Origin of the sequence: Pedobacter cryoconitis, from assembly GCF_003259615.1 — a bacterium.
Taxonomy (GTDB): Bacteria; Bacteroidota; Bacteroidia; order Sphingobacteriales; family Sphingobacteriaceae; genus Pedobacter; species Pedobacter cryoconitis.
The window spans coordinates 1-54,823 of the sequence record NZ_QLLR01000036.1; the positions used below are offsets into that span (position 1 = coordinate 1).

At 39.7% G+C, this 54,823-nt stretch carries 44 protein-coding genes; 24 read left to right on the forward strand and 20 right to left on the reverse strand.

Annotation, left to right across the window (positions count from 1 at the left end):
* Positions 1-646: 646 nt before the first annotated feature.
* Positions 647-1,165, reverse strand: a complete 519-nt coding sequence (locus tag LY11_RS23185; RefSeq protein WP_111636001.1) for a DUF4337 domain-containing protein — start codon at positions 1,163-1,165, stop codon at positions 647-649.
* Positions 1,166-1,477: 312 nt separating this feature from the next.
* Between LY11_RS23185 and LY11_RS23190 the strand changes: the two genes are divergently transcribed.
* The 10 genes from LY11_RS23190 (at position 1,478) to LY11_RS23235 (ending at position 12,349) form a co-directional block, all read left to right on the forward strand.
* Positions 1,478-2,401 carry an outer membrane protein assembly factor BamD gene (locus tag LY11_RS23190; protein ID WP_111636002.1) on the forward strand — a complete coding sequence of 308 codons (924 nt, stop codon included), beginning with the start codon at positions 1,478-1,480 and terminating at the stop codon, positions 2,399-2,401.
* Positions 2,401-2,727 carry a DNA-directed RNA polymerase subunit omega gene (locus LY11_RS23195; protein ID WP_068402985.1) on the forward strand — a complete coding sequence of 109 codons (327 nt, stop codon included), beginning with the start codon at positions 2,401-2,403 and terminating at the stop codon, positions 2,725-2,727. Before LY11_RS23190 ends, LY11_RS23195 begins: the two co-directional genes overlap by 1 nt.
* Positions 2,728-2,773: 46 nt before the next feature.
* Positions 2,774-3,973, forward strand: a complete 1,200-nt coding sequence (gene coaBC / locus LY11_RS23200; protein ID WP_111636003.1) for a bifunctional phosphopantothenoylcysteine decarboxylase/phosphopantothenate--cysteine ligase CoaBC — start codon at positions 2,774-2,776, stop codon at positions 3,971-3,973.
* A complete protein-coding gene (gene porD / locus LY11_RS23205; RefSeq protein ID WP_111636004.1) occupies positions 3,970-4,872 on the forward strand; it encodes a type IX secretion system protein PorD in 903 nt (300 codons plus the stop codon). Before coaBC ends, porD begins: the two co-directional genes overlap by 4 nt.
* Before the next feature lie 98 nt (positions 4,873-4,970).
* Positions 4,971-5,354: a BlaI/MecI/CopY family transcriptional regulator gene (locus LY11_RS23210; protein WP_111636005.1), complete on the forward strand. Its 384-nt coding sequence runs from the start codon at positions 4,971-4,973 to the stop codon at positions 5,352-5,354.
* A 4-nt stretch (positions 5,355-5,358) separates the two neighbouring features.
* Positions 5,359-7,170: a M56 family metallopeptidase gene (locus tag LY11_RS23215; RefSeq protein ID WP_111636006.1), complete on the forward strand. Its 1,812-nt coding sequence runs from the start codon at positions 5,359-5,361 to the stop codon at positions 7,168-7,170.
* A gap of 148 nt (positions 7,171-7,318) precedes the next feature.
* Positions 7,319-8,980, forward strand: coding sequence for a DNA repair protein RecN (gene recN / locus LY11_RS23220; RefSeq protein ID WP_111636007.1), 1,662 nt, complete (start codon positions 7,319-7,321; stop codon positions 8,978-8,980).
* A 72-nt stretch (positions 8,981-9,052) separates the two neighbouring features.
* A complete protein-coding gene (locus LY11_RS23225) occupies positions 9,053-9,874 on the forward strand; it encodes an enoyl-ACP reductase FabI (RefSeq protein WP_111636008.1) in 822 nt (273 codons plus the stop codon).
* 130 nt (positions 9,875-10,004) lie between these two features.
* Complete coding sequence (locus LY11_RS23230) at positions 10,005-11,234, forward strand: carboxypeptidase-like regulatory domain-containing protein (RefSeq protein ID WP_111636009.1); 1,230 nt, start codon at positions 10,005-10,007, stop codon at positions 11,232-11,234.
* 41 nt (positions 11,235-11,275) lie between these two features.
* Entirely contained in the window at positions 11,276-12,349 is a 1,074-nt protein-coding gene (locus LY11_RS23235; protein ID WP_111636010.1) for a PA0069 family radical SAM protein, read from the forward strand.
* A 508-nt stretch (positions 12,350-12,857) separates the two neighbouring features.
* Here the strand turns inward: LY11_RS23235 and LY11_RS23240 are convergent.
* Complete coding sequence (locus LY11_RS23240) at positions 12,858-15,398, reverse strand: ATP-dependent Clp protease ATP-binding subunit (protein WP_111636011.1); 2,541 nt, start codon at positions 15,396-15,398, stop codon at positions 12,858-12,860.
* Between the two features lie 340 nt (positions 15,399-15,738).
* Positions 15,739-15,960: a hypothetical protein gene (locus tag LY11_RS23245; RefSeq protein ID WP_111636012.1), complete on the reverse strand. Its 222-nt coding sequence runs from the start codon at positions 15,958-15,960 to the stop codon at positions 15,739-15,741.
* Between the two features lie 109 nt (positions 15,961-16,069).
* Here LY11_RS23245 and LY11_RS23250 point away from each other — a divergent pair, with 109 nt between their 5' ends.
* The 5 genes from LY11_RS23250 (at position 16,070) to ettA (ending at position 21,146) form a co-directional block, all read left to right on the forward strand.
* Positions 16,070-16,651 (forward strand): Crp/Fnr family transcriptional regulator, encoded by a 582-nt coding sequence (locus LY11_RS23250; RefSeq protein WP_111636013.1) that lies wholly within the window; start codon positions 16,070-16,072, stop codon positions 16,649-16,651.
* A gap of 82 nt (positions 16,652-16,733) precedes the next feature.
* Entirely contained in the window at positions 16,734-17,093 is a 360-nt protein-coding gene (locus LY11_RS23255) for a DUF4406 domain-containing protein (protein ID WP_111636014.1), read from the forward strand.
* A 684-nt stretch (positions 17,094-17,777) separates the two neighbouring features.
* On the forward strand, positions 17,778-18,386 hold the full coding sequence (locus LY11_RS23265; protein ID WP_111636016.1) for an SMI1/KNR4 family protein: 609 nt from the start codon (positions 17,778-17,780) through the stop codon (positions 18,384-18,386).
* Between the two features lie 117 nt (positions 18,387-18,503).
* Positions 18,504-19,127, forward strand: coding sequence for an SMI1/KNR4 family protein (locus LY11_RS23270; RefSeq protein ID WP_111636017.1), 624 nt, complete (start codon positions 18,504-18,506; stop codon positions 19,125-19,127).
* Positions 19,128-19,466: 339 nt separating this feature from the next.
* A complete protein-coding gene (gene ettA, locus LY11_RS23275; protein WP_111636018.1) occupies positions 19,467-21,146 on the forward strand; it encodes an energy-dependent translational throttle protein EttA in 1,680 nt (559 codons plus the stop codon).
* 4 nt (positions 21,147-21,150) lie between these two features.
* Here the strand turns inward: ettA and LY11_RS23280 are convergent, their stop codons facing one another.
* From LY11_RS23280 to LY11_RS23295, 4 genes are all read right to left on the reverse strand, one after another.
* Entirely contained in the window at positions 21,151-23,808 is a 2,658-nt protein-coding gene (locus LY11_RS23280) for an outer membrane beta-barrel protein (protein ID WP_170132760.1), read from the reverse strand.
* Between the two features lie 125 nt (positions 23,809-23,933).
* Positions 23,934-24,182 (reverse strand): DUF1456 family protein, encoded by a 249-nt coding sequence (locus LY11_RS23285; protein WP_068403022.1) that lies wholly within the window; start codon positions 24,180-24,182, stop codon positions 23,934-23,936.
* Between the two features lie 2 nt (positions 24,183-24,184).
* Positions 24,185-25,492: a DEAD/DEAH box helicase gene (locus LY11_RS23290; protein ID WP_111636020.1), complete on the reverse strand. Its 1,308-nt coding sequence runs from the start codon at positions 25,490-25,492 to the stop codon at positions 24,185-24,187.
* 71 nt (positions 25,493-25,563) lie between these two features.
* Positions 25,564-25,782 (reverse strand): hypothetical protein, encoded by a 219-nt coding sequence (locus LY11_RS23295; protein ID WP_111636021.1) that lies wholly within the window; start codon positions 25,780-25,782, stop codon positions 25,564-25,566.
* Between the two features lie 233 nt (positions 25,783-26,015).
* Here LY11_RS23295 and LY11_RS23300 point away from each other — a divergent pair, with 233 nt between their 5' ends.
* Positions 26,016-27,797, forward strand: a complete 1,782-nt coding sequence (locus LY11_RS23300; RefSeq protein WP_111636022.1) for a glycoside hydrolase family 15 protein — start codon at positions 26,016-26,018, stop codon at positions 27,795-27,797.
* A gap of 37 nt (positions 27,798-27,834) precedes the next feature.
* Here the strand turns inward: LY11_RS23300 and LY11_RS23305 are convergent, their stop codons facing one another.
* Positions 27,835-30,012 (reverse strand): bifunctional alpha,alpha-trehalose-phosphate synthase (UDP-forming)/trehalose-phosphatase, encoded by a 2,178-nt coding sequence (locus tag LY11_RS23305; RefSeq protein WP_111636023.1) that lies wholly within the window; start codon positions 30,010-30,012, stop codon positions 27,835-27,837.
* Positions 30,013-30,218: 206 nt separating this feature from the next.
* Here LY11_RS23305 and LY11_RS23310 point away from each other — a divergent pair, with 206 nt between their 5' ends.
* Positions 30,219-30,692: a ribonuclease H-like YkuK family protein gene (locus LY11_RS23310; RefSeq protein ID WP_068403032.1), complete on the forward strand. Its 474-nt coding sequence runs from the start codon at positions 30,219-30,221 to the stop codon at positions 30,690-30,692.
* Between the two features lie 10 nt (positions 30,693-30,702).
* Here the strand turns inward: LY11_RS23310 and LY11_RS23315 are convergent, their stop codons facing one another.
* Genes LY11_RS23315 through LY11_RS23325 form a run of 3 tightly spaced genes read right to left on the reverse strand, consistent with a single transcriptional unit; the run spans position 30,703 to position 33,791 of the window.
* Positions 30,703-31,335 (reverse strand): hypothetical protein, encoded by a 633-nt coding sequence (locus tag LY11_RS23315; protein ID WP_111636024.1) that lies wholly within the window; start codon positions 31,333-31,335, stop codon positions 30,703-30,705.
* On the reverse strand, positions 31,325-32,365 hold the full coding sequence (locus LY11_RS23320) for a porin (protein WP_111636025.1): 1,041 nt from the start codon (positions 32,363-32,365) through the stop codon (positions 31,325-31,327). Before LY11_RS23320 ends, LY11_RS23315 begins: the two co-directional genes overlap by 11 nt.
* 43 nt (positions 32,366-32,408) lie before the next feature.
* Positions 32,409-33,791 (reverse strand): ammonium transporter, encoded by a 1,383-nt coding sequence (locus LY11_RS23325; RefSeq protein WP_111636026.1) that lies wholly within the window; start codon positions 33,789-33,791, stop codon positions 32,409-32,411.
* A gap of 332 nt (positions 33,792-34,123) precedes the next feature.
* Here LY11_RS23325 and LY11_RS23330 point away from each other — a divergent pair, with 332 nt between their 5' ends.
* Complete coding sequence (locus tag LY11_RS23330; protein WP_170132761.1) at positions 34,124-34,618, forward strand: SRPBCC family protein; 495 nt, start codon at positions 34,124-34,126, stop codon at positions 34,616-34,618.
* Here LY11_RS23330 and LY11_RS23335 read toward each other — a convergent pair.
* From LY11_RS23335 to LY11_RS23350, 3 genes are all read right to left on the reverse strand, one after another.
* A complete protein-coding gene (locus LY11_RS23335) occupies positions 34,585-35,553 on the reverse strand; it encodes a TIGR01212 family radical SAM protein (RefSeq protein WP_111636028.1) in 969 nt (322 codons plus the stop codon). The genes LY11_RS23330 and LY11_RS23335 overlap by 34 nt on opposite strands.
* A gap of 111 nt (positions 35,554-35,664) precedes the next feature.
* Entirely contained in the window at positions 35,665-36,453 is a 789-nt protein-coding gene (locus LY11_RS23340; RefSeq protein ID WP_111636029.1) for a peptidase associated/transthyretin-like domain-containing protein, read from the reverse strand.
* A gap of 900 nt (positions 36,454-37,353) precedes the next feature.
* Complete coding sequence (locus LY11_RS23350) at positions 37,354-38,766, reverse strand: APC family permease (RefSeq protein WP_111636031.1); 1,413 nt, start codon at positions 38,764-38,766, stop codon at positions 37,354-37,356.
* Positions 38,767-38,967: 201 nt separating this feature from the next.
* Here LY11_RS23350 and LY11_RS23355 point away from each other — a divergent pair, with 201 nt between their 5' ends.
* From LY11_RS23355 to LY11_RS23370, 4 genes are all read left to right on the forward strand, one after another.
* Entirely contained in the window at positions 38,968-41,220 is a 2,253-nt protein-coding gene (locus tag LY11_RS23355) for a sodium-translocating pyrophosphatase (protein WP_111636032.1), read from the forward strand.
* Positions 41,221-41,342: 122 nt separating this feature from the next.
* The gene (locus tag LY11_RS23360; RefSeq protein WP_111636033.1) at positions 41,343-42,815 is read left to right on the forward strand and encodes an amino acid permease; all 1,473 of its coding nucleotides are present in this window, start codon (positions 41,343-41,345) and stop codon (positions 42,813-42,815) included.
* A gap of 174 nt (positions 42,816-42,989) precedes the next feature.
* On the forward strand, positions 42,990-44,474 hold the full coding sequence (locus tag LY11_RS23365; protein ID WP_111636034.1) for an amino acid permease: 1,485 nt from the start codon (positions 42,990-42,992) through the stop codon (positions 44,472-44,474).
* A gap of 84 nt (positions 44,475-44,558) precedes the next feature.
* Entirely contained in the window at positions 44,559-45,125 is a 567-nt protein-coding gene (locus tag LY11_RS23370) for a MarC family protein (RefSeq protein WP_111636035.1), read from the forward strand.
* A 73-nt stretch (positions 45,126-45,198) separates the two neighbouring features.
* Here LY11_RS23370 and LY11_RS23375 read toward each other — a convergent pair whose 3' ends face one another.
* The 5 genes from LY11_RS23375 to LY11_RS23395 are packed head-to-tail and all read right to left on the reverse strand — an operon-like array spanning position 45,199 to position 51,194.
* Positions 45,199-46,365 (reverse strand): RsmB/NOP family class I SAM-dependent RNA methyltransferase, encoded by a 1,167-nt coding sequence (locus LY11_RS23375; RefSeq protein ID WP_111636036.1) that lies wholly within the window; start codon positions 46,363-46,365, stop codon positions 45,199-45,201.
* A 34-nt stretch (positions 46,366-46,399) separates the two neighbouring features.
* Positions 46,400-47,635 (reverse strand): type 1 periplasmic-binding domain-containing protein, encoded by a 1,236-nt coding sequence (locus LY11_RS23380; RefSeq protein WP_111636037.1) that lies wholly within the window; start codon positions 47,633-47,635, stop codon positions 46,400-46,402.
* Positions 47,592-49,121: a glutamine-hydrolyzing GMP synthase gene (gene guaA / locus LY11_RS23385; protein ID WP_111636038.1), complete on the reverse strand. Its 1,530-nt coding sequence runs from the start codon at positions 49,119-49,121 to the stop codon at positions 47,592-47,594. The genes LY11_RS23380 and guaA overlap by 44 nt, the downstream gene beginning before the upstream one ends.
* An 8-nt stretch (positions 49,122-49,129) precedes the next feature.
* Positions 49,130-49,582 carry a deoxycytidylate deaminase gene (locus LY11_RS23390; RefSeq protein WP_170132762.1) on the reverse strand — a complete coding sequence of 151 codons (453 nt, stop codon included), beginning with the start codon at positions 49,580-49,582 and terminating at the stop codon, positions 49,130-49,132.
* Positions 49,583-49,586: 4 nt separating this feature from the next.
* On the reverse strand, positions 49,587-51,194 hold the full coding sequence (locus LY11_RS23395; protein ID WP_111636039.1) for an MFS transporter: 1,608 nt from the start codon (positions 51,192-51,194) through the stop codon (positions 49,587-49,589).
* Positions 51,195-51,410: 216 nt separating this feature from the next.
* On the opposite strand from LY11_RS23395, the gene LY11_RS23400 reads away from it, so the two are divergent.
* Complete coding sequence (locus tag LY11_RS23400; protein ID WP_111636040.1) at positions 51,411-52,037, forward strand: LysE family translocator; 627 nt, start codon at positions 51,411-51,413, stop codon at positions 52,035-52,037.
* Positions 52,038-52,115: 78 nt separating this feature from the next.
* Here LY11_RS23400 and LY11_RS23405 read toward each other — a convergent pair whose 3' ends face one another.
* Positions 52,116-54,017, reverse strand: a complete 1,902-nt coding sequence (locus LY11_RS23405) for a class II glutamine amidotransferase (RefSeq protein WP_111636041.1) — start codon at positions 54,015-54,017, stop codon at positions 52,116-52,118.
* A 566-nt stretch (positions 54,018-54,583) separates the two neighbouring features.
* Between LY11_RS23405 and LY11_RS23410 the strand changes: the two genes are divergently transcribed.
* Positions 54,584-54,823: transposase (locus LY11_RS23410; protein ID WP_146610871.1), on the forward strand; the 240-nt coding region annotated here is incomplete at its 3' end.

Below are 54,823 nucleotides of genomic sequence, written 5' to 3' on the forward strand. Positions count from 1 at the left end.
CCGCAGCACCAACCAACCAGGATTGCAGTTTCAAATCCCTTAAAAACCTTTACAGGTCATAGCTATGGCCACTTTAAACGGTTAAAAAAACATTACAGGCCCTACCAAGCCTGGCTTTAAAACACCACTATTATACTATATAACATCAGTAAAAACCCAAAACATGGCCTCGCCCTCAAGAACAGGTGTTGAGAAGGGGTCAAATAGTGCCTTGGAATGACCTTGGAATGAGGTTGGAATGACCTTGCAATGACCACAGTCATTCCAACCTCATCCCAACCTCATCCCAAGGTCATTCCAAGGCACTACAGTGGCACTTCTCTTCTATAACTGTACTGGATTCGCTTGAACTGAACTGTTATTTCACTGCTAATATTTGAATCCAGCTCAAAAGCAGTCTGATTCCGAAGAATTTAGGCAAGAACAAATATAAAAATGGCTAATTTGTGTCGTGAAGACGATAGATCCGGGGGTACTTTTCCTTCTCCCTTATATTATATACATCTGGCCTATCAGAAAAACTTCACATCAAAAGTATCAAGTCTATATATTTAAACTAAAAAAGGCAGAGAAATCTCCACCTTTGGTCATATTATACGTGTATTATAAGTCACGTATAAATTAAATAAAAAATACGCCAGCCTGATTACATCATACCGTATAAGAATGATAAAATACCTGCCAATGAAAAAAGAAGTCCTAAATACCACAAACTCCTCTTTTTGGTTAGAATTGAAATCGCGGAGACAGCAATAGCTATTTGAAATAAAGTAACTGCTTTAGCTAATGACACGTGTTTATCCAAATGAGCCTCAGATAATTTTTCATGTGCTACAGCGCCCCTCTTTATCTCCTGCTGTTCTTTTTTATATTGCTCTATTTTGGCAGCATCGCCCGATCCATTGACCTGTAGAGATCTGATTTCTGCTTTAATCCCCTTTGCCTGGTAATAAGCCCATTGATCAGAAGCCTTTATTTGTTCAATTAATGCTTCATTCGAATGATGTCCAGCCATTAATCCTGCGATAGCAGCAAAAACAGCAACCAAAGCAGTAGATATAGCTAAATACATTATCCACTTATTTTCAGCCCCCTTTAACGCCTCCTCTGATTTCTCCTGGATAGTTTCATGAAGGTGTTCTGTAGGTATTTCAATTTCTTCCATAATTTGCCTTTAAATACGTTGACCAATAGATGATCCCGAACTTATATTCCCTAACAAATATCTGTTGTTTCAACAAATTTAAATACCTGCATTTAAAGTACAGCATACATACGAGGGAATAATCAAAATTATTTAACCCAATAGAAGCCGCCTTTCCATCCCCTTTTTAGCCATTAATTAATCAGATAACCGCTTCCAGAGAATTTATTTGTTAAAATATGTTAACAGCTTGACTTATAAAAAGGCTTTATATAGCTTAGCGGTCGATTATTTTTAATTGACGTTATCGTATTATTAACTTATCTTTGCACAATGTTTAAAATTAAACACGTTTTTATACTAAGTTTTACTGTTATTGCCCTGAGTATTGCAGGTTGCAAAAGCCGTTTTGAAAAAATCAGGCTCAGCAATGATGTAGCCAAAAAATATCAGGAGGCAATAAAACTATATAACAAGAAGGATTATTCAAAAGCCCTTATCTTATTTGAAGATCTTTCTCAGAAATATAGAGGAAGAACTGAAGCTGAAGACCTGAATTACTACTACGCTTATACCTTATACAGACTAAAAGATTATACGACTGCCCGTTATCAGTTCAAATACTTTGCAGATACCTATCCAACAAGTAAAAATGCTGAAGAATGCCGGTACATGGGTGCTTATTGCTACTACCTGGATTCTCCTGAATATACATTAGAGCAGGAAAATACTTATAAAGCAATTGACGCATTACAGTTATTTATCAACTTATATCCTAAAAGTGAGCGTGTTGCGCAGGCAAGTCAGTATATTACAGACCTTCGTGCTAAACTTGAATTAAAAGCTTATACCAATGCAAGACTATACTATGATTTGGGTGGATATGATCTATCTTACTACAAGTCATCTGTAATTGCTTTGAAAAATGCAGAAACCGATTTCCCGGATATTAAGTATATAGAAGATATGGACCTGCTGATCGTTAAATCACAATACTCGTATGCTAGAAATAGTTACGCATTCCGTCAGGAAGACAGATATAACGAAGCAATTGGTTATGCAAATGAATTTATTGAAGCCCATCCTGAAAGTAAGTACCTTGCTGAAGTGAAAACGCTGAAAACAAATAGTGAAGATGGAATAGCCAATGCGAAGCAATTAATGGCGCAGGATGCTAAACTAACCGCGAAATATAAGGCATTAATGGAAAAAGATGCAAAAAAAGATACTACTACGATTAAAACCCCCAACCCATAATGAATACGAATAAACCCGCAATACCAAACACTACGGTAACAAGAAATGTAAATGATTTAGATCAAAAGACCCACAACATTTATGAGTCTTTAGTGATTATTTCTAAAAGGGCTAATCAGATTTCAAATAACATGAAAGAGGAGTTACATGGCAAGTTAGCTGAGTTTGCTTCTTCTAATGATAACCTGGAAGAGATCTTCGAAAACAGAGAACAAATTGAAATCAGCAAGCACTACGAACGCATGCCGAAGCCAAGCCTTATTGCGATTGATGAGTTTCTGAATGATAAAATTTACCACAGAAATCCAGCTAAAGATTCACAATAAAATCTGCATAGGTATTATATAGCATAACCATTTGCATTAATAAACCATGCTCAAAAATAAAAACATTATCCTTGGCGTTTGCGGCAGTATTGCAGCATATAAGTCCGCAGTATTAGTCAGGCTCCTGATTAAGGCTGGTGCAAACGTCAAGGTAATTCTTACAGCCGATGCGACAAACTTCATCACGCCGCTCACGCTTGCCACCCTATCCAAAAACCCTGTTTACACCAGATATTTCGAAGAAGAAACCGGAGTATGGAGTAATCATGTCGAATTAGGCCTCTGGGCAGATTATATGATCATCGCGCCTGCCAGTGCAAATACGCTTGGCAAAATGGCCAATGGACTTTGTGATAACCTGCTGAGCGCCGTCTATCTCTCCGCTAAATGTCCTGTCTTCTATGCTCCTGCAATGGATCTTGACATGTGGAAACATGAAAGCACCAAGGCCAATATTCAGAAACTGCAAAGTTTTGGCAATACCATGATCTCGCCAACAAGCGGAGAACTTGCCAGTGGTTTATACGGAGAAGGAAGAATGGCTGAGCCGGAAGAAATTGTAGCTTATCTTTCAGCGACAATCAAAAAAAGCCTTCCCCTGGTTGGTATTAAAGTGATGGTGACTGCTGGTCCTACCTACGAACCTATAGATCCAGTACGCTTTATAGGCAACCATTCTTCAGGAAAGATGGGTTTCGCCCTTGCAGATGAAATGGCGCGTTTAGGAGCAGATGTGACTTTAATCAGCGGGCCTACTGCAGAGAAGAGCACGCAACAGGTAAACAGAATAGATGTAACTACGGCCAGCGAAATGCTGGAAGCTTGTCAAAGCAATTTTCCGGGGAGTGCCATTACGATTATGAGTGCTGCAGTTGCAGATTATACTCCTGTTCATGTGGCTGCACAGAAAATCAAAAAGGCAACAGAGGAGTTTAGTATCGAGCTGAAAAAGACGATTGATATTCTTTTCACATTAGGCCAGACCAAAACCAAAGCACAAATACTGGTTGGTTTTGCACTGGAGACTAACAATGAGGAAGAACATGCAAAAGCTAAACTGGTCAAAAAGAATCTCGACCTGATTATCCTGAATTCTTTAAATGATGCCGGGGCAGGCTTTCAAAAAGATACAAACAAAATTACTATCTTTAATCAGTACTTAGACAAAACGGTATACGATGTAAAATCAAAAACTGAAGTTGCCAAAGATATATGTACTGAAATATTAAAGCTGCGCCCTGCATGAAAAAATTCACTACGCTCGTTTTTGCATCACTCTTTATTGGCTTAACTGGTTTCACTCAGGAACTGAATACCAGGGTAACTGTAACTGCGCCAACAGTGCAAAACATGGATAAGAAGAATATTGAGCTGATCCAGAATACGATACGTGAATATCTGAACAATAATAAATGGACGAATGAAACTTATCAGCCACAGGAAAGGATTGAAAGTAATCTGGTGATTACAATCAGTTCGTGGGATGGGGCTTCAGGTTATAAAGCTGATGCCCAGATACAGACCAGCCGGCCTGTATTTGGTACTTCATACAACAGCACACTGCTCAATCTGAGCGACAAGGATTTTGACTTCAACTATAATGAAGGAGAACCGGTTAACTTCTCTGATCAGAATTTTCTGAGTAACCTGGGCTCATTGCTATCTTATTATGCCTATACTATTATCGGATTAGATAAAGACAGCTTCAGTAAATTGGGCGGAACACCCTATTATCTAAAGGCCCAGAATATTCTTAATGTAGCACAGGTATCAGGCAATACCGGCTGGAAAGCTTATGATGGTTTGCGCAACCGGTACTGGTTAAACCAGAATCTACTGGATAAGAGTTTTGAAGATCTCCGTATTTTCATCTATAACTATCACGCCAATACGCTTGATCGCATACAGGAAAATCCGACTAAAGGATGTGAAATGTTGCTGGGTTTCTTAACGGACTTAAAACAGATGGACAAGCAGAAACTAGGCTCAATTTTCCCTAATGTTTACCTGTCTACCAAAGCTGAAGAAATGGTAAATATCCTGGTTACAGGAAATACGCAGGATAAAATTCAGGCTTATAATCTCCTGAGCGAGATAGATCCTGCTAATATCAGTAAATACGAAATTCTAAAAAAAGGCCTTTAATCGTCTTCCTTACCCCCTTCTCTTATTTTTATAAAATATATTTTTGATATACGAATATATTCGTACATTAGTACTACGAAACAATTCGTAAATGTAATATGTCCTCACAAAATACTATAAAACCAACTGAAAGCGAACTGGAGATTCTTCAAATTTTATGGGAGAAGGGAGATTGTACCGTGAGAGAAGTACACGAGATCCTGACTCAGCATAAAGAGGCCGGTTATACTACGACACTTAAAATTATGCAGCTGATGCAGGAGAAAGGTTTGGTCAGAAGAGATACCAGTTCAAAGACACATATCTATAGTGCGCTGGCCAGTCAGCAGAAAACACAGGAACACTTGCTTTCCAAATTAATTGACAATGCGTTTAGCGGTTCTGCTGCAAGACTGGTGATGCAGGCCCTGGGAAATCATAGTGCAAGCAAGGACGAGATAGAAGCGATAAAGAAATATTTAAATGACTTAGATTATAAATAATACTATGGAAGCTTTAGTAAACAATCTTATACAGGCAACGGGATGGAGTATCCTGCATTCCTTATGGCAGGCTGCACTCGTATATGCACTGCTCTTACCAACCCAGATGCGTATATTCCGGTTAAAAGCCAGGCTGAAGTATAATTTAGCCTTTGCTGCGAATGCGTTCATATTTATTTGCTTCCTGATTACTTTCTTTTCGATATTTAAATGGCCTGCAGATCAGCAGCAAGCGATGACTGCTCAGGTCATGGTTAATAATCCATTATCTTATTCCTTTTTATCGGCAACTCTGATACCCTATGCGGAGAAGTTGTTTCCTTTCCTGGTCTTGCTTTATAGCATTGGATTAGTGATCCAGTCTGTTATCGTCTTCAAAGGATACCATAAAATACAAAGTCTCAAAAGAGCAGACAGGATCAGTATTCCTGCAGAATGGACTGTTCTTTTTGAAGCGCTGACTAAAAAACTGAATATCTCTAAACATGTTTCCTTTCACTTGTCTGAGCATGTCAATGTTCCGCTTGTTATTGGTTTCTTTAAACCTGTTGTACTTTTTCCGGTAGCCTTAATGGCGCAAATGGAAATGAAACATATAGAGGCTATATTGATTCATGAACTCTCTCATATCAGAAGGAATGATTACCTGTTTAACCTGATCAGAACTTTGATTGAAACTATTTTATTCTTCAATCCTTTTGTGTGGCTGACAGGCAAGTTTATAGACATCGAAAGAGAGCATGCTTGTGATGATCTGGTAGTCGGGCTGACTAACACCCCACTGACTTATGCCCACGCCCTGCTGCAACTGGAATTATTGGCAGATAAAAGCTCGCCTGTATTTGCTTTGGCAGCAACAGGAAAAAATCAACACCTCTATCAGCGGATTAAAAGAATTACTGCGATGAAAACTAACTACATGAATTCAAAACAAAAGCTTTTTGCAGTTGCATTGACACTGACCACTATCATTTCACTGGCCTGGATAAATCCTGCAAAGCGTGATCAACAGTTGAAGCAATCAAAAGTATCAAAAGATAATGCGACGTTATTATCCCCTTCAGTTCAGCTTCCTATTGATACCGGGAAAAAGAAAACCAAAAGGGTATACGTCTTTAAAAGTAATGACACACCTGATTCCATGGTTATCCAGGGCCCGGATAGTTTACCGTTGCGTCATGTTTATATCAATCACAATAGGCCTGAGCCTCCCGCAGTTATTATGCCCCCTGCCCCACCTGCCCCTCCTGTTCCATTAAATATTGAAACAGATTCTTTATTAGGACCTGATTTCCCTGTGACGATGATCAATTTTTCTTCGGATGTTAAAGATATGGTTGCAGCCAGTTTTTCGGGTAATGAACGCAAAATAGAAAGCCTGGCAGCCCGTATAGAGGAAAAAGGCAAAGCATTAGAGCGGCAGTTTAATTCTCCTGCAGAAAAGGCTAAGTGGGCAAAGTTTGATGCGGAGATCAAAGCGAAATACGATAATCCTGCTGCACGTGCTAAATGGGAGAAAATGGCCAGAGAAATGCAGGCTAAGTACAATTCACCGGAACAAAAAGCAGCAATGAAAAAACTTCAGCAACAGGCACGCCTGCAAGCATTGAGCGCACAGCAAATGATCAATTCTCCAGAGTTTAAAGCGAGGATTAAGCTAATGTCAGCTGATAATTCAACAAGAATGGTCATTTTGAATGAATCTGAAGAGCAGCAAAAACTTAAAAAAACAGCAGAATACCAGGAACTGAAAAAGAAATTTGATAAGGATGTAGAAAAGCTGAAAGCTAAAGACCAGAAAAAAGATACTAATTAAAGGCGTTTTAAATCTACTATACAATTATAAAACATTTAAAACTTCAATACACAAATGACCACAGCGGCCGAAGAAACATCTTCGGCCGTTTTTTGTTAAAAAAGAATAAACATCAAATGACTTAGTTTTCATAATTTAGCAATCAAATATGCTACAGAAACTTTCTATACGTAACTACGCACTGATCGACAGTGTCGATTTGGAACTTGATAAAGGTTTAAATATCATTACAGGGGAAACTGGTGCTGGAAAATCTATTATGCTGGGTGCACTGTCTTTGATTTTAGGGCAGCGTGCAGAAACCAAGTATTTTTTCAACCAGGCGAAAAAATGTGTCATAGAGGGGCAGTTCAAACTTTCGGGTTCTGGACTACAGCCTTATTTTGAGGAATTCGATCTGGATTATCAAGAGGAAAGTATTCTGAGAAGGGAAATTTCTATTGATGGTAAGTCCAGGGCTTTTATCAATGATACGCCTGTAACGCTGTCCGTGATGAAGCAGATCGGAGAAAAACTGATTGATATTCATTCTCAGCATGCGACATCGGAGGTTAATGATCCGGGCTTTCAATTAGCTGTGGTTGATACTTTATCTGATCATTTACCCCTGCTTACTGAGTACCGGTTAAAATTCAGGGCCTATAAAAAGAACCTTCAGCTACTGATTAATATGCAAACTTCGGCCGATGAGGCCAGAAGCAAACAAGATTACGAGCAATTTCTGTTCAATGAGCTGGACACTGCAAATTTACAGGCAGGTGAACAAGGAGCACTGGAAATTGAAATGGAAGCTTTAAATCATGCAGAAAGTATCAAAAGAGGTTTATTAAATGGTCATGTTTTACTTGATGGAGAGGAAACAGCAGTACTTCCTATCTTAAAAGAAGTGATCAACCAGATCCAGGCCATAGAGAAATTCAATCCTGCTTATACGGCAATGAATGAGCGTTTGCGTTCAGCGATGATAGAAATTAAAGATATTGCAGAAGAAACTATAGTATTGGAAGAAAACATCGTTTACAGCCCTGCAAGAATTGATGAAATCAATGTCAGGCTGGATACGATTTATACCTTGCAGCAAAAACACCGGGTTACTTCGGTTGAGGAATTACTGGCGATACAGAACGAACTTTCAGACAATTTAAATACACTTTTAAACAGTGATGAAGAGATAGAGCGCTTAATCATTGCGATCAATAAGCTGAAGGTTGAGCTGGAAAAGATAGCAGATACTTTATCAAAAAACCGCAGCAAAGCTATTAATGTCGCTCAAAAACAAGTTGGCGAAATATTAGTCCGCGTAGGTATGCCTAATGCGAAGATTAAAATTGAGCAGACTGTAGTGGAAAATTTAAATAAGGATGGAAAAGATATGATTTCCTTATTATTTTCTGCTAACGCAGGACAAGCACCTGCCCCGGTAGGCAAAGTGGCTTCCGGGGGTGAGCTTTCCCGTTTAATGCTTGCTATTAAATCAATAATATCAAAACATACTTCACTTCCGACTTTGATCTTTGATGAGATCGACACAGGTATTTCGGGAGAAACAGCTCTTCGGGTAGGTGATGTAATCGGCGAACTGGAGCAGAATATGCAGGTCATCTGTATTACCCACCTTCCGCAGATTGCTGCTAAAGGCGAAGCACATTATTTCGTTTACAAGAAGGAAGAGTCAGAAAGGACGACCACTGGAATCCGCAGATTAAGCCCTGAAGAACGCATTTTTGCGATTGCTGAAATGCTGAGCGGTAAAAATCCGGGCGAGTCTGCTTTAAAAAATGCACAAGATTTGTTAAGCTTCAAAAACTAAGGGGTAATATTATTTCTTTCGAAGCGTTATTCACACAAATCGTGCTGATCATTAAACAATAAAAACAAAAAAATGTACAATTTATTAAAAGGTAAAAGAGGTATCATTTCAGGTGCCTTAGATGAGAATTCTATTGCTTGGAAAGTTGCAGAGAAAGCACATGAAGAAGGGGCAACATTCGTTTTAACGAATGCGCCGATCGCCATGCGTATGGGTGAGATTAACAAACTTGCAGAAAAAACAGGTTCACAAATTATCCCTGCAGACGCAACAAGTATAGATGACCTGACTAATTTATATATACAATCTCAGGAAATTCTGGGTGGGAAAATAGACTTTGTACTGCATTCTATTGGAATGAGTGTCAATATCCGTAAAAAGATCCCTTACACTGAATTGAACTATGATTATTTCCAAAAAGGGATTGATGTATCAGCTTTATCATTTCATAAGATGCTTGCTGTAGCGAAAAAGCTGGATGCCATCAGTGATGGTGGTAGCGTAGTTGCACTGACTTATATGGCTGCACAGAGAACTTATCCTTTTTATACTGATATGGCAGATATTAAAGCGATGCTGGAATCTATCGCCAGAAGTTTCGGTTATCATTACGGCCTGGAAAAGAAAGTCCGTATTAACACGGTATCTCAGTCTCCAACAAAAACAACTGCGGGTACAGGGGTAAAAGGTTTTGGCGATTTCTTTGATTACGCTGACAAAATTGCACCTCTTGGAAATGCAGATGCCGAGTCTTGCGCTGATTACTGTATTACTTTATTCTCAGATCTGACACGCATGGTCACTATGCAGAATCTTTTTCATGATGGCGGTTATTCTTCTACTGGTGTGAGCGATGAAGTGATGCACAGGTTAGGTGTTGATACAGAGGCTTAAAGCCCTATCGGCAGCTAGAAATACAACGTTCTGGGAGCTATTCCATTAATTAACGTTTTTTAACAAAATCAAAGCCCTTAAAGGGCTTTTTTTATTACCAAATAACCAGCAGATCAGTTAAATTAGCTCCATGATTAAATATCTCTTTGGGACAGTCTTGCTTTTATTATTCTGCCTGAACACGCATGCACAAAAGTTGTATACAATTAGTGGACAAGTAAAGGATAAAAAGGGAGAAACATTACCCGGAGCTGGTATTTATCTGAGTGGATATACCACTGCCACCGTCACCAATAATGATGGACAATTTACACTTTCCAAGATCAAACCAGGGGCTTACGAGGTAGTCGTACAAATGATGGGCTACCTGCCTTACAGCAAGAGTGTTATCATTTCAGATCAGCCAGTTAACATCACAATTACGCTGGCAGAGAACACTGTACAATTAAATGAGGTAGTCATCAGGGCAGATCCTGACAGGGAAAAGAACCTTAAAATATTTGAAGATTTCTTCATTGGCCGTACCCCTAATTCTGCCAAATGCAAGATCCTGAATCCGCAGGTATTGTATATCAAATACGATGGTGATGCAAGGGTACTCAGCGTAACTACAAACGAATTTCTGGTCGTTGAGAATAAAGCATTAGGTTACCGGCTGAAATATATGCTGAACCTTTTTGAATATAACTACAATACGCGGATTGTTTACTTTTCGGGACTTCCCGTATTTGAAGATCTGAAAGGTTCGGGTAGAAAGAGAAGAACCTGGCTGAATAACAGGGAGATTGCTTATGCAGGTTCCCCGCAGCACTTTTTTCAGTCCCTTTACCAGAATAAAGTAGAAGAAAACGGCTTTATCATCTATAAAAGAATTAAAACCAAGAATCCCAACCGGCCATCAGATGCTTATATTACTACAACAAAAGCACGGCTGCAGAAAAGAATGCACGGGGCAAGTACTATAGGCTCAGTATTTAGCGATTCACTGCTGATGATGCAGCGCTTATATGATCTCCCTAAAGAGTTTGCTACGCTTGATATGTCGGGTGTATCAACTGATACTTTGGTCAAAAGCATTTATCCAAACATGAAAACTATCAATTATAAGGATGAGCTTTATGTCATGTATACCAAAGAAGAAGAAAGTAATGCCTATTCTAACACCGGTCATTATATAATGCGGCCTTTAACTATTCCTAATTACCAAATTTCGGTAGTGAGCATGCTACATGGCCCGGTTAGTTTCTATCCAAACGGTGGAATACATGATTCAAAAGCTATACTCTTCGAAGGATTCTGGGCATACGAAAAAATCGGTGACATGGTTCCGATGGATTATATCCCGTTAAATAAAAGATAATTACCTACACAAAATTACTAATATTTTTAGTAATTTTAGGGATGATTTCAGCGGAAAAGCCAGAAGAGCAATATTTGAAAGGGAGAGGCGCGCAATTTAACCCTCATAATCATTTCCTAGCCCATTCGTATGTCAAAGAACATAGCGAAGGAATAGACGATTGGGAAAATGAAAACCATAAAACCAGCTTCATCATAGGGAAGTCGAAGACTATCGTCAATAAAGTGACCAGCCCTGACGTGGGTATGGCCTGGTCGCTTAATCCCTACCAGGGCTGCGAACACGGCTGCACGTACTGCTATGCAAGGAACGCACACGAATACTGGGGCTTCAGTGCTGGTCTGGACTTCGAAAGAAAGATTATTGTCAAAAAAGACGCACCACAACTTTTCAGGAAATTCCTGGAACGCAAAGGCTGGAATGCAGAAACGATCTCCCTATCCGGAAATACCGACTGCTATCAACCTGCAGAACGTGAATATAAACTAACCCGTCAGCTCCTGGAAATTGCCCTTGCCTACAAACAACCTATTGGGATGATCACCAAAAACGCCTTGATTTTGCGTGACCTTGACATCCTTCAGGAAATGGCCAAACTCAATCTCTGCCTGGTTTACCTCTCTATCAATAGCCTTGACGAAAAACTAAGACTCAAAATGGAGCCCAGAACTACAACCGTCAGACAAAGGCTAAAAGTAGTAGAAGAGCTCAGTAAAGCCGGAATCCCGACCGGAGTGATGGTTGCCCCACTCGTACCCGGTCTGAGTGATCATGAAATTCCCAGTATTCTGAAAACCATTTCATCCTGCGGCGCAGAAAGTGCCGGTTATACCATTGTGAGGCTAAACGGCGCAGTAGGCCCAATATTCGAAGACTGGTTACGCCAAAACTTTCCTGATCGTTTTGACAAAGTATGGCATATGATCCAATCCTGCCACGGCGGAACAGTTAATGACAGCCGGTTCGGAGATAGGATGAGAGGTGAAGGAAATATAGCGAAAATGATTCATGACACCTTCAAACTGCACTGCAGAATCAACCACCTGAACCTCAAAAGAATTCATCTTGACTCCAGTTTATTCAGTGTCCCAAAACCACAACTAAGCCTATTCTAAAGGGATAGTCTTTTCTAAAGCTTCACCAAAGAATAGGTTTCTCCTAAAAACAATAATAAAGGTTTCGCCAAAAAGCAAAAGAATAGGTTTCTCCGACAAGTAACAATAAAACGTTTCTGTAAAGGTTTCTCCAACAAGCAAAACAAAACATTTCTATAGAGGTTCCTTCAACAAGCAATAGCAAAACATTTCTATAGAGGTTCCTTCAATAAGCAATAGCAAAACGTTTCTGTAAAGGTTTCGCCAATAAGCAACAACAAAACGTTTCTTCTATTTTTTTCTCCTACCCAACCCCAAAGAGTAATACCGACAATCAACTATGAATATAAACCGCTCCGCTAAACCCCGGCCGGTTACATAAACCTTTTAAAAAAACAAGGTATAGTATTTCAAGACCTTGGCCGCCCCTTCAGGCGGGCGTCGGCTTGAAATACTATATCTTGTTTTTTTAAAACTTAAAAGGCCGCCCTTTTAGAGGCAGCCTTTGATATTTCCGTGTTGGAGGTACTTACTCGATACTTCCTTCTTCTTTTTTCTTCTTCTTACCCGGGCTCCTATTTTCCACCACAATCAGGTCAGTTTCCTTATTGTAATCTATCTCAAGTGTATCCCCGTCATTGATCTCCCCTTTCAGGATTTCTTCAGCGATCGGATCTTCCAGATATTTCTGTATCGCACGTTTCAGCGGACGGGCACCAAAGTTAATATCGAAACCTTTATCAGCAATAAAATCTTTTGCCACTTCAGTCAACTTAACCTCATAACCTAAACTATGAACCCTTCCAAACAACGACTTCAACTCAATATCAATAATTTTGAAGATCTCATCCTTACCTAAAGTATTGAATACAACCACATCATCCACACGATTCAGGAACTCAGGAGCAAAAGCACGCTTTAAAGCATTCTCAATTACCCCTCTTGAATGTGCATCAACCTGGTTAGTTTTTGCGTTCGTAGAGAAACCAATACCCTGACCGAAATCTTTAAGCTGACGTGCACCAATATTAGAAGTCATGATAATAATCGTGTTTCTAAAATCGACCTTACGACCTAAACTATCAGTCAGCTGACCTTCATCCAGCACCTGTAACAGGATATTGAACACATCAGGGTGAGCTTTTTCGATCTCATCCAATAAGATAACAGCATACGGCTTACGACGTACTTTCTCTGTTAACTGACCACCTTCTTCATAACCAACATATCCCGGAGGCGCTCCCACTAAACGTGAAACAGCGAATTTCTCCATATACTCACTCATGTCAATCTGAATCAGTGAATCATCACTATCGAACATGAACCTTGCTAACTCCTTAGCCAGTTCAGTTTTACCAACACCCGTAGGACCTAAGAAAATGAATGAACCAATAGGCTTCTTAGGATCTTTCAAGCCAGCTCTTGTACGTTGAATAGCCTTACTTAATTTCTTGATCGCATCATCCTGACCAATAATTTTAGTAGCTATCGTATCATACATATTCAGCAATTTCACGCTGTCAGTCTGACCAACACGCTGTAAAGGAATACCAGTCATCATGGAAACAACCTCTGCAACATTATCCTCAGTTACCGTGTAACGTTTAGTTTTAGTTTCAGCTTCCCACTCAGTTTTCGCACGATCAAGCTCTTCTAAAAGATTCTTCTCAGTATCTCTTAATTTTGCAGCTTCCTCATATTTCTGACTCTTTACAACTTTATTTTTCTCAACCTTGATATTTTCAATCTTATTCTCAATATCAATGATGTTTTCAGGAACATGAATATTAGTTAAATGTACCCTTGAACCAGCCTCATCCAGCGCATCAATAGCTTTATCCGGAAGGAATCTGTCAGTAATATATCTTGTAGTCAAAGCAACACAAGCATTTATAGCCTCGTTTGTGTATGTAACACCATGATGTTCCTCATACTTTTCTTTGATACGGTTTAAGATCTCAATAGTTTCATCAGGAGAAGCAGGCTCGATCATTACCTTTTGGAAACGACGGTCTAAAGCACCATCTTTCTCAATATACTGACGATACTCATCAAGCGTAGTTGCACCAATACATTGAATTTCGCCTCTTGCTAAAGCAGGTTTGAACATGTTGGAAGCATCCAGGGAACCAGAAGCTCCACCAGCACCAACAATAGTATGGATCTCATCAATGAATAAAATTACATCAGTTGATTTTTCCAGTTCATTCATCACGGCTTTCATACGTTCCTCAAACTGTCCGCGGTATTTAGTACCTGCAACTAAAGAAGCAAGATCTAATGTAACCACACGTTTATTGAACAATACCCTTGAAACCTTACGTTGAACGATGCGCAAAGCAAGTCCCTCAGCAATCGCTGATTTACCTACACCAGGCTCACCAATCAAAATAGGATTATTCTTTTTACGACGCGAAAGAATTTGAGAAACACGCTCAATCTCTTTTTCACGTCCTACAATAGGGTCCAGACGACCTTCTTCCGCAGCTTTCGTTAAGTCTCTTCCAAAATTATCCAGCACAGGAGTTTTGGATTTAATGTCAGATACTTTTTTAGGACTGCTGAAGCTTTCCTCCTCACGGTAATCATCATCACCACCAGTAGAAGCACTACCTTGAGTTTCGTCTCTGAAACCATTTTTATTAACTTCTACTTCCTGTTTGAAGATTTCGTAGTTGATGCTGTACTGCAATAATATCTGAGAAGCGATATTATCGTCATCACGAAGGATGGACAACAGCAAATGCTCTGTTCCTATTAAATCACTCTTGAAGATTTTGGCTTCCAGATAAGTGATTTTTAATACTTTTTCGGCCTGTTTGGTCAAGGGGATATTTCCCAGATTAACCGTCACACTGGATGTACCTCTTACTGCTTCCTCAATTGAGCGGCGCAATTTAGACGTATCAACCCCCAGCGATTTCAATATTTTGATAGCCATTCCATCGCCTTCGCGAATCAAACCTAACAAAAGATGCTCAGCGCCTATATAATCATGACCTAATCTCAGGGCTTCTTCCCTGCTAAACGAAATCACGTCTTTTACTTGTGGTGAAAATTTAGCTTCCATATATACCTTTTCTTAAACGCAACGCCCCTAAACTATAAAAATGTTTTATAAATAAGCGCCACCTATATGATTTATTTTATCAACAATTACGCCATAGAGCGGAAGAAAGATTTCGTTACTGATCTAATTCCACTAAACTTACTAAGTTTTGACACTAATAGCAATATTATTTTATTAACCCAAGGAAAATAAATAGTTCTAAAGTAGCTTAAATAATCATAAGAGAAAGCATTTCCAACCCTTTTGGGAGAATTGTCCCTAAAATGTAATGATTATTATGCCACAAAACACCTGTCATTTTGTTAGTTACACCGAACTAAAAGCAACAAAATGGCAGTCTTTAATTCGAATCCTCAATCCACTTCCCTATTTTACCAGCAATAGGCTTCAATATATTGTACTCTGTTTTCCAGATAACCAGTTCATCGTTGATTTCGTGGCTGATAGAGCCTATAAATTTGGCATCTAAAAACACTCTGTAACTGGTATCATCTTCTCCAGAGAGAATTAACAAATTTCTTTTTTGACCACGATATTCATCTTCATAGATGTATTGCTCCATAATTAGGCTTAGTATATATTAAACGCAGTAAAGCTCTAAAAATTTCACTGATATTTTCCCTATTCTTGGGGAGGAAAATATTTCCCGAGCCGCCCCTTTAACTCCTACTATGTTACATCATCTTATTTTAGAAAATATAACCAGGCACATTTCGCTCGATCAGGAGGAAATTAACAGTTTTGTCTGTCACCTGAAGCAAAAGAAGGTCACCAAAAAGGAGGTCATCCTGAAAGGGGGGCAAGCCTGTAAATACATAAATTTTGTTCATTCAGGCATATTAAGGGCATATTATCTGGATAAAGAGGGTAAGCAGTCAACAATTATGTTTGCCCTTACTGACTGGTGGATAACAGATATGTTTTGTTTTATCAATAATCAACCTGCTATGCTGACTATTGAAGCTGTAGAGGAAAGTATCATTTTTCAACTATCAAAAGATGATCTTGATAGTTTATATATCAAGATACCCAAATTTGAAAGGTTCTTCAGGATCATTTTTCAGAATGCCTATATCAGAGAACAACTCAGGACTATACAAAATCTATCACTTACAGCAGAAGAGCGGTATAATATCTTTCTGAACAAGTATCCACAGGTGGCTAAACAAGTTACCCAAAAGCAAATTGCTTCTTATCTGGGCATTACTCCGGAGTTTCTAAGCACAATCCGTGGTGGTAAAAATAAAAAGTAATGCTCCATATACTGATCTTTCTTAAGCTACCTTATTTTTTTTAGCCGTTTTGTTTCCTTGTTTTGTATAAATAAAAAAATATATGTTAATACTTATAGCAGGTCCTTACCGCAGCGGGACAAATGACGATCCTGAATTGATAGCGCAAAACTTAAGCAAGTTAGAGGCTGTAGCACTCCCTTTGTTCCGTTTGGGACACATTCCTATGATTGGGGAATGGGTCGCATTACCCTTACTTCATCTTGCAGGCTCAAAAAGACCAGGTGATGAAGCCTATGAAGAGATTTTATATCCTGTAGCACATCGGTTACTTTCAAAGTGTGATGCTGTTTTGCGTCTTGAAGGAGCTTCTAAAGGAGCTGATGAAGATGTGAGGATTGCGAAAGAAAGAGGGTTAAAGGTTTATTATGGTTTGGAGGATGTACCTCACGCCGACGAGTAATATTCCCTTCCTAAGGTTTTCCTGTTGAATTGAACGATAAAATAAATTATGCGCCAAATAGCCCTATTAAATAATAAGCTGAAGCCGTAAATTTACATAACAATCTAATTGTCAGATTTTTAATGCCGAATTAATTTAACAGGAAAAAACCGAAAATCCTTGAAAGAGTAGGTATACATAAAGTTTTCTGATACTTTTTGATGTATAAAAGTATTACTTATTATGGCAAGATGTTGGTATGCTTATAATGGTGTGGGAGATCCACTTGTATTATCTAGCTATATTTTGGCAAGCCGCGTACCTGCTTGTATAAATGGATTTGTAGTGTGTGCAGTATATGCACCTTCTTGCGGAATTAATCCTTCCGTTCTATCCGTAAGAATTAGATACTATATTGGGAATCTGACACTTACTCTTGTGGCTCAACCCGATGGGACGACTAAAAAATATGTTTACGGAAAAAATTGATAGATTTTAAATTTACCAGACACTGGAAATAAATTATCCAGTGTCACTTTCTTTTGAATAAAATTTAATGGTAAATATTTATTATTCAACATATTTTTCAAACAACAAACGCAAATAGCAGGTATTATATAATATAGTTCAATTACTATTGTTTTATATAGCAAGAGTTAAAATATTTCATATTAAACAATCAATTGACATTAATTTCTAAATACCATGCTTGAAATCAATAACAAAGAAGATATTATTATACCCTTTGAAAAAATCGGAGATAGTGACTGGACAATCAAGACCAGCAAAATCATTGAAGCCTTTGCCGACACCTGGGAAGAAGAACATAGAACTCCAATTTCAGCAGGCGAAATTACAGCACTCGAAACAAAACTTGGCACAACTCTGCCTAAAGGCTTAAGTCTTTTCTATCAAACATTCGGCCTTGCCAATATTGGTGAAGAACTTCAGGATCTTGATCAGATGGAATGGATGAAGGACATCTGGGCTAAAAATCCTCAGGATGGGCCAGATTTCACAGATCAGGACAATGAAGTGCTACCTTACCTGGTTACATTCAGTAACTATATCGGAAATGGCAACATATTTTGTTTTCATAGTGAAACTAAAGAAATCTATCTTTTTGACCATGATAGCACTATTTATATCAACAGGATATTTAATACAGCAGATGATTATATAAAAGGCTGTCTGATTTTTGCACAAGCAGAACTTTACGGCGAAGATACTGATCAGGAAGATGCAGACGAATGGAGTGAAGAAATTGCAGAACAACTATTTGGAGAAGATACTATCAAACAATGGAAATATTAGTGCAGCCGGAAATAAAGGAAGTATGGTAAAATCCTTTAAGATAAAAATATAATAACTACGTACCTGGCAAATCATTACTCTTTAACAATCACATTTGATTTAATTATTTCCTATACCATGCTTGAAATCAATAACAAAGAAGATATTATTATACCCTTCGACAAAATCGGAGATAATGAATGGAAAATTAAAACCAGCCACATCATTGAAGCTTTAGCCACTAATTGGAATGACGAACTCAAAGATCCAATTTCTGCCACTGAGATTTCAGCCCTTGAAACAAGATTAGGCACAGCCCTGCCAGAAGGCTTAAATCTTTTTTACCAAACCTTCGGACTTGCCAACATTGGTGAAGAACTTCAGGATTTTGATACTATTGGCTGGTTGAAAGATACTGGTCTTGCAGACCCGGAATACGGAGTAGACTTTACACCAGAAGAAAACGAGTTACTCCCATATTTAGTAACGTTCAGTGATTGCCTTGGAAACGGAAACATGTTTTGTTTCCACAGTGAGACAAAAGAGATCTATTTTTTCGACCATGATGAAGCACCATATATAACTAAAATGTTCAATACGGCTGACGAGTATATAAAAGGTTGCTTAATTTTCGCGCAATCTGATCTTTTCGGAGAAAATAATTCTCAGGAAGATGTAGACAAATGGAATGAAGAAATCATTGAAAAGTTAATTGGGAAGGATAAGCTTAGAAAATGGAGATATTTCAATGGTTGGGAATAAGTTTAATGCCCTTAAATGCTGATGAATGGGAGGGCTTCATTTACATTAGATGCGAAAGCAAAAGTCTTTGCTTATTGATACCCTTTATGAGTTCGTAAAAAAGCATCTTGATAAATTTCCATAACAAGAGACTTACTCTTCCACCACAAGCCCTCCTGCCTGCAAATCAGAAAATTCTTTTTTAATATCTGACAAACCATTTCTTTACTACCTTACCTTGTTTATCTTTGCACTTATTGTTTAATCAGGAGCTAAGCATAAAGGCATGCCTCTATGCTTAGCTATTGATTCCTGCAATCAGTAAAAGCCTGTTAAAGGCATAAAATATTAAAACCCATTATGTCAGACGAAAAAATAATCTTTTCAATGGCGGGAGTAAATAAGATTTACCCCCCTCAAAAACAAGTATTAAAAAACATATACCTTTCATTTTTCTACGGAGCCAAAATTGGTGTTATTGGTCTTAACGGATCAGGTAAATCATCTGTATTAAAAATTATTGCAGGAATTGACAAAGCATTTCAGGGTGAAGTAGTATTCTCACCAGGTTATACCGTTGGTTACCTTGCACAGGAACCGGAACTGGACGAGAACAAAACTGTTCGTGAAGTTGTAGAAGAAGGCGTTGCAGAAATTACAGCTATCCTGAAAGAATACGAATCTATCAATGAGCAATTCGGTTTGCCAGAAGTTTATGAAGATGCAGATGCAATGGATAAACTGATGACCAAACAAGGTGAACTGCAAGATAAAATTGATGCAGTAAATGCCTGGGAGCTTGACAATAAACTGGAACGTGCAATGGACGCTTTACGCTGCCCTGATCCTGACACTAAAATTGGTGTTTTATCAGGAGGTGAGCGCCGTCGTGTAGCGATGTGCCGTTTGTTATTACAAGAACCTGATGTTTTATTACTGGATGAGCCAACCAATCACCTTGATGCAGAAAGTATCGACTGGCTGGAGCAATTCCTGAAAGACTACAAAGGAACAGTAATCGCTGTAACCCACGATAGATACTTCCTTGATAACGTAGCCGGATGGATTCTTGAACTTGACCGTGGAGAAGGTATTCCATGGAAAGGGAACTACTCTTCATGGTTAGACCAAAAAGCAAAACGTTTATCACAAGAAGAGAAAACAGAAAGTAAACGTCAGAAAACACTGGAACGTGAGCTGGAATGGGTACGTATGGCACCAAAAGCCAGACATGCAAAATCTAAAGCACGTTTATCCAACTATGATAAACTGGCCTCAGAGGATTCTAAAGAAAGAGAAGACAAACTGGAGCTATTTATCCCGGCAGGACCTAGATTGGGTAATGTCGTGATTGAAGCTAACAATGTTACCAAATCATACGGAGATAAGATACTTTTTGAAAACCTGAGTTTCTCTTTACCTCCAGCAGGTATTGTAGGTATCGTTGGTCCTAACGGTGCGGGTAAAACAACCCTTTTCCGTTTAATCACTGAGCAGGAAACTCCTGATGAAGGGACTTTCAGAGTAGGTGAAACTGTAGCCTTGGGTTATGTAGATCAGATGCACAATGACCTTGATGGCAATAAAACTGTGTACGAAAACATTACTGACGGACTTGACAACATTATGTTAGGGAACAAATCAGTAAGCGGACGTGCTTATGTTTCAAAATTCAACTTCAACGGTGGTGATCAGCAGAAAAAAGTAGGTATACTATCAGGTGGAGAACGTAACAGGGTACATTTGGCCATTACTTTGAAAAAAGGAGCCAATGTATTACTGCTCGATGAGCCAACCAATGATATTGACGTAAATACGCTGCGAGCACTGGAAGAAGCACTAGAAAACTTTGGTGGTTGCGCAGTAGTCATCAGTCACGATAGATGGTTTTTAGACCGTATTTGTACACATATCCTCGCCTTTGAAGGTAACTCACAAGTTTACTTCTTTGAAGGTAACTACAGTGATTACGAAGAGAACCGTAAGAAACGCTTAGGTGATGTAACTCCGCACAGAATCAGGTACAAGAAATTAAGCTAACAAGTTACTTAGTTTTTTTATGACCGAAATTCTGTAAACGGTAATTAAAACTCACAAGAAAATATCTGGTAATTTGATTATACTGACTATCAGTAATTGAATTATCAGATATACTTCTAACCAGGTTATTTCCCTGGTTCAATAAATCGTAAGCTTGTAAAGAGATCGTTCCCTGCCTGTTCTTAAACAAGATCTTCTCTAAACTAAGATTAATCAGCATAGGGTTCGCTATAGCCAGCGAATAGCCTGAGTTTATCCTTTTGGAAACGTCAGCACTTAGAGAAAAATTCTTATTCAGAAAAGCACGGCCGCTCCAGTTAAATTGCCAGGTTTCAATGTTTCTTAATTTCAACAATTCAATAGAATAACGGTTACTGCTGTAAGTATAGGTCGCCGAAGTTGTTAAGGTTAACCGGCGCTGGTTCATCCTGAATTTCAATGTCTGTGAAAAATTGATATTTCTATTTGTATTCAGGTCATTATTGGCATATGAAATCATATTTATATAATCAAATGTGCCTCTCAATTCCGCATTAAACTTATTTCTGGCGAAAGGCAAAACGTAAGAATACATACTTCCTATCAAATATGCCCCATTTGCATTCTCATAGTGTGTTTCCTGCTTTAAGCTATTCAAAGTATCTTTTAATAAGATAACATTACTCACTACCTGATCTTCCACCACAGAGCCGTTTAATGCCAGCTGCAGCGTAGAGCCTGTTTGTTCATCTGTATGCTGATAGGTCAGATTTCCTGAATGTGTAAAACTGGATTTCAGATTAGGGTTTCCAATGATAACATTCTGAAGGTTACTAATATTCGGTACCGGTTGTAACTGGTAAAAATCGGGAGCTGTACTGCTTCCGCTATATACAAAAGCCAGGTTATCCCAATTGGACAAATTATAACTCAAGTTGATTATAGGGGATAAATTAAGCTCAAAATGACTGATTTTATTATCATTGCCCGCATATTGTCCGGTTAACTGACTCGGCTGCACAGTTAAGCCCAGACTATAATTCAGTCGCTCGGCCTGGTAGCGGTAGTTTACCGCAAAACGCTGGAAAAGAAAAGCCGAGGAGTAAATAGAACTCAGAGAATCTACGACAGTACTATTGCCAATACTATTATCCACTTTCGTATACAGGCTATTTCTTGTTTTACTCATCGAGAAGAAATAAGAAAAATCTATGTTTCTTTTAACCAGGGAATCATTGTCAGACTTTAAAGGCTCACTATATCTGAAGTCGGCCGTAATCAGATTTGTCCTGTTCTCCGCATCAATAAAGCGGTTCACAATAGAATCCTTAACCAGCTGATCCTGCCTGTTATAATAACTTAGCTTGTTCCGCAGATCATCCTGAACCTGGTTGATCCCCGTGCTGACTACCACTCCCGCAGACATACTTCTGCCCGGTTTATCCATACTCCTTGCCCAAACAAAATTACCGTTCAGACCAGGTGTCTTGGTGGTCGAGCCACTCTCGCTATGCAAATCCTGCCTGATCAGCCCAGTTTGCCTGGAAAGAATATCTCCGTCTCTATCTTTCATTGCCATAGAGCCCCCTAAAGAAGCCTGAAAATAGCTCTTGTTCGCTATAGATTGTACATTGAAATTAATATTATGTGTATTGTCAGCTGAATTGCCCGAAGACTGTGACTTGTTCAAAATTGTCCCATCGGTCGTTATCGTTTCAGTCGAATTCAGCTGTTCTGAGATATTCTTATTGTAACCATAATTATAAGCTGCACTGGCGGTGACCCCACTTGACAGCTTATCTCTGTAATTGACACCTGCCGTGGCAGCAGTATTTACTCCTGCCTCGTTATTGGTATTATTTGAGCTGCTGCTGAATCCGATCTGCTTACTGCCTTCCCATAAATTTCCATTCCCCTGAAGACTATAACGTTTATTCGTTCCTCCACTAACCAGGGCATTGCCAAAAGTCCCTCTGTTTTGCCCCGATTTAGTAACCAGGTTCAGCATTTTCTGAGATTCCCCGGTTTTCATCCCTGTAAAATTAGCTTCATCACCATAGTCATTGATAATTTCCACTTTATCAACCACACTGGCAGGAAGCTGACTGATAAAGTCCTTCACATTGCTGGTAAAGAAATCCTCTCCGTTTACTCTTAACTTCTGCAGGGGTTTCCCCATTGTAGTGGCATTTCCATGCTCATCGACCTCTATACCGGGTAATTGCCGCAGCAAGTCTTCTACCCTGTCATTTTCAGAAATCTGGTAGAAAGAAGCATTATATTCAATAGTATCGCGTTTAATCTTGATCGGCTTATCTCTGCCATTGATTACAACCTCATTGAGCAGGTTAGATTCCAGGTCAAGAATAATCATGTCCAGATCCATATTGAGCTGTCCCGGTTTAAATTGAAATGACTTCGTATAAGGTTTGAAACCCACGCTCATGACCAGCAGAGAAATCCTGTCAGCTTTAAAACCTGAAAAAACGAATCTTCCGTGGGTATTGGTGATTGAAGTCAGAGTGTCTTTATCTGCAATGATAAAAACATCGGCTCCTAATACTACATCATTTAAAGAGTCAATTACAGTTCCGGTAAGTCTGTGCTGTGTTTGTGCTTTAGCAGAAAAGCTGTAGCAGAATATAAAGGCATTGAATAAAATTATACATTTTAAATGAGTCAAATTTCCATGAAATTTTAAAAATCTAATCATTCCTCATGCAATCCAATTGGCCATTTTCAAAAGTGCAATCCTTGTAAGAAGGCCAGGTTAAGCCTTCTTTTCACAAGTATAGCTATTTGTTTGAGTTAATCAATAGTTGGCGGAGTTAATTTCTCAACTCTTGGGCCTCTTTTGAAAATTACTAATCCATTGAGGAAATTACGCAGGATCTGATCACCACATGGTTTAAAATTAGGATGATCTTCACTTCTGAAAAAGGACCCTAATTCACTTTTTGTTACCTTAAAGTTTACCAGTTCAAGGATTTTAATAATATCTTCATTGTTCAGCTCCAGCGCTACGCGGAGTTTCTTTAAAATGTCGTTGTTGCTCATAATTACATCGCTACTTCTATCTTCACTTTTCTGTTTTTTATCTTCTCATTCGCTAAAGCTGCCAAAACCTTATTGACCATACTGCGTTTTACAGCAACATATGAACTCTGGTCTTTGACTTCGATCAATCCTACATCATCCTTTTCGAGCCCACCTTTTTTAAGCAGTAAACCTACGATGTCAATTTTGTTCACCTTATCTTTTTTACCCGCAGCAATGTATAAAGTCTGCCACTGACTATCTTTTGGTAACTGATAATTACCTTTTAACTTCTCAATCTCTATATCACTTTTCAGGAAAGGGTATTTATCTTCCTCAGTCATCATCAGGTAGGCAGTTCCTTTGGCATTCATACGTGCAGTACGTCCATTTCTATGCAGGAAAGCATCTTCTGTATAAGGCAATTGATAATGGATAATATATTCCACTTCCGGAATATCCAGTCCGCGTGAAGCCAGATCTGTCGTAATTAATATTTTAATACTTCCATTTCTGAATTTCAGTAAAGCACGCTCTCTTTCGTCCTGCTCCATCCCGCCATGGAAAATATCATGGGCAAGATCTTTATCAATCAGCAAATCACTGATCCGGTCTACTGTCTCTCTGTGGTTACAAAAAAGCAGTGTAGTTTTATTTCCTATTTTACAGATCAGTTCGAATAAAGTGTCCAGTTTATCTTCTGCGGTAGTCATTACCTTTTTCAGTTTCAAATCTGGTGCAACTTTAACATCCTTCAGAAAATTGATTTCTACAGAAGATTTAAGTCCCGTAAAATCAGGAATAGCCTCCATTTGTGTTGCAGAAGTAAGCATACGTTGTTTTAAAGAACGCATATTGCCAATAATATAGGCCATATCTTCCTGGAACCCAAATTCAAGGGCTTTATCAAACTCATCCAGTACCAAAGTGGTTATAGATGATTCATCAAAGTTTTCTTTTCTAAGGTGATAAGCAATTCTTCCGGGCGTACCTATTAATACCGCAGGAGGCTGCTCAAAGTTGTTTCTTTCTGTTTTCACAGGGTGACCGCCATAACAGCAGTTCACTTTAAAACCAGTACCCATTTGTTTAAATACCTGCTCAATTTGTAAAGCAAGCTCCCTTGAAGGAACCAATATCAACGCTTGTACCCCTTTTGTAGCTGCATCTAAATTTTTTAAAACTGGCAATAAGAAGCCAAGCGTTTTACCAGAACCTGTTGGTGCAAGTAAAACTACATCCTTTCCTTTACTTGTAGCGGCAATTGCTGCCAGCTGCATTTCATTCAAAGAAGCGATTTTTAAATTACCCAATACCTTTTCTACCATCATGCCGCAAAGATAAGGGAATTAAGCTAAGATTAGCGCAAAAGGGAATTGACTAAGAAACTGTTTAAGCTTTTCTAATATTTAAGGAACTTTTTCCTGATTTTGCTCATCCGCAGCTGCGCATTCTTTTCGAGTTTCATCAACATTGTACCTCTCTTGGTCATCCACGAGGTTACTTTATGATTCGCCTGCTGAATTGGAGAATAGATTTTTTCCTCCAGAATATCAAGATATTTAGCATTAGACCTGCTTTGTTGAAGTAAGAAGAATTCATTCATCAGTTCTGTTTTCATCTTTAATAGCTTTAAATGAGGAATTGGTTAATTAATTGATTTAACGCACAGCGATACTACTATAGTATCGTCATTGTTATCATAAATGTAATAAAAAAAATAAATAGGATGTACATCATTTACCCATTAAAAATAAGGTAAAATGTCCCTTAATATTCTTTAAGACAACAAATAGGCTGATAGTTTGTTCTATTACTATAATAGTATAGTAAACACACCAGAAATTATAATTAATGGACAGACATACCTATCAAACAGGAATAATTGGAAACTGTGCGTTCCTGGCGCACATCAATAAAAACACTAACATTGATTGGTTATGCTGGCCAAGATTTGACAGCTCTTTTGTTTTCGGCGGCCTGCTCGACAAAGAACAAGGCGGAGAATTTTCTATTTTGCCCGATGGAGAATACACTTCAGATCAACATTACGTAGAAAACACCAATATTTTAAGCACAACCATCACCAGTGAAGAAGGAACGTACCGGATTACTGATTTTGCACCAAGATTTTATCAGCATGAGCGTTTTTACAAACCGTTAATGTTAATCCGTAAAATTGAACCTTTAGAAGGAAATCCCAGGATTAAAGTAGTCTGTAATCCGGTTTTCAATTATGGCGAAGGAAAACAGCAAGGGGCAAGAGGCAGTAACCATATCCAGTTTACCGGAGCTGAAAACGATATGCAGTTAAGTACCAACATTTCACTTTCGTATATTGAAGACGAAAAGTATTTTGCGCTTAATGATACTAAATACCTCATCCTTACCTATGGACATGATTTAGACGCGCCAATTGAAAGTACAGCGGAAAGATTTTTGACCGAAACCCTGAAATACTGGCGTACCTGGATTAAACACTCTACGATAGCCGGCTTCCATCAGTCATTGGTTATCCGCTCTGCACTGGTGCTTAAAATTCACCAGTACGAAGACACAGGAGCGATTATTGCCGCAAGTACTACTAGTTTACCGGAATCTCCGGGAAGCACCCGTAACTGGGACTACAGGTACTGTTGGATGAGAGATACTTATTATGTGATTACTGCGCTGAACCATATCGGACATTTTGAAGAAATGGAGCGCTATTTCAACTATATCACTGATATTTCCTTCAGGGATGACAAGCGTTATCAGCCGCTTTTTGGTATTGCGGGTGAACGTGTTCTTACAGAACGTATCCTGACTAATCTGAAAGGCTACATGGGCAACCAGCCGGTACGTGTTGGAAATCAAGCTTATGAACATATTCAAAATGACATCTACGGACAAGTATTGATTTCTATGCTGCCTCTTTATACAGACAATCGGTTTGTTTTTAATGAGCGTAAAGATTCAGCCATCTGGCTTGATTACTTGCTGACCAAGATTGAAAGTACTATTGATGAAAAGGATGCCGGGATCTGGGAATTCAGGAACCTTGCCAATATGCACTGTTATACTAATTTATTCCAATGGGCGGGGGCAAGTGCAGCTTTAAAAATGGCTAAGACCATTGGCAATAAAGAATTTGAAGAACGTGCAAGATTATTGATTGAAAGAGCTTCCGCACATATAGAAGCATGTTATGATCCGGAAAGAAAAGTATATAACCATGCTGTAGGCAGTGCACATCTGGATGCCAGTACTTTACAGCTGATCCTGATGAATTACCTTGATCCTGATTCACAAAGGGCAAAAGATCACCTGATTGCTTTAGAACAGGAGCTTAAAGGTGCAAATGGTCTGTTTTACCGTTACCGCCATACGGACGATTTTGGCAAGCCTAAAACGACCTTCCTGATCTGTGCTTTCTGGTATGTGGAGGCGCTGGCCATAGTCGGCAGATTAGACGATGCAGTCAGAGAATTTGAATTATTAATCGGTTATGGCAATCATCTTGATCTTTTCGCAGAAGATGTGGATGAAAATGATGGCAGTCAATGGGGTAATTTTCCACAGGCTTACAGCCATGTAGGTTTGATGAATGCTGCACATAGAATCGCTATTAAACTAGACAAGCCCGCTTTCTTATAGAAAACGGGCTTGCTTAAATATATTTTGAGGGAGTTCGTTAGTTTGCTGCCAATGTTCTCAGAAACTCGCGGACTTCCACAAAATCTCTTAGATAATACCTTGCTGCCGAAATGTTACTTCCTACTTTAATCGTATAATCCTCTGGCTTCAGCGCTTTGAAAATATCTTCATCTGTATGGTCATCACCTAAGGCAATAATAAAATCAGGATGACTATCATATAACCAGGCTAAAGTGGCTTTTCCCTTATTGACTTCTATATTTTTAAACTCGATCACTTTATTACCCGGCATCATTTGCAAACCTTTATCGGCAACTGTTGCACCCAGGTGGTTAATGATCTCGTTTGCCCTGAGCTCTCCTAAGCCCTCTTCTACTTTACGGTAGTGCCAAACCAGGGAGTAACTTTTTTCTTCAGTGAAAGAACCCGGAGTACGGTCTGTATAAGTATCCAGTACTGTACTTATTTCCTGTTTCCAGCGGTCAGTCAGCAGCGGCAAAGATTTCCATTCCTGCTGGTAATGTTTTTGCCATGCACCATGTTCAGCAATCAGGCCCAGTTTTAAATGTCCAAACCACTGTTCCAGTGTCTCATGTCTGCGTCCGCTCACAATGACCACCTGATTTGCCGGATCAGCAGACAATTGTTCCAGTATATCATATAATTCTTTATCGGGCGAAGCCTTATCAATATCTCCGTTAAAACCAACCAGAGTGCCATCATAATCCAGGAAAATATAACGGTCTGCAGCTTTTGCATACGCCGCTCCTATTTGTTCTCTTATCGCTTTTACCGCATGTTTAGTTAACAATGACTCTTGCATTTGTTTAACTTCATCTAACTTATCCATAAAATTCTTGACCCAAAGGTGTATATCAAATTTCTTTACAATGCCTCTCATCACAGACATTCTTGTTTTTTGCTCCTCAACAGGCATATTGATCGCCTCAACGATAGCGCGCATCACATCACCGATATTATTGGGATTGACAATCAGCGCATCATTCAGTTCTTTAGAAGCGCCTGCCATTTCACTTAAAATGAGCACGCCGGTATTCCCCACCCTGCTGGCTACATATTCTTTACTGACCAGGTTCATCCCGTCCCGCATTGGGGTCACTAAACAAATATCTGCTGTATAATATAGCGCAGATAAAAATTCAACAGGAAAAGAACGGTAGAAATAATGTACCGGTACCCAATTTAAAGTTCTGAAATGTGCATTGATATTTCCTACGAGCTGATCAATCTGATCTTTTAATTCTTTGTATTGCGCAACAGTATCTCTGGAAGGGACAACAATCATATACAATGATAACTGCTCTATATATTCAGGATGGGTTGCCAATAGCAATTCATAGGCCTGTAAACGCTGCAATATCCCTTTGCTATAATCCAGCCTGTCAATGGTTAAGATAATTTTACAATCCTGCATGGTTTCTTTGAGAGAAACAACATGCTCAGCTACCACCGGATCACGGGTCAGATTCTCAAATTTATTGGCATCAATTCCCATCGGGAAAGCTTCCACTACAATCTGCCTGTCTTTATAGGTAATTACATTGTTGGATACTTTTGCTGGCGATAAACGCGAAGCTGCACTTAAGAAGTGTCTTACATCGTCAAAAGTATGGAAACCGAGTAAGTCGGCCCCAAACATCCCTCCTATCAATTCTTCCCGCCATGGGATGAGGCGGAACATTTCATACGAAGGAAAAGGAATATGCTGGAAGAAACCAATAATGACATGAGGTTGTGAATCTCTGATCAATTGAGGAAGCAATAAAAGCTGGTAATCATGTATCCAGACTGTATCACCTTCATTCAGATGTGCAGTAACTACTGCTTTAAACTTATCATTTACACTTTGATAAAAATCCCAATAGGTTTGATCAAAATGAGCATAGGTAACCATATAGTGAAATACGGGCCATAAAACTTCGTTGGAAAATCCTTCGTAATAAAGGTTGATTTCATCGGGGGTTAAAAATACAGGGATCAGATTGAGCTCAGCGAGCTTTTCTGTTACTTCCTGCTGCCGGTCTTCAGGAACCTCAATTCCAGGCCATCCGACCCACACATTATCACCTTTTTTGTATACCGATCCTAAACCGGTAGCTAAACCTCCTTCACTTGGACTAAGGAGATACTCCCCATTTTCTTCTACTATTTTAACGGGTAATCGATTCGAAACTATAATTGTTTTATTCACCATGTTATAGCCTGAATAACATGATTTCTTACATATTGTTTTAATTTTTATGTATTAAAGAAATTACACAAATTAACATTTTAGCACGAAACCTGTTGACAACTATCTGATTGTTAGCAAATAAACAACAAATAATTAATGTATCTTTAACATAATCACCTTAATTTTAGGAAACCTGAATACGGGTTGTTCTTTAATACCAATAACGTATGACCTGGAAAAAATTCAACGGCGAAGTGATTCACTTGCCAATTTTAGAAGAAGTAGAAAAAGCCATCATCAGAGAAACCGAAAAAGGCTATCATCTTAAAGTATGCGTCGGTACAGATTCGCAGGTTAAAGGTGCTTACACTGATTTTGCTACCGTGATTGTTCTGCTCAGAGAACAGCATGGAGGTTTCATGTACATCCATCAGGAAAAAACTACACAACAGATGAGCATCAAAGAACGAATGCTGATTGAAGTACAAAAATCCATAGAAACTGCTTATGCGGTCTGTGATCTTCTGGACTTATATGATGTGGATCTTGAGGTACATGCAGATATTAATACCAACCCGATGTTCAAATCCAACAAAGCATTGAACGAGGCTATGGGCTATATCTTAAGCATGGGCTTTATTTTTAAGGCTAAACCAGAGGCTTTTGCCAGCTCAACCTGTGCAGATAAAATGGTCCATTAACAAACCGGGCCTACCAGCTTTTTGTAGAAATCAAACTGCCGGTTTTAGGAAGCGGTTTGGCTTGTTGCGATGCAGACAGATATTCTTTGAACTCGGCAGCAAGGGCGGCCGATTGTCTGCCCGCTTCACTCACATAGGCAGACCACTCTCCCGCATTTAACTTACCCGGGCTTTTCTCCAAAGGAATTCCCTTAACTGTTGCAGGAACAAAGTTGCCATAGCGATCCCTCTGATAGGGAATAAATAAGAAATCTGTTAACCAGAATCTATACCGCTCCCCTTTAATTTCAAACCTGAAATTATATAATATCTCTCCGCTAGGATGTGATAATACATACGCAGTTTTATTAATCACGAATTTACCGCGCTGTTCCAACGCTGTACTATCAACCGGGAAAGAGTCCATCTTTTTCAGCTTAAAGAATGCCTTCGCCCTGAAAGCCAGAGAATCAGCAGAAACAGGAAGCTGAGCCACGACTTCATAATGAATATACTTTCCGATTTCATCTTTTTGTAACTCTTTGATTTCCTTAATATCCTGAGCAACTGCACCTGAGACAATCAGCAGCAAGAATAAAAATAGAAAGGCACCAGGCCATAGGGCCTGATACATTTCATGGTTATAGTTGAATTTAAAAGGCATATACCGCAGCTAATGAAAATTGTGAAGCATTTTTTGTAGGATCAAGATTATTCTTGATAAACCTCGCTGTAGAACCATTATCAAACCTGACCTCAGGTATAAATGTTAATCCCCCCGCTTTTAAATTCGCAGTTAACGTAATCGATTTAACATTTGATCCTTCCAGATCAGGAACATCTTTCGTTTTGAAATACTCTCCTCTCAGTCCTAAGGAAAAATTAGTTGTAAAAGCGTTCTGCAAATAAAGCGCAGCCCCACTATATCCCCCATTATTATTTGTTACTGAATAATCAGCAGCATTTAAACCAATCTTCACCTTTTCCGTTACCTGGTAAGAAGTAGTCAGATCATAAATCGACCCCGTTCCTGTAGCCCCGGATGCTCTCCCAGTCAGTAAATTCAGGTAAGCTGTCCATCCTTCAACAGGAACAACAGTCAATTGTGCCCCAAAATGCGTCACCCCATTTACGTCTTTATAAGCATTCCAGTCATTGAATAATCCGATCATTAAAGCAATTTTCGGAGAGAAGGTATAATTTGCCCTGATTCCTGCATTCTGAAAAGGACCGCTCGTAAAAAGATACGAGGTAGAATAATTAAAATTACCAGTAGGGACGATCACTTCATAACCAATAAATGTGCTCATATAACCGGCAGTAAGTGCAAGTTTATTGGTTACCGCATAAGACATGTACAAATTCTGTATATGAAAAGAATTGTCAGCATTACCAGTTTCTCCTTCCCCATTAGGGATTGAGCCATATTGTCCACGCGGGCCAAATGACAACTCCCCTACAAAAGAAGCTTTTCCTGTAGTTTTCTTTAAAGCCAGGTCAATCATTCCGATAGACACTGAATTCTGATCATTTGCAAAGCTCGTCCCAATATTAGGCTTTTTAGAAAAATCATACTTGTAATAAACATCCGCCGATCCCGAGATCTGCAACGGCGATGACGTGGGCGTTTCCTGAGCGTAAGTGGCAGCGCTCATGGTAAGGGCAGAAAGCGTGAAAAAAGATTTAATCTTCATAGTTGGTTAGGTTGGTTTAGGTTGCATGGGTTGGTTATAAAGGTCAGGCCAACGGAGAATTCTCCATTTCAAGCCCGGTTGAAGAGACAATCAAAGTCCCCTGAGAGTATTTCTCATTGTGCTGACTGGCATCAAGACCTTCTTCTTCTTCTTCGGAGGTTACACGAATCGGCTGAATTACATTTATTAATTTGAAAATCAGGAAGGACACCACAAAGCTGAAGGTGGCTACAATCAGTACCCCTTTCAACTGTGTTAAAAAGAAATCCGCATTTCCATAAAACAAACCATCTGCGCCCGCAGCATTGACAGTTTTAGTTGCGAATACCCCTGTCAGCAACATCCCTACAATACCACCTACACCATGACAAGGAAATACATCTAATGTATCATCAAGACTGGTTTTAGATTTCCACATTACTGCCAGGTTAGAAATAATAGCCGCAGCAACACCTATAAAAATACTATGTGGAATAGCTACGAATCCTGCGCCTGGAGTAATCGCGACAAGACCTACTACTGCACCGATACAAAAACCAAGTACTGATGGTTTTTTACCCATTAGTACATCGAAAAACATCCAGGAAAGACCTGCTGCCCCTGCTGCAATATTTGTAGTTGCAAAAGCAGACACAGCCAGACTATTTGCACCTAATGCTGAACCAGCATTGAATCCAAACCAGCCGAACCAAAGTAGTCCTGTACCGATTAATACGTAAGGGATATTTGCAGGCGGGATTTCCTGGTGATCCTGGTGAACTTTTCTTCTTTTCAATACAAGCGCACCTGCAAGTGCAGCCATTCCGGCAGAAATATGAACAACTGTACCACCGGCAAAATCCAGCACACCCATTTTAAACAGGATACCATCAGGATGCCATGTCCAGTGCGCCAGCGGAGAATAAACAAAGATGGCAAACAGTACAATAAATAAGATATAAGACGTAAAACGTATACGTTCAGCAACTGCTCCTACCACAAGTCCGGGAGTAATAATAGCGAACATCAGCTGAAACAAAGCAAATAAGGTTAATGGAATTGTTGGTGCAAGGCTCCACGACGGGCCTGAATTCACTCCCTGGAAAAACAGAAAAGTTAATGGGTTTCCAATCAGGCCGTGAATACTTTCTCCAAATGCAAGACTAAAACCTACTGTAACCCAGAGCACACTAATGATACCAGCAGATACTATACTTTTAATCATAGTAGAAAGCACATTCTTTCTGTGGACCATTCCTCCATAAAAGAATGCAAGACCCGGAGTCATTAGAAAAACTAATGCCGTAGCCACTAATATCCATGCAATATCGGCTGCATTATACTTACCAGCATCAAAATCGGCATGTAATGGAACAAAAAGCGCTGCAATTGCGACAATCGCAAGAATAACGAACGGAATTACCTGTTTAAATAGAACTTTATTCATATATATTATATTTTTATTGGTTTATAAGTTGATTTATTACATTATTAACATAAAAATACTAATAAACTTCAATAATTAATAACATTAAATACAAATCAATATAAAAACAGGATCATTTTTAGTCCAAAAACAACAAAAACAAGAAAAATAGACTCAATAAAAATCAATTATTAGAATTTACAGGCAAAATAATGACTCATATTTTAAATAAATTCAAAAAACACACTAAAAATATATGATAATTGTTTTTATTCAACTTTGTGATAAAAAACGCAAACAACACAGCACATTAAACTGTTAATTCCAGTATTGCTACCTTCGCAATACAAATTATGAAAGCATTTCACCTTAAATTCTCTCAATTCCTGCCAATCAGCTTACCTGAAGCATGGGATTTCTTCTCCTCACCGATGAATCTGGCTAAAATAACGCCCAAAGAGATGGCTTTTACGGTAACCTCACCCATTCAAGCAGACGAAAAGATGTATCCCGGAATGATTATTACTTATAAAGTATCGCCCGTAGCGGGAATTAAGCTAAACTGGATGACAGAAATCACCCAGGTATCAGATCAGAAATACTTTATTGACGAGCAGCGATTTGGCCCTTATAAATTCTGGCATCACCAGCACCACTTCAAACCGGTACCCGGAGGCGTAGAAATGACGGATATATTAACCTATGGATTGCCAATGGGAATTCTTGGGAATATAGCCAATAGTATATTTGTAGCCCGCAAATTACAGCAGATCTTTAATTTCAGAAGGCAGAAGACAATTGAATTATTCGGGGATTATACCGCCGCAACAGCAGCTACAGGCACGTAGGCAGAGCCCTGTACTATTCCTCTTTTTTCGATTTCCCGGTCAATATAAGTCTGAATAGACGATTTATTTAAGCCCCAGTTCGGCGCAATTAATAGATCCCAGTCAGAAATACCGAACAAACGCTGAATAACTACGTCTGGTCTTAACAAAGGGATCAATTTACACAGCAGATCTGTATATTCTTCAAGCGTAAACAATTTGAAAGGCTCTTTCTTGTACTTAGCCCCCATAATAGAGCCCTCTACAATATGAAGATGGTGAAACTTTACGAACTTAATTTTCGGGAACTTATTGATCTCATGAATATATTGCAGCATCATATCTTCAGTTTCCCATGGAAAACCAAAAATCGTGTGTACACAAAGATCAAGCTTACTATTATCCAGTAACTTAACAGCCTCTACAAACTCCGCATGGCTGCATCCCCTGTTGATTTGATTTAGTGTGTCATCATAAATTGATTCCATGCCCATTTCCAGATCCACATCAAAACGATCAGCATAACTCTCCAGTAATGCTACTTTTTCCGCATCAATACAATCCGGGCGTGTTCCTACAGAAAATCCGACAACATCTTCACTATTAATAGACAAAGCCTCATCATACATCATTTTCAGATAATGTACCGGTGCATAAGTATTTGTATTCGGCTGAAAATAAACAATGAACTTATCCGCCTTATAAAACCCCTTACCACGTTCCATTCCCTGCTCCAGCTGTTCTCTGATAGTAGGCAACTTTCTGGAAAGCTCAGGCGTAAAAGAATCTACATTACAATAGGTACAACCACCATATCCCTTGCTCCCATCACGATTAGGGCAAGTAAACCCACCATCAACAATCACTTTGAACACACGTTGTCCTTTATACTTTTCCTTAAGGTGAGTACCGTAATTATTATAACCTTTTATGCCTGAATCTAATGGAGTTCCCAAATTGCTTTTGTATTATTATTTTTTGCAAAAATACACCTTTTAATTTAAAGTTCAAGCCACAGCAAAGCAACATCTGGTGCCAGCCCCCGCACAATCAAACCAAAAGAGCAATTACTTAATCAGTGCAGGCAAATTATCATTGCTGCCCCCCTTAGTAAATTCAGTATAACTTTTCTTGATATAGATGATCATTTCATAATCAGACATTTCCATTGCCTCCGACTTTGACGGTCTGTATTTATCAATAAAACGCTGAAGAGGCTCCCCCTTTAAAGAAGTAACCCGTGTTATCTTTGACTTAGAAAACACCTTATCCACATAATTATTATCCTCACCCACCAACAACCTCTGTTGCAACTTGGACATTGGAGCCTTCTTTTTGCCGAACAAATTAATAATCTGCAAAACATCAACCCCAGCGATTGCGGCAGTGCTCATTGTATTTCTATTATACTGAGTAAACTGCGGCGACCTTACAAAAGCAGATTTCGAAATAAAAATATCCTTTACCCCCGGGCTCTTATAAGCAAAAACCGATAAAAACTCCTGCCTGTACCTCAACGAATCAAACTCATACTTATTCTTCGCTTCAATCTGCACCTCCTGTAAAATAAACGGCACCGCTTCCAACACCACTACAACCGCTCCCTTATTTGCCTTCAGTGTAAAATATGAAGTCACATAATTGGCACGGCTTACCTTTACCACCTCACCCGCATTAATATCAGACAACCCAAACTCACCCTTCAGATTACTAAAAACAATCCCATAACCCGTTGTCACCGTTGCATTCTCAATCGGTGCCCTTGTATCCTTGTCGATAACCGTACCCAGTATACGCTGTGCAAAAAGCTGACAGGAAAAAGAAAGAACTAACACTAAAGTAAATATATATTTCATGCCCGCTGATTTAGGAAACCGTGAATAATTTGATCTTATAAATTTAAACAACTTCTAAATATTATCCCATACAAAACAGCACTTAACACCAAAAAACTTGGTACAAGATGACATTAAAACCTCATTTATAATAATCACGCGAACTAATGCGATACAGCGAAGCAATCCGGCAGAGCTAACCTTACGCAATCCAACTTAGCTATCCAATTATCAATCCAACCTAGCAATCCGAATAAGCAATCCAACCTAGCCATCCAACCAGCAATCCAACTTAGCAATCCAACTTAGCTATCCAACTTAGCAATCCGAATAAGCAATCCAACCTAGCCATCCAACCTAGCAATCCTAACAAGCAATCCAACCTAGCTATCCAACCTAGCAATCCTAATAAGCAATCCAACCTAGCAATCCGAATAAGCAATCCAACCTAACCATCCAACCAGCAATCCAACCTAGCCATCCAACCAGCAATCCAACTTAGCAATCCAACCTAGCCATCCAACCAGCAATCCAACCAGCAATCCAACCTAGCTATCCAACCAGCAATCCAGCTTAGCAATCCGAATAAGCAATCCAACCAGCAATCCAACTTAGCAATCCAACCTAGCCATCCAACCAGCAATCCAACCAGCAATCCTAATAAGCAGTCCAACCTAGCTATCCAACCAGCAATCCAGCTTAGCAATCCGAATAAGCAATCCAACCTAGCTATCCAACCAGCAATCCTAATAAAAATCTGTGAGCCCGTAACCATTTATTTTTTTCGCTCCCTAAAGGCCCCATCAAAATGGTGAAAAATAAAAAAACCGTTATACTATGTTCGGACATTGCATTCAGGGCCACTTCAGGCCCACAAAATGCTGACGAACATAGTATAACGGTTTTTTTATTTCCTCTTACTTATTCCTTAGGCTTCGAAAAAAAATAAACCGGTATACCTGCGAGCATGATCAACACCCCCCACCCACACGTACTAAACTTAGTAATCAACAGCGCCACGCAAATTGCCGCAGCTACCACCATATACAAAGCCGGCAATACCGGATACCCGAACGCCCTATACGGACGCACCAAATCCGGCCTTTTCCTTCTTAAAATAAATATCCCATAAATAGTAAGAATATAAAAAATCATCACAATGATCACTACATAATCCAGCAAATCACCATACTTGCCCGTCAAACAAAGAAAAGAAGCCCAAATACACTGAAACCACAAAGCCCAGCCCGGCACACTCGACTTATTCAATAAAGCCGCCTTCTTAAAAAACAACCCATCCTTTGCCATCGTATAATAAACCCTTGCCCCAGCCATGATCAACCCATTATTACAAGCAAAAGTTGAAATCATGATCATTACAGCAATAGTAATCGTGCCCACATCACCAAAAATATATTGCGCTGCCGCAACAGCCACACGATCAGACTTCGCAAAAGCAATCTCATTCAAAGGCATCACAGAGATATACATCAAATTCGCTGAAATATAAATCACACTCACAATGAAAGTCCCAAAAAACAAACTCAGGCCCACATTGCGCTCAGGCTTTTTGATCTCACCAGCAATAAAAGTTACCCCGACCCACGCATCACTCGAAAAAAGAGAACCCACCATGGCCGCTGCAATACCAGAAAGCAAAGCAGTACCACCAATAGAAACCCACGAACCATTTTGCGCATCAAAAGCTCTTGTATTCCACGCATCAGCCCAATTCGCATTCCACACCTGCGTATTTGCGGCGATTAAAAAACCACCAGCAATCAGACCCAGCAGTGAAAAAATCTTAATAATAGTCAAAAAAGTCTGTAGAATCTTACTATCCCTTACCCCCCTGCTATTGATATAAGTCAGCAACACAATCGTCACAATAGAAACCAATTGCGCCGCATTCAAATGAAAAGACCCTAAACTATATAAAACATTAGTATCACTCAAAGGCTCATACAAATAAGCAGCAAACTTCGAAAAAGCCACCCCTACCGCGGCGATCGTTCCCGTTTGAATTACCGCAAAGAAGCTCCACCCATACAAAAATGCGATCAGCTTATTATAAGCCTCCTTCAGATAAACATACTGGCCGCCCGCCTTTGGGAACATTGCACTCAGCTCACCATAACTTACCGCCGCAACTACTGTTACCAACCCAGTCAATACCCAAATCAGGATGAGCCAGCCTGCCGACCCCACTTGCCTGGCAATATCAGCACTTACAATAAATATCCCCGATCCGATCATGGAGCCTACAACAAGCATAGTTCCGTCTAAAAGACCAAGCTCTCTCTTAAAAGAGCCATCCTCAATTTCTTTATTCATTAGTTGTTTTGGTTGGTTGATTGATTTAAATCCCTAAGGATGCGCTAATATATTTAAATTCTTAAAATAAAAATACCAAGCCACAACTATAGCTGTAAATCTTTCAACCACAGTCAATTAATTTGGGAATGTCAGAAACTCTCTTTAATTTGTATAACGGCCAATACGCCATCTACCCAGGAAACCAAATTTAAACAACATATGATTTTTCTACAACAGAATTTAATTTACTTCATCCCCCTTTTTGGCCTCGTTGGGATACTGGTTATGGCCTTCCAAAGTGCCTGGGTTACCCGGCAGGAAGCAGGAGACAAAAACATGTCTGAACTCGCAGGTTATATAGCAGACGGTGCTATGGCCTTTTTGAAAGCAGAATGGAAAGTACTTAGTTACTTTGTGATCATCGCCGGTATTTTACTCGCCTGGTCCGGTACACTTACCGGAACAGCTGCCAGCCCCATTCACTCCAGTCCCATTATCGCTGTCGCCTTTCTTATCGGCGCAGTATTTTCAGCTTTCGCAGGCTATTTAGGAATGCGCATCGCAACAAAGGCCAATGTCAGAACCACACAAGCAGCCAGAACAAGCTTAGCGCAAGCACTGAAAGTATCCTTCAGAGGAGGGACAGTGATGGGATTTGGTGTTGCAGGCCTGGCTATTCTCGGCCTGGGAACCCTGTTTATCATCCTTTACCACACCTTCGTACATCCCGGATCTCCGGAATCCTCAGCCCAATTGAAAAAAACTATTGAAGTACTTGCCGGCTTCTCCCTGGGCGCAGAAAGTATTGCCCTTTTTGCCAGAGTTGGCGGAGGGATTTATACCAAAGCAGCAGACGTTGGAGCCGATCTGGTAGGAAAAGTAGAAGCAGGAATTCCCGAAGATGACGTGCGTAACCCCGCAACCATTGCAGATAACGTAGGAGATAACGTGGGTGATGTAGCCGGTATGGGTGCAGATTTATTCGGCTCTTACGTAGCAACCATCCTGGCCACTATGGTATTAGGACAGGAAATTGTTTCTGAAGACCTGTTCGGAGGTATGGCCCCCGTACTTTTACCCATGCTGATTGCAGGGCTAGGACTAATCTTCTCTATCGTAGCCTCCCTGTTTGTTAAAATTAAGAAAGAAACCGATAGCGTGCAAAGCGCATTAAACATAGGAAACTGGTTATCTATTGTACTCACCGCAATCGCCTCTTACTTTGCCGTTCGCTGGCTATTGCCCCCTGTGATGTCCATCCGCGGATTTGAATTCACTCAAATGTCCGTTTATTACGCGATACTCATCGGTTTGGCGGTTGGCACACTCATGAGTCTGATTACAGAATACTATACCGCAATGGGCAACCGTCCCGTCAACTCAATCATTCAGCAATCCTCAACAGGGCACGCAACGAATATTATTGGTGGTCTTTCCGTAGGCATGGAATCTACAGTGCTACCTATCCTGGTACTCGCTGCCGGAATATATACCTCTTATTCCTTTGCAGGATTTTATGGCGTAGCGATTGCCGCAGCCGGGATGATGGCTACTACAGCTATGCAACTCGCTATCGATGCTTTCGGACCTATTGCCGATAACGCAGGAGGAATAGCAGAAATGAGCGGATTACCCAAAGAAGTCAGAGAACGCACAGACATGCTTGATGCCGTAGGAAATACCACTGCAGCTACCGGAAAAGGCTTTGCAATTGCCTCAGCAGCCCTAACCTCACTTGCCCTGTTTGCTGCATTCGCAGGAATTTCAGGCATCACCTCTATTGACATCTATAAAGCAAATGTACTGGCAGGCCTGTTTGTAGGCGGCATGATTCCTTTCATCTTCTCTTCACTTTGTATTGCCGCAGTAGGCCGGGCAGCGATGGCCATGGTACAAGAAGTGAGAAGACAGTTTAAAGAAATTCCGGGGATTATGGAATATAAAGCCAAACCTGAATATGAAAAATGCGTAGCCATTTCCACAGAAGCCTCTATTCGTGAAATGATGCTTCCCGGAGCAATCGCACTGATTGTACCTATTATTGTAGGTTTCACCTTTGGCCCCGAGGTACTCGGAGGGCTGCTTGCAGGCGTAACCGTTTCGGGTGTTTTAATGGGGATTTTCCAATCCAATGCTGGCGGCGCATGGGATAACGCAAAGAAATCCTTTGAAAAAGGAGTGATGATTGAAGGTAAAATGGAATATAAAGGGTCAGAACCGCACAAAGCATCCGTAACCGGAGATACCGTAGGAGATCCATTTAAAGACACCTCAGGCCCATCCATGAATATCCTGATCAAACTCATGTCTATCGTTTCTCTGATCATTGCACCACATATTGCCGTAGGGATCAGCAACCCCGGTACCACAGAGATCAGAAAAGAAATACAGATCAGTAAATCGACAGACTCCAAAGGAAAAATCAAGATTGATACCGTTAAAAATGTGACAGATACCCTGATTCATCCTTAATCAATCCATATATTGTTCTGAATAAAAGGGATTTCCAAAACAAATCCCTTTTATTTTTAAATATATTTTAATTAGGTTTGGTCTTGAACTAACCCATAAAAAAATAAACAACCAAACTTACTATGTTATTTAAAAAATCTATTCCACAACTATTGGCTGAAGCGAATGAGAGTGGCGAGGGCACTTTAAAGCGTACCCTAACCAGTTTCAACCTGGTAGCCTTAGGAGTCGGTGCTATTATTGGTGCAGGATTATTCTCCCTTACAGGTATCGCATCGGCAGACAATGCCGGCCCTGCGGTAATACTATCCTTCATCATTGCCGCAATTGGTTGTGGATTTGCAGGTCTTTGTTATGCAGAATTTGCTTCGATGATTCCGGTTGCCGGTAGTGCCTATACTTACTCTTATGCCACTATGGGAGAATTTATGGCCTGGATCATTGGGTGGGATTTAGTTCTTGAATACGCATTAGGTTCAGCTACAGTCGCCTCCAGCTGGTCCCAATACTTCTCACAATTCCTCTTGGAATTTGGCATACACTTCCCCCAAAGCCTGTTACACGGACCATGGGAAGGTGGAATTGTCAATCTGCCAGCAATTATAATTGTTTGCTTATTATCCCTTCTGCTGATGAGAGGAACCAAAGACTCTTCCTCTGTCAATAACGTATTGGTTATTGTGAAAGTAGCCGTAGTACTGATCTTCATTATTTTAGGATGGAGCTTTATTAACCCTGCCAATCACCAGCCATTCATCCCTGTTAACCCAGGAGAAGAAGCCGTAAAAGCAGGTACTAAAGGCTTCTTTGAATTCTTCGCCAGTGATGACTTCGGACACTTCGGTATCAGTGGAATTCTGCGTGGTGCAGGCGTTGTATTCTTTGCTTTTATCGGTTTTGATGCCGTAAGTACAGCAGCACAAGAAGCTAAAAACCCACAAAAAGGAATGCCAATTGGTATTATCGGTTCATTGATCGTATGTACCTTATTATATGTACTGTTCTCTTATGTGATGACAGGCCTGGAAAACTACACCAAATTTGCGGGTGATGCCAAACCAGTTGCTACAGCCTTTGCGCAAACAGGTTATACCTTCTTAAACCGCTTTCTGATGATTGCCATTCTTGCTGGTTATACCTCAGTAATCCTGGTACTGCTCTTAGGACAAAGCCGTGTATTTTACAGTATGAGTAAAGACGGACTATTGCCTAAAGTATTTTCAGACCTGCACCCTAAAAACCAGACTCCATGGAAAACCAACCTGGCCTTTATGGTGTTCGTTAGTATTTTTGCAGGCTTTGTGCCAGTATCAGACCTGGGCCACATGGTAAGTATCGGTACCTTATTTGCTTTCTCCTTAGTTTGTATCGGCATACTGATCTTAAGAAAAACAGATCCTGAACTGGACAGACCATTCCGTACGCCATGGGTCCCATTCGTACCTATTATGGGTATTATTGTTTGTGTACTGATGATGGCTTCCCTGCCTATTGTAAGCTGGGAACGTTTAGCTATCTGGATGGCACTGGGTGTAATTATTTACATGGCCTACAGTAAAAAGCACAGTAAGATAAGAAATGCACATCAAGGATAAAGATTTTATATAGGTGAAAGACACAAGGTTAATCCTTGATTGCTCCATATATTATATTGAATAAAAGGGATTTTCAGCGAGAATCCCTTTTATTTTTAAATATATTTTAATTAGGTTTGAAATTGAATTAACCCTATCCTAAAAACAAAAAAACTTAAAACTATCCTTTAACTTATGTTATTTAAAAAATCTATCCCACAACTATTAGCTGAGGCAAATGAGAGTGGCGAGGGTACGCTAAAACGTTCTTTAACCAGTTTCAACTTAGTAGCCTTAGGCGTTGGTGCTATTATTGGTGCAGGATTATTCTCCCTTACAGGTATCGCAGCAGCAGATAACGCTGGTCCTGCAGTAATACTATCCTTCATTATCGCAGCAGTTGGTTGTGGATTTGCAGGTCTTTGTTACGCAGAATTTGCATCAATGATTCCGGTTGCCGGCAGTGCTTATACTTACTCTTATGCCACTATGGGAGAGTTTATGGCTTGGATCATTGGGTGGGATTTAGTCCTTGAATACGCATTAAGCGCGGCTACAGTTGCTTCCAGCTGGTCCCAATATTTCTCACAATTCCTCTTGGAATTCGGCATACACTTCCCTCAAAACCTATTACACGGACCATGGGAAGGCGGAATTGTCAATGTACCAGCAATTGTTATCGTTTGCTTGTTATCTCTGTTATTGATGAGAGGTACCAAAGACTCTTCCTCTGTGAATAACGTTTTGGTTATTGTAAAAGTAGCCGTGGTACTGATCTTTATTATTTTAGGATGGAGCTTTATTAACCCAGCCAATCATCACCCGTTCATCCCTGTTAACCCGGGAGAAGATGCTGTAAAAGCAGGCACAAGAGGATTCATGGAATTCTTTGCAAGTGATGACTTCGGGCACTTTGGTATCAGTGGTGTATTACGTGGCGCAGGCGTTGTATTCTTTGCCTTTATCGGTTTTGATGCCGTAAGTACAGCAGCACAGGAAGCTAAAAACCCACAAAAAGGAATGCCAATTGGTATTATCGGTTCATTGATCGTTTGTACTTTATTATATGTACTGTTCTCTTATGTGATGACAGGACTGGAAAATTATACCAAATTTGCGGGTGATGCCAAACCAGTTGCTACAGCCTTTGCACAAACAGGATATACCTTCTTAAACCGCTTTTTAATGATTGCCATTCTTGCTGGTTATACTTCAGTAATCCTGGTAATGTTATTAGGCCAGAGCCGTGTATTCTACAGTATGAGTAAAGATGGGTTATTGCCTAAAATATTCTCAGACCTTCACCCTAAAAACCAGACTCCATGGAAAACCAACCTAGTATTTATGGTTTTCGTGAGTATCTTCACTGGCTTTGTGCCAGTATCAGACTTAGGTCACATGGTAAGTATCGGTACGCTGTTTGCCTTCTCATTGGTTTGTATTGGCGTATTGATTTTAAGAAAAACCAATCCTGAATTAGAAAGACCTTTCCGTACCCCATGGGTTCCTTTGATCCCTATTTTAGGTGTCGTGGTTTGTGTGTTGATGATGGCTTCTCTGCCTATTGTAAGCTGGGAACGTTTAGCCATCTGGATGGCCTTAGGTGTAGTTATCTATTACGCTTACAGTAAGAAACATAGCAAGATCAGAAATGATTACAATAACAGCTTACCAAAATAAGCTCTCTATAAATGAATAAAATAAAAAAGCCACTTATAAGTGGCTTTTTTATTTTATTCATTTTACATTTACACAAAAAACACCATGAAATTCAATCTAAGTCAAATACTCTCAACCTCAATGGTTTTGTTTGCGATCATTGACATCTTAGGTGCTATTCCCGTGGTGATTCAGCTCCGCAGGAAAGCAGGTCATATTGAGTCAGAAAAAGCGACAATTGTGGCCACTTCACTCATGATTATTTTCCTTTTTGCTGGAGAAACTATGTTGAAAATCATCGGGCTGGACGTACAATCTTTTGCTATTGCCGGTTCCCTGGTAATCTTTTGTATCGCTATGGAAATGGTATTAGGCCTTACCCTGTTTCATGAAGATGCTCCTGAAACAGTTTCCATCGTTCCTTTAGCCTTTCCGCTGATTGCAGGCGCAGGAACAATGACTACCCTGCTTTCCCTTAAAACCCAATACGATACTCAAAACATCATTATAGGTATCCTGATCAATATGACATTCGTCTATTTTGTATTAAAGAATACCGAACGTCTGGAAAAACTATTTGGAAAATCAGGCTTAAACGTATTAAGAAAGGCATTTGGTGTCATCCTGCTTGCTATCGCAATTAAGCTATTCAGAAGTAACACAGGATTATAATCCCCCCATATAATAAAAAAGGGTTTATCTGAAAATCTCAGACAAACCCTTTTTTATTATAAATTGAAATCTCTTAATCTTTTTTAATCAGCCTTGCGATAAACATCGTATCGGCCTTATCATTGTAACCTATAATGCTCTGCATGCTTTCCAATGTCAATGGTAAATTAGCAAGCAGGTATTCGATCACCTCTTCATTCTCCTTCTTAAATACAGAGCAGGTGATGTACAGTAACGGTTTACCCGTTTTCAGATATTTCACAACCCGCTCCGCAATGCTCTTCTGAAGCTTCGAGAAGTAATCTATTTTATGTGCATCAAAATGAACCAGCATTTCTGGCGTACGTCCCCAGGTTCCGGACCCTGTACAAGGTGCATCCAGGATAATCCCGTCAAACACATAGTCATGTAAGTCCTGATCATTATTCTGCAATAAATCCAGCACTTTTTTATGATACTTCTTAATCCCGGCAGCTTCAAAACGTTCATCCAGGTTATGCAGACTGTTCTCCCTGACATCACTCACCAACAATTCTATTTTAGGCTGTATATCATGCAGCAGGAGAGACTTTCCGCCAGAAGCGGCACAAGCATCCCACCAATAATCATAAGGCTGCGGAGCGAAGAATTCGCCCGTTTTTTGGGAAGATAAATCCTGAACCTGGTAATACTGATCTTCAGGTAATAATTTCTCTAACTTCGTTCCGTTGGGTAAAGCCAGTGTTTTTTCACTGATTTCCTTCACAGCTACCTCTGCCGCAACCAGTAAATCGAAAATCTTTTTGTGGTGTACAGCTTTAATCCTTAAAAACAGATCTGGCTGAATAAAAAACGACTGTAAGAAATCAGTTAAATCAATTCCTTCAGACAACTCAGCCGTGAAAGAAAATACCTCCGTTAACTTAAATTTCGGAAAAGTATCTTCAACCAGTTTTAACTTCGCCTGTATCGGCAATAACAACTGCTCTTTAAACTGAGGCAGATAATGATCGATCATCAGACTCTCCGTTTGATTACACAGGAAATCTGCGATGGCAAGACGCAATAACTGTTTTTCTTTTTTCAGTGCCTGTCCCAAACGGAAATAGCTATACAGATAGCGGGTTACCCAGCGTCTGTCTGACGAGCCCATTTGCTTGTGCTGTTTAAAATAAGTAAACAGGAACCTGTGTAAAGGTAAAACTCCGTCATATTGCTTGAAGACATCCTCAAAGGAACGTATCTGATATTCTAATTTCATTCGGTATTTATTGTTTTCAGCGGTAGATTAAACCCTACTCAATAGGGGTTAACGCAAAATTTTTGTATTCCAATAAGAACAAACTGGTATTGATATATCCCAGTTTATCATCTTTGATAAAACGGAAAGAGTTTTCCAGTCCGTCATAATGCTCCTGCGTCAGATGCTTCAAATAACCCGCACCATGTTCAGCGAAAAGCTTCCCAAAGAAAAACCCAATATCAAATCCTTTAAAAGAATATTCCGCAGGCTCAAACTTGTTAAGCTGACGGTATTTCCTGACAAAATTAATGACATCCCTGCTCTTATAATCTACAAAATAAGAAGTGGTAATTTTGGTCCGCAGCAACTGTAGCTTTTCTATATTATAATTTTGCTTGCCCCAGTTCGGATGCCCGAACAATTCAATATTACTGCCTGCAGTCTTCATCTTTGCCAGCTTATCTATGCTGCCTACCACAAAAGCCCGGTCAGCCGAAGAAATCAGCACTGCATACTGTTTACCAGGAACCATTTTCGTTTCCATGGCAAATACAGAAGCATACTCCTGAAAAATATAGCGTGAACCTCTGCCCTTCTGGAAATAATCACGCAACGGATTGCCTAATACCTCATCACCCGATTTCTTTGGGTTGATCAGCACAACTATTGCTTTTCCCGGATCATACTCTCTTCTGATATAATCACCCATTTTATCCGCATGCAGATCAATATTATTGACAATAGAGATCAGGTTTGGATTATTGAATTCATCAGGATGTGTAGCCGCCAGAGGCGAAACCACAGGAATATTATTCACAATAGAATAATTAGTGATAAACTTAACCCCATCTGGAAATACAGGGCCGATAATTAAGTTTGTACCCGCTAATTGCCCCGACTTCAGCAAAGAAGTGATCTGAACATTATTATCACGCGTGTCCAGCACCTTTACCTTAAAGTTCATACCGGCAGCGGCAGCAGAGTCGATCCCCATTTTAAAGCCCTGATAAAAATCAATGGCCATCGCAGACTTGTCCAGTTCAGCTTTACTACCAGCTTTAATTCTGGCGCTGTTCAGGTTAAGCGGGATCAGCAAAGAGATATTGGCCTCAGTGAATTTCTTCTCTGAGGCTGCATCCTTTTTATCTTCTTTATTTCCGATTTCTTTTTTAGGTGACTTATTTGTCCTGGTCTTTGGCGAACAGGCCGCTACACAGAAACAAATAAATAGCAGACACCAGAATCTATTCCCACTCAATCGTTGCAGGTGGTTTTGAACTAATATCATATACGACCCTATTAATACCTTTGACTTTATTGATGATTTCATTAGAAATTTTCGCAAGGACCGGGTAAGGCAAATGACACCAGTCGGCAGTCATTCCATCCACAGATTCCACAGCACGAAGACAGATTACGTTTTCGTAAGTACGCTCATCGCCCATTACACCAACCGATTGAACCGGAAGGAATATTGCTCCTGCCTGCCAAACCTGGTCGTATAAACCTGCCTCTTTAAGATTATTAATATAGATAGCGTCAGCTTCCTGAAGGATAGCTACTTTTTCTTCGGTTACATCACCCAGAATACGAATCGCTAAACCTGGTCCCGGGAAAGGGTGACGGCCTAAGATAAACGCTTCCAAACCTAATGACTTACCCACTCTTCTCACTTCATCTTTAAATAAAGTATTCAAAGGTTCCACTACTTTAAGTTTCATGAAATCAGGTAAACCACCAACGTTATGGTGAGATTTAATAGTTGCAGAAGGGCCTTTTACAGAAATTGACTCAATGACATCAGGATAGATTGTACCCTGTGCAAGCCATTTTACATCCTGTACTTCGTGCGCTGCATCATCAAATACTTCGATGAATACACGGCCTATAGCTTTACGTTTCAGCTCAGGGTCTTTAATACCAGCAAGCTGACTTAAAAAGCGGTCCTTTGCATCAATACCTTTAATATTTAAACCTAAATGTTTGTATTGTTCCAAAACCGCAGCATACTCATCTTTACGTAATAAGCCGTTGTCTACAAAAATACAGTGAAGGTTAGTTCCGATAGCTTTGTGCAAAAGAATTGCTGCAACGCTTGAATCCACACCACCAGAAAGACCTAAAACAACTTTATCGTCGCCTAATTTCTCTTGAAGTGCAGCAATAGTAGTTTCAACAAAGGCATCCGCAGTCCAGTTCTGGCTGCAACCACAAATATCTACCAGGAAGTTTTCCAGTAATTGTTTTCCATCCGTGCTGTGTGTTACTTCAGGGTGGAACTGAATGGCATAAGTATCCGAGTTTTTCACATGGAAACCGGCAACTTTTACACTATCAGTACTTGCTATGATCTCAAAATTTTCAGGAACGACAGTAATGGTATCACCATGTGACATCCAAACCTGAGAATTCAAATCTATATTTTTTAATAATTTACTGGTTGACTCAACGAAATTCAGATTTGCTCTTCCATACTCACGAGTTGAAGAAGGCTGAACTTCACCGCCTGAATGCTGCGCAAGATATTGTGCACCATAACAAACAGCCAGTACCGGGAATTTCTGATGAAAACGTGTTAAATCAATTTGAGGTGCATCTTCCTGACGCACAGAATACGGGCTACCTGAAAAGATAATACCTTTAACATCTGATAAGGTTTCCGGAATATTATTAAATGGATGTATTTCGCAATAAACATTTAGCTCACGCACCCTGCGGGCTATCAATTGTGTGAATTGAGATCCAAAATCGATAATGATGATTTTTTCTAGCATGGCCAAAGTTAGTATTTATTCACTTCAACACCGAATCTTTTTAAGAAATCCACACCCTCATCACTAGGCAGCCCTTTGTAAGCCGCATAAGAATCTTTAAAATAAACAACTTTTATCCCTGACGAAAGGATTAATCGTGCACAGGCAATACAAGGAGAAAGTGTCGTATATAAAGTTGCCCCTTCAATCCTTGACCCGTTTCTGGAAGCATATAAAATCGCATTTTCTTCTGCATGCAGGGCCAGCGAACAGCTCCCTCTGGAATCTTTTTCGCAGCCTGTATCCGGCCATTCCTCATCACAATTGTGCGTGCCCGATGGCGGACCGTTATACCCGATAGAAATGATCCGGGTATCCTTTGTCAATACAGCACCTACCTGTGCCCTTACACAATGAGATCTGGCGGCAAGATCTACCGCCAGATTCATATATATATCATTAAAACCAGGTTTAACTGTCATAAAATTAGTGACCTCCTTCTGCTTCGATATGTTCAACATCAATTCCTTGTCTCTTCAATACCGAACTCACTTTCCATGCAAAGAATATTAGGTAAACAAACCCAAACAGCGGGATAATATAAGAACCGTGAATACCATGTGTATCCGCCAATTGTCCCTGTACCGGTGGCAAAATAGCACCACCTAAAATCATCATAATCAGGAATGATGAACCCTGGCTGGTATATTTACCCAATCCTGTAATGGATAACGCAAAGATAGAAGGCCACATAATTGAACAGCATAGCCCGCCACTGATAAATGCGAATGTTGCAACTTCACCTGTGGTCATTAAACCAACGCTCATACAAACTACGCCTAAAGTGGCAAAAATAGCCAGTGTTTTAGCTGGTTTCTCCTGACCAAGGAAAAATCCTACGATCAATACCGCTACACAAACACCATAAATATATAAGTTACCTACATCTGTACCGGTAAAATGGTTCACTAAAAGAATCACGCCAAAGGCAACAAAAGGAACGACAACAGTTAATATGTTTTTTGTAATTTTTGATAAATTAAAAGCACTCACAGCACCTGTCCATCTACCAATCATCATACTTCCCCAATATAAAGCGATATAAGGTTTAATGGCAGACTCAGGGAAACCACCAAACTCTTTCAAGTGAAGTAAAGCACCCAGATTACTTTGAATGGTAACCTCAACCCCTACATAGGTAAAGATGGCGATCATCCCCATAATCAGCTGAGGATATTGCATTGCACCCCATTGATTTCCGTTCTCTTTCTTTTTAAGCAGGACAAAGATCAATGCGCCAATGATAATAGCCAGTGACGAGTAGACAAAGTTTGCTTCAGACAAGTGCATAAAACCAGCTAATGGTTTAGCCGCAAGCACCATCAGGAATCCAATTATAATCACTAAAAGCGGTCCGTTTGATTTTGGACTGGCTTCCATCGTTTCTTTACTGGTTACTTCTGGCAATTTAGTGATGGCATAAAAACCAGCAACTAATAAAAATAAGCCTGATAAAGCATAATATAAGGTAGTAATTGAAGAAATCTCTACTGTTTTAGCAACTGCATCACTTGCAGAACCAAAAAGCACTAAACTTACAATGACAGGGCCCATTAAACCACCAAAGTTATTTACTCCACCAGCAAGGTTTAAACGGTGTGTACCGCTTTCAGGGGCACCTAAAGCTACCACAAATGGTTGCGCTGCAGTTTGCTGTAAAGAGAAACCTATTGCAATGACAAAAAAGGCAATTAAAATGAAGAAGAATGAGCCTGAATGAACTGCAGGAACCATTAAAAGGGCACCACCGGCAGAAATAATCAAACCCAGGATAATCCCTTTCTTGTAACCTATTTTATTTAGAATATCGACTTTACTCGCTTGCGAAGCAAAGTATAAAATCAGTGAACCAATAAAGTATCCGCCATAGAACGTAAAGTCAATCAGTTGAGATTCAAATTGTGTGAGGTTGAAATGTGACTTACAGAAAGGTATAAAGATACCATTCGATGCGGCCACGAAGCCCCAGAAAAAGAACACGGTGATGATCGAATACAACGCCGTTCCATAGTTTTGTTGTTTTTGGTTTTCCATTGATTATGCAAGTTTTTTTTGGTTGTTTGAAACTATCTTGTGCTTAGGATTGTTCCATATAATTATAGTCAGGATATTATCAATACTTAGTGCTGATAATACAAGGCATAAACATAATTAAAATATTGTGTATAGTGTACACAATAAATGAAGCAAAAAAAATAGGCGGTATTATACTTTAAAATCAGATATTAGCGCCAAATATATGTGAGTTGAATGATTGAAGCAATATTACAGGGGATTGGTGCGGGTATTTTGTTTTCGTTTTTAACGGGCCCGGTCTTCTTTTCCATGATCAAAACCAGCATTGAAAAAGGCTTTAAAGCTGGTTTTTCTTTGGCCATCGGAGTGATTTTAAGTGACATTATATTTATTAGTTTAACGATCTTCAGTTCGCAGTTTGTGGATTATAATGCAGATTATAATCAGTACATCGGCATCATCGGAGGTCTTTTCCTTTTGGGAGTAGGTCTGTATTACCTGATCAATAAGGTCACGGTCAATTACGAAACTTCTGAAATTGTGAAGGTGCGCAAACGCGGCTATATTATCAAAGGATTCCTGATGTGCCTGTTATCCCCTACTACTTTAATGTTCTGGATTATGGTGGGTGGTATTGTTTCCGGCCAGCTGCATTATGCGATGGCTGAGAAGGTTGTATTCTTTGTAGTGGCTATGTGTACCCAGCTTTTCGTAGACTTCATCAAAACATACTATGCTGCCAAATTAAGATATAGGATTAAAGAGAAAAACATCAAGATCCTGAACCGGATTGCGGGTGCAGTTATTATCATTTTCGCAGTCAGGTTGTTTATAGAAGTAGCAATCAAATATTATAGTTAATACAAGTTCTATTTACTTGAACGCACAAAAAAACCCGGTACTGCATGCAGTACCGGGTTTTTTATGGGTTAACCTTGCTTAGTAAGCCCTCTGGTTACTTCCTTCTTTCCAGTTTACAAAAGCCTTGTTAACGACTTTGTTTCCACCTGGTGTTGGGTAGTTACCTGAGAAATACCAGTCACCAGTATGATTAGGGCAAGCAACGTGTAAGTTATCCAGTGTCTGGTAAATTACTTCTACTTGTGCAACCGTGTCGGCCGGGGTAATGATTTTTGTAATCTGTGCAGAGATCTCTTCCTGTTTGAAAGGTCTGTAGATGTCTTTTACATGGTTTACAATTTCTTCTTTCGGTAATAATAAAGAAGCTTTACATTTCTGATATACATCTTCAATGATATGCTCTAATCCGCGTTCTTTTAACAACTGTATAGCGGCTTCAAAGGCTACGAACTGACCTAGCTTTGACATGTCGATTCCGTAACAGTCAGGGTAACGGATTTGAGGTGCTGAAGAAACAATAATGATTTTCTTAGGATGTAACCTGTCGATAATCTTAATAATGCTTTGTTTCAGCGTAGTTCCTCTAACAATAGAGTCATCTACTGCAACCAGTGTGTCTACATCGTTTTTAATCACACCGTAAGTGGTATCATAAACGTGAGCGACCATTTCTTTACGGTCAGCATCGGCGGTAATGAAAGTACGGAGTTTAACGTCTTTGATAGCCAGTTTTTCTACGCGTGGAGCCATAGATAACAGTTCATCAAGTTCAGCGTCTGTCAGGGTTTCTTTACGTTCAATAAGCGTATCCTTCTGGATCTTCTTGATATGCTTGTGTAAACCTTCTACTAAACCGTAGAAGGAAATTTCAGCAGTATTTGGGATAAAAGAGAAAACTGTGTTTTTCAGATCTGAGTTTACTGCGGTCAGGATCTGGTCGATCAATAGTCTTCCTAATTGTTTTCTTTCTTTATAAATATCAGCGTCACTTCCGCGGGAGAAATAAATACGTTCGAATGAACATGCTCTTTTTTCCTGTGGTTCTCTGAAGATTTCCTGCGTAACTGTTCCGTCTTTTTTAACGATCAGTGCGTGTCCTGGTTTAATTTCCTGAACGCTGTTAATGCCTACGTTAAATGCGGTTTGAATTGCGGGACGCTCTGAGGCTGCCACAACAATTTCATCATCCTGGTAAAAGTATGCGGGACGGATTCCTGATGGGTCACGCAGAATAAATGCGTCTCCGTTTCCTACGATTCCTGAAATTGCGTAACCACCGTCCCAGTTTTTAGCGGAGCGGGTAAGGATATTCGCGATGTTCAGGTTTTGGGAGATTTTAGCCGTAATTTCTACGTTTGATAGTCCTTCTTTTTTGTAAGTATCAAAAAGTTCCTGATTCTCATCGTCAAGGAAGTGACCGATTTTTTCTAATACGGTAACGGTATCAGCTTGTTCTTTTGGGTGTTGTCCGAGTTCGTATAGTTGTTCTAGTAATTCATCAACGTTAGTCATGTTGAAGTTACCTGCAATAACAAGGTTACGTGTCATCCAGTTGTTCTGACGAAGGAATGGGTGACAGTTTTCTATACTGTTCTGGCCGTGTGTTCCGTAGCGAAGGTGTCCTAACAATACCTCTCCTATGAAGCTCACATTTTGTTTCAGCCATTCTGCATCCTGCATGAGTTCAGGTGTCTCATTTTGGATGTCTGCAAATTTACCTTGTACATATCCGAAGATATCTGCAACGGCATTCTGTGCCATCGACCTGTAACGGCTAATGTACCGGTGACCTGGTTTTACATCTAATTTGATTGTTGCAATTCCTGCGCCGTCCTGCCCTCTGTTGTGTTGTTTCTCCATCAAAAGGTATAGTTTGTTCAGTCCGTAAAGGGCTGTACCATACTTTTCCTGGTAGAATGAGAGAGGTTTTAAAAGACGGATAAAAGCAATTCCGCACTCGTGTTTTATCTGGTCACTCATTTGTTTGTGGTTTGAGCCGCAAATTTACCTTTAATAAAAGTCAGAACCTAGCTAAAAATACAATCTTTCATCAGCGAAATGTATGTTTTTGGGGGTGGTCTGGGGGATCTCGACGAAAAATAAAGACATGCTATGTTCGAGCTGGAAATTACTTAGGCCCGAAGAGGGCAAAGAAAATTTAGGCTCGTCACATTAGCATGTCTTTATTTTTTCGAGATTCCACCAGGTATAATGTAAAAACATACATGATGGCTGCAAGAAAGGATTGTTTTTTAGAGACGGTCTTTCGTTTATTCTGCGGACATCTGTTTGTTGAGGTGTTAATATGGAGGAAAATCGAGAAGAAACATAGCGGAGAAGCGCGATGAAGGATAATAAGAAGAAACTTGATGAAGGAGAAAAGGAGAAACTTAATGAAGGATAACAAGAAGGAGCTTAATGAAGAATAATAAGGAGAAACTTGATGAAGGATAACAAGAAGAAACTAGATGAAGGATAATAAGAAGTGGACTTGCTATATTTGAGTAGACACGGAGTTAAGGGATTTACATACCTTAACAGAAATTATGTCACGAGAGAGAAAAGCATACCCGAAGGAGTTCAAACTGATGAGTGTTGAACTGAGTTACACCCGCCCAGATCTAACGACCCTTGCGAAGGAATTGGATATCAACGTCACGTTATTATATAGATGGCGGAAGGAATTTTCAAGTAAGCAAGGCAGTAGTTTCCCTGGTAATGGGAATGTTATCCTCAGCGCAGCCGAGCAAGAAGTGGCTAATTTGAAAAAAGAACTGCGTGAAACG

What these genes read in the sequence shown, in the direction of transcription:
- LY11_RS23185 (WP_111636001.1), bottom strand. Translation starts at nt 1,165, where the DNA reads ATGGAAGAAATTGAAATACCTACAGAACACCTTCATGAAACTATCCAG.
- LY11_RS23190 (WP_111636002.1), top strand. Translation starts at nt 1,478, where the DNA reads ATGTTTAAAATTAAACACGTTTTTATACTAAGTTTTACTGTTATTGCC.
- LY11_RS23195 (WP_068402985.1), top strand. Translation starts at nt 2,401, where the DNA reads ATGAATACGAATAAACCCGCAATACCAAACACTACGGTAACAAGAAAT.
- coaBC (WP_111636003.1), top strand. Translation starts at nt 2,774, where the DNA reads ATGCTCAAAAATAAAAACATTATCCTTGGCGTTTGCGGCAGTATTGCA.
- porD (WP_111636004.1), top strand. Translation starts at nt 3,970, where the DNA reads ATGAAAAAATTCACTACGCTCGTTTTTGCATCACTCTTTATTGGCTTA.
- LY11_RS23210 (WP_111636005.1), top strand. Translation starts at nt 4,971, where the DNA reads ATGTCCTCACAAAATACTATAAAACCAACTGAAAGCGAACTGGAGATT.
- LY11_RS23215 (WP_111636006.1), top strand. Translation starts at nt 5,359, where the DNA reads ATGGAAGCTTTAGTAAACAATCTTATACAGGCAACGGGATGGAGTATC.
- recN (WP_111636007.1), top strand. Translation starts at nt 7,319, where the DNA reads ATGCTACAGAAACTTTCTATACGTAACTACGCACTGATCGACAGTGTC.
- LY11_RS23225 (WP_111636008.1), top strand. Translation starts at nt 9,053, where the DNA reads ATGTACAATTTATTAAAAGGTAAAAGAGGTATCATTTCAGGTGCCTTA.
- LY11_RS23230 (WP_111636009.1), top strand. Translation starts at nt 10,005, where the DNA reads ATGATTAAATATCTCTTTGGGACAGTCTTGCTTTTATTATTCTGCCTG.
- LY11_RS23235 (WP_111636010.1), top strand. Translation starts at nt 11,276, where the DNA reads ATGATTTCAGCGGAAAAGCCAGAAGAGCAATATTTGAAAGGGAGAGGC.
- LY11_RS23240 (WP_111636011.1), bottom strand. Translation starts at nt 15,398, where the DNA reads ATGGAAGCTAAATTTTCACCACAAGTAAAAGACGTGATTTCGTTTAGC.
- LY11_RS23245 (WP_111636012.1), bottom strand. Translation starts at nt 15,960, where the DNA reads ATGGAGCAATACATCTATGAAGATGAATATCGTGGTCAAAAAAGAAAT.
- LY11_RS23250 (WP_111636013.1), top strand. Translation starts at nt 16,070, where the DNA reads ATGTTACATCATCTTATTTTAGAAAATATAACCAGGCACATTTCGCTC.
- LY11_RS23255 (WP_111636014.1), top strand. Translation starts at nt 16,734, where the DNA reads ATGTTAATACTTATAGCAGGTCCTTACCGCAGCGGGACAAATGACGAT.
- LY11_RS23265 (WP_111636016.1), top strand. Translation starts at nt 17,778, where the DNA reads ATGCTTGAAATCAATAACAAAGAAGATATTATTATACCCTTTGAAAAA.
- LY11_RS23270 (WP_111636017.1), top strand. Translation starts at nt 18,504, where the DNA reads ATGCTTGAAATCAATAACAAAGAAGATATTATTATACCCTTCGACAAA.
- ettA (WP_111636018.1), top strand. Translation starts at nt 19,467, where the DNA reads ATGTCAGACGAAAAAATAATCTTTTCAATGGCGGGAGTAAATAAGATT.
- LY11_RS23285 (WP_068403022.1), bottom strand. Translation starts at nt 24,182, where the DNA reads ATGAGCAACAACGACATTTTAAAGAAACTCCGCGTAGCGCTGGAGCTG.
- LY11_RS23290 (WP_111636020.1), bottom strand. Translation starts at nt 25,492, where the DNA reads ATGATGGTAGAAAAGGTATTGGGTAATTTAAAAATCGCTTCTTTGAAT.
- LY11_RS23295 (WP_111636021.1), bottom strand. Translation starts at nt 25,782, where the DNA reads ATGAAAACAGAACTGATGAATGAATTCTTCTTACTTCAACAAAGCAGG.
- LY11_RS23300 (WP_111636022.1), top strand. Translation starts at nt 26,016, where the DNA reads ATGGACAGACATACCTATCAAACAGGAATAATTGGAAACTGTGCGTTC.
- LY11_RS23305 (WP_111636023.1), bottom strand. Translation starts at nt 30,012, where the DNA reads ATGGTGAATAAAACAATTATAGTTTCGAATCGATTACCCGTTAAAATA.
- LY11_RS23310 (WP_068403032.1), top strand. Translation starts at nt 30,219, where the DNA reads ATGACCTGGAAAAAATTCAACGGCGAAGTGATTCACTTGCCAATTTTA.
- LY11_RS23315 (WP_111636024.1), bottom strand. Translation starts at nt 31,335, where the DNA reads ATGCCTTTTAAATTCAACTATAACCATGAAATGTATCAGGCCCTATGG.
- LY11_RS23320 (WP_111636025.1), bottom strand. Translation starts at nt 32,365, where the DNA reads ATGAAGATTAAATCTTTTTTCACGCTTTCTGCCCTTACCATGAGCGCT.
- LY11_RS23325 (WP_111636026.1), bottom strand. Translation starts at nt 33,791, where the DNA reads ATGAATAAAGTTCTATTTAAACAGGTAATTCCGTTCGTTATTCTTGCG.
- LY11_RS23330 (WP_170132761.1), top strand. Translation starts at nt 34,124, where the DNA reads ATGAAAGCATTTCACCTTAAATTCTCTCAATTCCTGCCAATCAGCTTA.
- LY11_RS23340 (WP_111636029.1), bottom strand. Translation starts at nt 36,453, where the DNA reads ATGAAATATATATTTACTTTAGTGTTAGTTCTTTCTTTTTCCTGTCAG.
- LY11_RS23350 (WP_111636031.1), bottom strand. Translation starts at nt 38,766, where the DNA reads ATGAATAAAGAAATTGAGGATGGCTCTTTTAAGAGAGAGCTTGGTCTT.
- LY11_RS23355 (WP_111636032.1), top strand. Translation starts at nt 38,968, where the DNA reads ATGATTTTTCTACAACAGAATTTAATTTACTTCATCCCCCTTTTTGGC.
- LY11_RS23360 (WP_111636033.1), top strand. Translation starts at nt 41,343, where the DNA reads ATGTTATTTAAAAAATCTATTCCACAACTATTGGCTGAAGCGAATGAG.
- LY11_RS23365 (WP_111636034.1), top strand. Translation starts at nt 42,990, where the DNA reads ATGTTATTTAAAAAATCTATCCCACAACTATTAGCTGAGGCAAATGAG.
- LY11_RS23370 (WP_111636035.1), top strand. Translation starts at nt 44,559, where the DNA reads ATGAAATTCAATCTAAGTCAAATACTCTCAACCTCAATGGTTTTGTTT.
- LY11_RS23375 (WP_111636036.1), bottom strand. Translation starts at nt 46,365, where the DNA reads ATGAAATTAGAATATCAGATACGTTCCTTTGAGGATGTCTTCAAGCAA.
- LY11_RS23380 (WP_111636037.1), bottom strand. Translation starts at nt 47,635, where the DNA reads ATGATATTAGTTCAAAACCACCTGCAACGATTGAGTGGGAATAGATTC.
- guaA (WP_111636038.1), bottom strand. Translation starts at nt 49,121, where the DNA reads ATGCTAGAAAAAATCATCATTATCGATTTTGGATCTCAATTCACACAA.
- LY11_RS23390 (WP_170132762.1), bottom strand. Translation starts at nt 49,582, where the DNA reads ATGACAGTTAAACCTGGTTTTAATGATATATATATGAATCTGGCGGTA.
- LY11_RS23395 (WP_111636039.1), bottom strand. Translation starts at nt 51,194, where the DNA reads ATGGAAAACCAAAAACAACAAAACTATGGAACGGCGTTGTATTCGATC.
- LY11_RS23400 (WP_111636040.1), top strand. Translation starts at nt 51,411, where the DNA reads ATGATTGAAGCAATATTACAGGGGATTGGTGCGGGTATTTTGTTTTCG.
- LY11_RS23405 (WP_111636041.1), bottom strand. Translation starts at nt 54,017, where the DNA reads ATGAGTGACCAGATAAAACACGAGTGCGGAATTGCTTTTATCCGTCTT.